Source organism: Gemmobacter aquatilis, from assembly GCF_900110025.1.
Lineage (GTDB): Bacteria > Pseudomonadota > Alphaproteobacteria > Rhodobacterales > Rhodobacteraceae > Gemmobacter > Gemmobacter aquatilis.
The window spans coordinates 168356-223089 of record NZ_FOCE01000003.1; the positions used below are offsets into that span (position 1 = coordinate 168356).

General features: G+C 65.7%; 58 protein-coding genes (2 of these 58 running past the window's edge). 26 read left to right on the forward strand and 32 right to left on the reverse strand.

Going from position 1 to position 54734, the window contains the following annotated elements; all coding sequences use genetic code 11:
- The 9 genes from ybgF to BMX43_RS07700 all read right to left on the reverse strand — a co-directional run.
- Positions 1 to 502 carry the 5' portion of a tol-pal system protein YbgF gene (ybgF, locus tag BMX43_RS07660; protein WP_091299631.1) on the reverse strand. The gene continues 323 nt to the left of window position 1, outside the view, so the window shows 502 of its 825 coding nt (coding positions 1-502); the start codon lies at positions 500 to 502; its stop codon lies off the left edge, out of view.
- Between the two features lie 4 nt (positions 503 to 506).
- Positions 507 to 1043, reverse strand: a complete 537-nt coding sequence (gene pal, locus BMX43_RS07665; protein WP_091299634.1) for a peptidoglycan-associated lipoprotein Pal — start codon at positions 1041 to 1043, stop codon at positions 507 to 509.
- 87 nt (positions 1044 to 1130) lie between these two features.
- Complete coding sequence (tolB, locus tag BMX43_RS07670; protein ID WP_091299637.1) at positions 1131 to 2453, reverse strand: Tol-Pal system beta propeller repeat protein TolB; 1323 nt, start codon at positions 2451 to 2453, stop codon at positions 1131 to 1133.
- Positions 2454 to 2565: 112 nt separating this feature from the next.
- Positions 2566 to 3039 carry a hypothetical protein gene (locus BMX43_RS07675; RefSeq protein ID WP_091299640.1) on the reverse strand — a complete coding sequence of 158 codons (474 nt, stop codon included), beginning with the start codon at positions 3037 to 3039 and terminating at the stop codon, positions 2566 to 2568.
- Positions 3039 to 4427: a hypothetical protein gene (locus BMX43_RS07680; protein WP_091299642.1), complete on the reverse strand. Its 1389-nt coding sequence runs from the start codon at positions 4425 to 4427 to the stop codon at positions 3039 to 3041. Before BMX43_RS07680 ends, BMX43_RS07675 begins: the two co-directional genes overlap by 1 nt.
- A 10-nt stretch (positions 4428 to 4437) precedes the next feature.
- The gene (tolR, locus tag BMX43_RS07685) at positions 4438 to 4941 is read right to left on the reverse strand and encodes a protein TolR (protein WP_091299644.1); all 504 of its coding nucleotides are present in this window, start codon (positions 4939 to 4941) and stop codon (positions 4438 to 4440) included.
- Between the two features lie 3 nt (positions 4942 to 4944).
- The gene (gene tolQ, locus BMX43_RS07690) at positions 4945 to 5640 is read right to left on the reverse strand and encodes a protein TolQ (protein WP_091299648.1); all 696 of its coding nucleotides are present in this window, start codon (positions 5638 to 5640) and stop codon (positions 4945 to 4947) included.
- Positions 5641 to 5782: 142 nt separating this feature from the next.
- Complete coding sequence (ybgC, locus tag BMX43_RS07695; protein WP_091299651.1) at positions 5783 to 6175, reverse strand: tol-pal system-associated acyl-CoA thioesterase; 393 nt, start codon at positions 6173 to 6175, stop codon at positions 5783 to 5785.
- Position 6176: 1 nt separating this feature from the next.
- Positions 6177 to 6803, reverse strand: coding sequence for a hypothetical protein (locus BMX43_RS07700; protein ID WP_091299654.1), 627 nt, complete (start codon positions 6801 to 6803; stop codon positions 6177 to 6179).
- A gap of 265 nt (positions 6804 to 7068) precedes the next feature.
- Here BMX43_RS07700 and BMX43_RS07705 point away from each other — a divergent pair, with 265 nt between their 5' ends.
- From BMX43_RS07705 to BMX43_RS07725, 5 genes are all read left to right on the forward strand, one after another.
- Positions 7069 to 8310: an MFS transporter gene (locus tag BMX43_RS07705; RefSeq protein WP_091300179.1), complete on the forward strand. Its 1242-nt coding sequence runs from the start codon at positions 7069 to 7071 to the stop codon at positions 8308 to 8310.
- Between the two features lie 51 nt (positions 8311 to 8361).
- On the forward strand, positions 8362 to 9015 hold the full coding sequence (gene msrA / locus BMX43_RS07710; protein ID WP_175482050.1) for a peptide-methionine (S)-S-oxide reductase MsrA: 654 nt from the start codon (positions 8362 to 8364) through the stop codon (positions 9013 to 9015).
- 21 nt (positions 9016 to 9036) lie between these two features.
- A complete protein-coding gene (locus tag BMX43_RS07715) occupies positions 9037 to 9651 on the forward strand; it encodes a hypothetical protein (RefSeq protein WP_091299657.1) in 615 nt (204 codons plus the stop codon).
- 85 nt (positions 9652 to 9736) lie between these two features.
- Entirely contained in the window at positions 9737 to 10609 is an 873-nt protein-coding gene (locus BMX43_RS07720; protein ID WP_091299659.1) for a 50S ribosomal protein L11 methyltransferase, read from the forward strand.
- Between the two features lie 104 nt (positions 10610 to 10713).
- Positions 10714 to 11055 carry a hypothetical protein gene (locus BMX43_RS07725; RefSeq protein WP_091299663.1) on the forward strand — a complete coding sequence of 114 codons (342 nt, stop codon included), beginning with the start codon at positions 10714 to 10716 and terminating at the stop codon, positions 11053 to 11055.
- Positions 11056 to 11193: 138 nt separating this feature from the next.
- Here BMX43_RS07725 and BMX43_RS07730 read toward each other — a convergent pair whose 3' ends face one another.
- The gene (locus BMX43_RS07730; protein WP_091299666.1) at positions 11194 to 11409 is read right to left on the reverse strand and encodes a DUF1127 domain-containing protein; all 216 of its coding nucleotides are present in this window, start codon (positions 11407 to 11409) and stop codon (positions 11194 to 11196) included.
- 305 nt (positions 11410 to 11714) lie between these two features.
- Here BMX43_RS07730 and ruvC point away from each other — a divergent pair, with 305 nt between their 5' ends.
- Genes ruvC through ruvB form a run of 4 tightly spaced genes read left to right on the forward strand, consistent with a single transcriptional unit; the run spans position 11715 to position 14934 of the window.
- Positions 11715 to 12233 carry a crossover junction endodeoxyribonuclease RuvC gene (gene ruvC / locus BMX43_RS07735; protein ID WP_091300185.1) on the forward strand — a complete coding sequence of 173 codons (519 nt, stop codon included), beginning with the start codon at positions 11715 to 11717 and terminating at the stop codon, positions 12231 to 12233.
- Positions 12230 to 12907, forward strand: a complete 678-nt coding sequence (gene ruvA, locus BMX43_RS07740; RefSeq protein WP_091299669.1) for a Holliday junction branch migration protein RuvA — start codon at positions 12230 to 12232, stop codon at positions 12905 to 12907. The genes ruvC and ruvA overlap by 4 nt, the downstream gene beginning before the upstream one ends.
- Positions 12908 to 12953: 46 nt before the next feature.
- A complete protein-coding gene (htpX, locus tag BMX43_RS07745) occupies positions 12954 to 13859 on the forward strand; it encodes a zinc metalloprotease HtpX (RefSeq protein WP_091300189.1) in 906 nt (301 codons plus the stop codon).
- A 46-nt stretch (positions 13860 to 13905) separates the two neighbouring features.
- On the forward strand, positions 13906 to 14934 hold the full coding sequence (ruvB, locus tag BMX43_RS07750; protein ID WP_091299672.1) for a Holliday junction branch migration DNA helicase RuvB: 1029 nt from the start codon (positions 13906 to 13908) through the stop codon (positions 14932 to 14934).
- A 147-nt stretch (positions 14935 to 15081) separates the two neighbouring features.
- On the opposite strand, the gene BMX43_RS07755 is transcribed toward ruvB, so the two are convergent.
- On the reverse strand, positions 15082 to 17340 hold the full coding sequence (locus BMX43_RS07755; protein WP_091299675.1) for a primosomal protein N': 2259 nt from the start codon (positions 17338 to 17340) through the stop codon (positions 15082 to 15084).
- Positions 17341 to 17361: 21 nt separating this feature from the next.
- Here BMX43_RS07755 and fsa point away from each other — a divergent pair, with 21 nt between their 5' ends.
- The 4 genes from fsa to BMX43_RS07775 all read left to right on the forward strand — a co-directional run bounded on the left by fsa (position 17362) and on the right by BMX43_RS07775 (position 20507).
- The gene (fsa, locus tag BMX43_RS07760) at positions 17362 to 18015 is read left to right on the forward strand and encodes a fructose-6-phosphate aldolase (protein ID WP_091299679.1); all 654 of its coding nucleotides are present in this window, start codon (positions 17362 to 17364) and stop codon (positions 18013 to 18015) included.
- A 123-nt stretch (positions 18016 to 18138) separates the two neighbouring features.
- A complete protein-coding gene (locus BMX43_RS07765; protein ID WP_091299683.1) occupies positions 18139 to 18831 on the forward strand; it encodes a DUF484 family protein in 693 nt (230 codons plus the stop codon).
- Positions 18828 to 19751, forward strand: a complete 924-nt coding sequence (locus BMX43_RS07770) for a tyrosine recombinase XerC (protein WP_091299686.1) — start codon at positions 18828 to 18830, stop codon at positions 19749 to 19751. The genes BMX43_RS07765 and BMX43_RS07770 overlap by 4 nt, the downstream gene beginning before the upstream one ends.
- A gap of 51 nt (positions 19752 to 19802) precedes the next feature.
- Positions 19803 to 20507, forward strand: coding sequence for a CDP-alcohol phosphatidyltransferase family protein (locus BMX43_RS07775; RefSeq protein WP_175482051.1), 705 nt, complete (start codon positions 19803 to 19805; stop codon positions 20505 to 20507).
- A 22-nt stretch (positions 20508 to 20529) separates the two neighbouring features.
- Here the strand turns inward: BMX43_RS07775 and BMX43_RS07780 are convergent, their stop codons facing one another.
- The 5 genes from BMX43_RS07780 to ychF all read right to left on the reverse strand — a co-directional run bounded on the left by BMX43_RS07780 (position 20530) and on the right by ychF (position 27986).
- Complete coding sequence (locus tag BMX43_RS07780; RefSeq protein WP_091299693.1) at positions 20530 to 21366, reverse strand: DMT family transporter; 837 nt, start codon at positions 21364 to 21366, stop codon at positions 20530 to 20532.
- 207 nt (positions 21367 to 21573) lie between these two features.
- The gene (locus BMX43_RS07785) at positions 21574 to 22029 is read right to left on the reverse strand and encodes a methylated-DNA--[protein]-cysteine S-methyltransferase (protein WP_091299697.1); all 456 of its coding nucleotides are present in this window, start codon (positions 22027 to 22029) and stop codon (positions 21574 to 21576) included.
- Positions 22026 to 24992 (reverse strand): isoleucine--tRNA ligase, encoded by a 2967-nt coding sequence (ileS, locus tag BMX43_RS07790; RefSeq protein ID WP_091299700.1) that lies wholly within the window; start codon positions 24990 to 24992, stop codon positions 22026 to 22028. The genes BMX43_RS07785 and ileS overlap by 4 nt, the downstream gene beginning before the upstream one ends.
- Positions 24993 to 25168: 176 nt before the next feature.
- A complete protein-coding gene (locus BMX43_RS07795) occupies positions 25169 to 26533 on the reverse strand; it encodes an NAD(P)/FAD-dependent oxidoreductase (RefSeq protein WP_091299703.1) in 1365 nt (454 codons plus the stop codon).
- Positions 26534 to 26888: 355 nt separating this feature from the next.
- A complete protein-coding gene (gene ychF, locus BMX43_RS07800; RefSeq protein WP_091299706.1) occupies positions 26889 to 27986 on the reverse strand; it encodes a redox-regulated ATPase YchF in 1098 nt (365 codons plus the stop codon).
- Between the two features lie 145 nt (positions 27987 to 28131).
- Here ychF and trpA point away from each other — a divergent pair, with 145 nt between their 5' ends.
- Both trpA and BMX43_RS07810 read left to right on the forward strand, forming a co-directional pair.
- On the forward strand, positions 28132 to 28923 hold the full coding sequence (trpA, locus tag BMX43_RS07805; protein ID WP_091299711.1) for a tryptophan synthase subunit alpha: 792 nt from the start codon (positions 28132 to 28134) through the stop codon (positions 28921 to 28923).
- Between the two features lie 265 nt (positions 28924 to 29188).
- Positions 29189 to 30352: an alpha-hydroxy acid oxidase gene (locus BMX43_RS07810; RefSeq protein ID WP_091299714.1), complete on the forward strand. Its 1164-nt coding sequence runs from the start codon at positions 29189 to 29191 to the stop codon at positions 30350 to 30352.
- 2 nt (positions 30353 to 30354) lie between these two features.
- Here BMX43_RS07810 and BMX43_RS07815 read toward each other — a convergent pair whose 3' ends face one another.
- Entirely contained in the window at positions 30355 to 31494 is a 1140-nt protein-coding gene (locus tag BMX43_RS07815) for an MFS transporter (RefSeq protein ID WP_091299718.1), read from the reverse strand.
- Positions 31495 to 31681: 187 nt separating this feature from the next.
- Between BMX43_RS07815 and BMX43_RS07820 the strand changes: the two genes are divergently transcribed.
- A complete protein-coding gene (locus tag BMX43_RS07820) occupies positions 31682 to 32269 on the forward strand; it encodes a 50S ribosomal protein L25/general stress protein Ctc (protein WP_091299721.1) in 588 nt (195 codons plus the stop codon).
- Positions 32270 to 32345: 76 nt separating this feature from the next.
- Here BMX43_RS07820 and BMX43_RS07825 read toward each other — a convergent pair whose 3' ends face one another.
- Both BMX43_RS07825 and BMX43_RS07830 read right to left on the reverse strand, forming a co-directional pair.
- Positions 32346 to 33176, reverse strand: a complete 831-nt coding sequence (locus BMX43_RS07825; RefSeq protein WP_091299725.1) for a transglutaminase-like domain-containing protein — start codon at positions 33174 to 33176, stop codon at positions 32346 to 32348.
- Between the two features lie 224 nt (positions 33177 to 33400).
- Positions 33401 to 34378 (reverse strand): glycosyltransferase family 2 protein, encoded by a 978-nt coding sequence (locus tag BMX43_RS07830; RefSeq protein WP_139201548.1) that lies wholly within the window; start codon positions 34376 to 34378, stop codon positions 33401 to 33403.
- A 152-nt stretch (positions 34379 to 34530) separates the two neighbouring features.
- Between BMX43_RS07830 and pth the strand changes: the two genes are divergently transcribed.
- From pth to BMX43_RS07845, 3 genes are read left to right on the forward strand one after another with little or no spacing between them, the layout of a single operon-like run.
- Complete coding sequence (gene pth / locus BMX43_RS07835; protein ID WP_091300192.1) at positions 34531 to 35232, forward strand: aminoacyl-tRNA hydrolase; 702 nt, start codon at positions 34531 to 34533, stop codon at positions 35230 to 35232.
- Positions 35233 to 35259: 27 nt separating this feature from the next.
- A complete protein-coding gene (locus tag BMX43_RS07840; RefSeq protein WP_091299733.1) occupies positions 35260 to 36423 on the forward strand; it encodes a serine hydrolase domain-containing protein in 1164 nt (387 codons plus the stop codon).
- The gene (locus BMX43_RS07845) at positions 36416 to 36799 is read left to right on the forward strand and encodes a DUF2237 family protein (RefSeq protein WP_091299736.1); all 384 of its coding nucleotides are present in this window, start codon (positions 36416 to 36418) and stop codon (positions 36797 to 36799) included. The genes BMX43_RS07840 and BMX43_RS07845 overlap by 8 nt, the downstream gene beginning before the upstream one ends.
- On the opposite strand, the gene BMX43_RS07850 is transcribed toward BMX43_RS07845, so the two are convergent.
- From BMX43_RS07850 to trpB, 4 genes are all read right to left on the reverse strand, one after another.
- Positions 36800 to 37360, reverse strand: a complete 561-nt coding sequence (locus BMX43_RS07850) for a helix-turn-helix transcriptional regulator (RefSeq protein ID WP_245749411.1) — start codon at positions 37358 to 37360, stop codon at positions 36800 to 36802.
- The gene (locus BMX43_RS07855; protein ID WP_091299740.1) at positions 37357 to 37746 is read right to left on the reverse strand and encodes a hypothetical protein; all 390 of its coding nucleotides are present in this window, start codon (positions 37744 to 37746) and stop codon (positions 37357 to 37359) included. Before BMX43_RS07855 ends, BMX43_RS07850 begins: the two co-directional genes overlap by 4 nt.
- Positions 37747 to 37833: 87 nt before the next feature.
- A complete protein-coding gene (locus BMX43_RS07860; RefSeq protein WP_091299743.1) occupies positions 37834 to 38466 on the reverse strand; it encodes a hypothetical protein in 633 nt (210 codons plus the stop codon).
- A gap of 161 nt (positions 38467 to 38627) precedes the next feature.
- A complete protein-coding gene (gene trpB, locus BMX43_RS07865; protein WP_091299747.1) occupies positions 38628 to 39860 on the reverse strand; it encodes a tryptophan synthase subunit beta in 1233 nt (410 codons plus the stop codon).
- A gap of 255 nt (positions 39861 to 40115) precedes the next feature.
- On the opposite strand from trpB, the gene BMX43_RS20155 reads away from it, so the two are divergent.
- Together BMX43_RS20155 and BMX43_RS19465 are read left to right on the forward strand one after the other, a co-directional pair.
- Positions 40116 to 40541 carry a DUF6471 domain-containing protein gene (locus BMX43_RS20155; RefSeq protein ID WP_245749412.1) on the forward strand — a complete coding sequence of 142 codons (426 nt, stop codon included), beginning with the start codon at positions 40116 to 40118 and terminating at the stop codon, positions 40539 to 40541.
- A gap of 11 nt (positions 40542 to 40552) precedes the next feature.
- The gene (locus BMX43_RS19465; RefSeq protein ID WP_139201549.1) at positions 40553 to 41470 is read left to right on the forward strand and encodes a hypothetical protein; all 918 of its coding nucleotides are present in this window, start codon (positions 40553 to 40555) and stop codon (positions 41468 to 41470) included.
- Positions 41471 to 41591: 121 nt separating this feature from the next.
- On the opposite strand, the gene BMX43_RS07880 is transcribed toward BMX43_RS19465, so the two are convergent.
- The 9 genes from BMX43_RS07880 to BMX43_RS07920 form a co-directional block, all read right to left on the reverse strand.
- Positions 41592 to 42257 (reverse strand): phosphoribosylanthranilate isomerase, encoded by a 666-nt coding sequence (locus BMX43_RS07880; protein WP_091299754.1) that lies wholly within the window; start codon positions 42255 to 42257, stop codon positions 41592 to 41594.
- A gap of 3 nt (positions 42258 to 42260) precedes the next feature.
- Positions 42261 to 42623: a lipopolysaccharide assembly protein LapA domain-containing protein gene (locus BMX43_RS07885; protein ID WP_091299758.1), complete on the reverse strand. Its 363-nt coding sequence runs from the start codon at positions 42621 to 42623 to the stop codon at positions 42261 to 42263.
- A gap of 29 nt (positions 42624 to 42652) precedes the next feature.
- Positions 42653 to 42937, reverse strand: a complete 285-nt coding sequence (ihfB, locus tag BMX43_RS07890; RefSeq protein ID WP_091300201.1) for an integration host factor subunit beta — start codon at positions 42935 to 42937, stop codon at positions 42653 to 42655.
- 203 nt (positions 42938 to 43140) lie between these two features.
- Complete coding sequence (gene rpsA / locus BMX43_RS07895) at positions 43141 to 44823, reverse strand: 30S ribosomal protein S1 (RefSeq protein ID WP_091299761.1); 1683 nt, start codon at positions 44821 to 44823, stop codon at positions 43141 to 43143.
- 182 nt (positions 44824 to 45005) lie between these two features.
- Entirely contained in the window at positions 45006 to 45629 is a 624-nt protein-coding gene (locus tag BMX43_RS07900) for a hypothetical protein (protein ID WP_091299765.1), read from the reverse strand.
- 96 nt (positions 45630 to 45725) lie between these two features.
- Complete coding sequence (gene aroA, locus BMX43_RS07905) at positions 45726 to 47072, reverse strand: 3-phosphoshikimate 1-carboxyvinyltransferase (RefSeq protein ID WP_091299768.1); 1347 nt, start codon at positions 47070 to 47072, stop codon at positions 45726 to 45728.
- Between the two features lie 210 nt (positions 47073 to 47282).
- Positions 47283 to 48329 (reverse strand): amidohydrolase family protein, encoded by a 1047-nt coding sequence (locus tag BMX43_RS07910; protein ID WP_091299772.1) that lies wholly within the window; start codon positions 48327 to 48329, stop codon positions 47283 to 47285.
- A gap of 78 nt (positions 48330 to 48407) precedes the next feature.
- Positions 48408 to 49121, reverse strand: coding sequence for a tRNA (guanine(46)-N(7))-methyltransferase TrmB (trmB, locus tag BMX43_RS07915; protein ID WP_091300204.1), 714 nt, complete (start codon positions 49119 to 49121; stop codon positions 48408 to 48410).
- Between the two features lie 48 nt (positions 49122 to 49169).
- Positions 49170 to 49607, reverse strand: coding sequence for a nucleoside deaminase (locus BMX43_RS07920; RefSeq protein WP_091299776.1), 438 nt, complete (start codon positions 49605 to 49607; stop codon positions 49170 to 49172).
- A gap of 146 nt (positions 49608 to 49753) precedes the next feature.
- Here BMX43_RS07920 and BMX43_RS07925 point away from each other — a divergent pair, with 146 nt between their 5' ends.
- From BMX43_RS07925 to BMX43_RS07945, 5 genes are all read left to right on the forward strand, one after another.
- Positions 49754 to 50923: a pseudouridine synthase gene (locus BMX43_RS07925; protein WP_245749413.1), complete on the forward strand. Its 1170-nt coding sequence runs from the start codon at positions 49754 to 49756 to the stop codon at positions 50921 to 50923.
- Between the two features lie 344 nt (positions 50924 to 51267).
- Positions 51268 to 52170, forward strand: a complete 903-nt coding sequence (locus tag BMX43_RS07930) for a 5-bromo-4-chloroindolyl phosphate hydrolysis family protein (RefSeq protein ID WP_091299784.1) — start codon at positions 51268 to 51270, stop codon at positions 52168 to 52170.
- Between the two features lie 133 nt (positions 52171 to 52303).
- Complete coding sequence (locus BMX43_RS07935) at positions 52304 to 53488, forward strand: toxic anion resistance protein (protein WP_091299788.1); 1185 nt, start codon at positions 52304 to 52306, stop codon at positions 53486 to 53488.
- A gap of 11 nt (positions 53489 to 53499) precedes the next feature.
- Positions 53500 to 54465, forward strand: coding sequence for a DUF2927 domain-containing protein (locus BMX43_RS07940; protein ID WP_245749414.1), 966 nt, complete (start codon positions 53500 to 53502; stop codon positions 54463 to 54465).
- 209 nt (positions 54466 to 54674) lie between these two features.
- Positions 54675 to 54734, forward strand: the start of a protein-coding gene (locus BMX43_RS07945) for an SPFH domain-containing protein (protein ID WP_091299792.1). The gene runs 1050 nt beyond the window's last position; the window shows 60 of its 1110 coding nt (coding positions 1-60); it begins with the start codon at positions 54675 to 54677; its stop codon lies off the right edge, out of view.

Below are 54734 nucleotides of genomic sequence, written 5' to 3' on the forward strand. Positions count from 1 at the left end.
GAAAGTCACCCTGACCGAGCACCTCCTTGGCCCGGTCAAAATCCTCCTGTTCGCCGACGGCAAGTTCGGCTCCCCCAGAGGTCGGGGCGGTTGCAAGGGGGGCGGCAGCCGGGGCTGCGGCGGTGGTATCACCGCCCAGCGGCGCCGTGGGAGCCATGGCGCCGACATCGCCGCCTTCCAGTTCCACCACCCGGAACTCCAGATCGCCCAGCCGGTTGGTGCCGTCCGACACCACCCGGTTCAGTTTCAGCTCGATCTGTTCGGTATTCGCGGTGAGGCGGGTCAGCGCCGCCTCGATCGCATCCAGCCGTTGTAGCGCCGATCCCCCGGCCACGCCGGAGTTGACGCCACCCGTAGAGATCAACTCTTGCTTCAACGCGGTGAATTCGGCGTTCAACGCGCCGATTTCCGCCTTGATATCCGCCAGCGTCTGCGCCCGGTCCTGACCGAAGGTCAGGCCCGGAACCAGCATCAGCGCCAGCGCGAAGACGCTTGCGCGCATGGGATCAGGCCCCCGCGCCCATCGACAGCACGGTGACCGCGCGACGGTTCTTCGAGAAGCAGGCCTCGGACGAGCAAACCTCGACCGGACGTTCCTTGCCATAGGAAATGGTGCGCATCCGACCCGCCGAAACGCCCTGCGAAATCAGATAATCCTGCACCGCGCTGGCGCGACGGGCGCCAAGGGCGAGGTTGTATTCGCGGGTGCCCTGTTCGTCGGCATGGCCTTCGATGATGATGGCGTAATCGGGGTTCTGTTGCAGCCACTGCGCCTGACGGGTCAGCACGCCGCGCGCCTCGTCGCCAAGGGTCGATTGGTCAACGGCGAAGAACACACGGTCGCCCAACGTCTGCTGGAAATAGGCGATGGAGGTCGGATCGCTCGGCCCGCCCAGGCCCTGACCGTTCACGCCGCCGGCGCCATAGCCATTGCCACCGGCGCCACCGGCCCCTGCGCCCCCGGCGCCGTAACGGTCAGGGTTGTTGCAGGCTGCAAGGCCCAGAACGGCGACGAGAAGCAGCGCCTTCGAAACATACGCCATGGGAATTATCCTTCTTGATGCTGGCTCGATGGGCCAGAGCTTAACAGGTTTGCGCCGCCGGGGGAATCGACGGCGCCGTGAGGTTTGTTACGGCAGCAAAGGCGACCATGCCGGGTCGGATGCGGCGCCCTGCGTCGGAATGCGCTTCAGGTTGCGGCCCGTCACATCGACCGAATACAGCATCGGATCGCCGCCCGGTTCCTGCCGCGCGAACATGATCACCCGGCCATTCGGCGCCCAGGTCGGGCCTTCGTCGATGTAAGAGGCGGTCAGCAGCTTTTCCTCAGAGCCATCCACCAGCATCACGCCGATATGGAAGCGGCCCGCATTCTGCTTGGTGAAGGCGATATAGTCGCCGCGCGGGCTCCAGACCGGGGTGCCATAGCGCCCGGCGCCACCGGACACCCGGCGCGCCTCGCCGCCGCCTGCCGACATGACATATATCTGCTGGTTGCCCGAACGGTCGCTTTCGAACACGATCTGGCTGCCATCGGGGCTGAACGAGGGGGCCGTTTCAATCGCGGGCGAATTGGTCAGCTGTTGCAACCCGCCGCCATTGATGTTCAGCGAATAGATATCGGTATTGCCGCCACGTTCCAGACTGAACACGACCGTCTGCCCATCGGGCGAGAAGCGCGGCGCGAAGGTCATCGTGCCGGGCTGTTCACCGAGGCCGCGCACCGACAGCGAGCCCACATCCATCACATAGATCTGCGGGAAGCCTGAGGAATAGGAGGTGAACAGGATACGGTCGCCCGAGGGCGAGAAGCGCGGCGCCAGCACGATCGAGGCGCTATCGGTCAGATAAGAGGTATTCGCCCCGTCATAATCCATCACCGCCAGCCGCTTCTGGCGCTGGTTCTTCGGCCCGGCTTCGGACACGAACACCACACGGCTGTCGAAATAGCCGCTTTCGCCGGTGATCCGGCTGTAGACGGCATCGGCCACCTTGTGCGCCACACGGCGCCAGCTGCCCTTGTCCCCGGCGAATTGCAGGCATTCGCCCAGCGTACCATTGGCGAACACGTCATGCAGGCAGAACTTCACCGCCACCTGCCCGCCGCCGCCTTGCACCGCGCCGGTGATCAGCGCCTGTGCATTGATCGCCTGCCAGTCGGGATAGGACACCGCCGCGTCGAACGAGGTGATGTTCTGGATATAGGCGTTTTGCGGGATCTGCTCGAACAGCCCGGTTCCGGCCAGATCGGCGGCGATGACGCCGCTGATTTCCGCCGCCATGTCGCCTGCGCCGCCTTCGTCCACGAAGCGCGGCAGCGCGAAGGGCATCGGTTCAACGACCGGGGTGCCCAGTTCGATGCGCAGCGGTTCGGCCTGCAGCGGCGCGCCGGTCACGGCGCCAAGCGTTGCCGCCGCCAGCGCGGCGGAAAGGAGGTAGCGGAGACGGCTCATCTGACCCTCGTTCCTGTTGTTGCGGCGGCGCCCAAAGCGCGTGCCGCCGCGTTCATGCCAAAGGGGAAAGGCGCGCGGCCCTTCCCCGGTTCCCGTGCCAGGTTGCCCCGGCTCATTGCGTGGCCCCCGACGCGGCGAAGACCAGTTCCAGCTCGCGCCAGGCCTCGTATTTTTCTGCGGGCAGCGGAAAGCCCCGCCGCCCGCATAGCAAGATGGCTTTGCGGGCTGCCTCGTAAGCCTGTTGAACAGCGGCCTCGGAACCGCCCTTCGCCTCGACCAGGCGAAGGGAGTCCGCCACCGGCTTGCGGTCCGGCCCGATGGTCAGACCGATAACCATCGTCACATTCACCGCTTCGTCCGAAAGGGCTGCGGTGTTCCAGCATCGCTCGACCGCCACGGTAAAATCCTTGCGGGTCTTTGCCGAAAGCTCTTTGCCGGACACTCGCCAGACAGAATACAAAGCCGTGCTGGAAACGGGTTTGACGGCTTCGGCCCAAGCCAGCCCGGTTGCGCCCGGCAAGACGGCGCCGACCAAAGCCGTATACGCCAACAGCGCGCCGGTCTTGATGGCATGAAGAATCCGCATCACAGACCCACCCCTTTCGAGTCGAAGACAAGCTCCATCTCTTTCCAAGTGTCGTATTTGTCGGCGGGCAGCGGGAATCCGGCGCTGCCGCAGCGCAGGATCGCGCGGCGGGCAGCTTCATAGGCTTGGCGGGCCGAGGCATCGGTGCCGCCGCTCGCCTCCACCATGCGGATCGAGGTGGCAACCGGCTTGCGATCCTGCCCTACCGTCACGCCCACGACAACCTTGGTGCGCACTGCTTCGGTGGACAGGGTCGAGACGTTCCAGCAGCGCTCCACCGCAACCCGCATCGCATCCTTCTCGCCTGCCGACATCGGCGGGCCATTCGCGGCGATGGAGCCGCCCTTGGCCGCTGCAGGCTTGCTGTCGGCCGCCTTGCTGGCCGCAGGCTTGCTTTCGGCAGGGGCATCGCTGGCGGCACCAGCCAGTTCCGCCGCCAGCGCCTCGGCCACCGCGTCATCGGTGGCGCTGTCGCTTGCGCCTGCGGAATCCGACGCGCTGTCAGACGCCTTGGCCGCCGGTTTCGCAGCGGGCTTCGCCGCCGGTTTCTCGGCGGTTTTGGCGGTGCTGGCCTCGGCAACAGCCTCCTCAGCCGGTTCGGCGGCGGGGGCAGTGCGTTTCGGGCGCGACTGCGGCTTGCGGCTGGAGGTCGGCGCCAGCGTCGGCGCGTCTTCCTGCGGCGTGGCCTCGGTCACGATTTCGGTCGTGGCTTCCTCGGGGGCGGCGGCCTCGGTCTTTTCCTCCACCACCGGGGTTTCCGGGGTGGGCGTGTCGCTGACCTCGGGCTTGGCCTCTTCGGCCACTTTCACCGGCTCTTGCGGCGCTTCCTGCGGCACCGGGGCCACGCGGGTCGCGGGGCGCGGGCGCGGCATTTTGGAGGTGTTCGGCACCGGCACCGGCTGCGCGACCTCTGCCACCGGGGCGGTGGGTTCGGGCACGGGTTCCGGCTGCGGCACCGGCTCCACCGGCAGCGTTTCCGCCAGTTCGGCGGGTTTCGGCGGCGGCGCGGGCGTGGGTTCGGGTTCGACCACAGGCTCGGGCTCCGGTGCGGGCTCGGGCTCGGCCGGGGCCGGAGGCTCCGGTTTTGCCGGGGGCGGCTCGGGCTTGGGCTGTGGCTTCACGCTGGGCGCAGGATCGGGCTGCGGTTCGGCCGCAGGCTGTTCCACCGGCTCGGCAGCCGGTTCTGCTGCAGCCTCGCCCGCCTCGGCGGCAGGCGTCGCTTCGGGGCTGGAGGCCACCATTGCGTCGAACTCTGCCGAACTGAGCAGGGAAACCTCGGTCACGGCAGGCTCCGGCGGCTCACTGGGGCTGAACAGGAAATCGCCCAGAAGCACCCAGAGGATCAGGCAGATATGCCCGATGCCGGAGATGATGACGCCTTTGTCCATGGCACCGGCCTCAGCCACCCGTATTGGCGGGTGCTGCGGCCCCGCCGACAGCGCCGCCCATCAGCGGCCCGTTGCTGTCGGTCACCAGACCGATGTTGCGGAAGCCCCCGGCATTCAGCGCGCCCATGACCTGCGCCACCCGCTCATAAGGAATGGCACCGTCGGCGCGCAGGAACACCTTGTCCGAGGCGCGCTCGGACGCGATGGCGGACAGTTTCGGGATCAGATCCACCTCGGACACTTCGCTGTTCATGATGAACAGCTTGCCATCGGCGGCGATGGTGATCGCCAGCGGCTCTTCCTGTTCCGACGGCAGCGAGGCGGCGGCGGTTTCGGGCAATTGCACCGGAACCCCCACCGTCAGCATCGGCGCGGCCACCATGAAGATGATCAGCAGCACCAGCATCACGTCCACGAAGGGCGTGATGTTGATATCGGCCATGCTGGCAGACGAGCCGCGGCGCCGACCGCGCCGCCCCCCGCCACCGCTTTTCTTGACGACCCCGGCCCCCATGGCTCAGGCGTCCAGCTGGCGCGAGAGGATCGTGGCGAATTCGTCGGCGAACGCCTCGTAGCCGCCAAGGATGCGTTCACTGTCGGCGTTGAGCTTGTTGTAGAACACCACCGCCGGAATGGCGGCGACAAGGCCGATCCCCGTGGCCATCAACGCCTCGGCAATACCCGGCGCGACGGTGGCAAGATCGGTGTTCTTGGTGGCGGCGATCTGGGTAAAGGCGTGCATGATGCCGTAGACCGTGCCGAACAGCCCGATGAACGGCGCGGTGGAACCGACTGTGGCAAGGAAGCTCAGGCCGCCATTCAGCACTTCGCTTTCGCGGGAAATCGCCACATCCATCGCCCGGTCGATACGCGATTGCGCCCCGGCGATCAGCCCGCCATCCTGCCGGTGGCTGCGGCGCCATTCCAGCATCCCGGCGGCGAAGATCTTTTCGCTTTGCCCATCCGGCTGCGGACCCAGCTTTTCAAACAGCTCGTCCAGCGGCTCGCCCGACCAGAAGGCCCGGTCGAAGATCGAGGCTTCCAGCCGCGCGGCCCGATACATGATGTGTTTGCGCACGATGATCGCCCAAGACCAGAAGGACATCGCCAGAAGGCCGATCATCACCACTTTCACGGTGAGGGTTGCGCGCGCGAAAAGGGCCAGAAGCGAGAAGTCAAGCTCCTGCGCCATCGCAAGGGTTTCGGTATTCATTACGCCTGCTCTTATTTTGCCGGGCCATTGTTCCGACCCGCTCTTTAGCGGTGATTCTATCCTGATTTTAGAGGGAATGCCAACACATCCTCGTCACCGGCTGAAAGGTGCCCATATGCCGGGGGGTTGGCGCCGCCTCCGCTTACCCTTCGCTCAGCAACGCCCGGATTTCGGGCGGCAGACGCGCGGCGCGGCCATCCTCGCCCAGACAGACCAGCGTGACGGCGGCGGTGAACAGCGTCTCCTCGCCCCGCAGCACGGTTTGCCACAGGTCGATCCGGGCACCACCCAAGGCGCGCAGTTCGGTCGTGGCGGTCAGCAGATCGTCGAACCGCCCGGGGCGCAGATAATCGGCATCGACCTTGCGCACGGCAAAGACGATGCCGGTTTCCGCCTTGAGCCGCCCCTGATCGACCCCGCGCGCGCGCACCCATTCGCTGCGGCTGCGTTCGATGAATTTCAGGTAATTGGCGTAATAGACGATCCCGGCAAGGTCGGTATCTTCGTAATAGACGCGGATCGGGTGGCGGTACATCTCAGATTTCCTCACGCTGGGTGCGGGCGAACAGGCGCAGGGCGTGGCTGGGATCCTGCGCCACGGGCGGCAGAACGGGGTCATAGGCCGCGCGGATCAAGGCGCCGATCTCGGGGCGCAGGATCACGGTTTCCCTTACCCGCGCCAAGGCCGAACGGTCGGCAAAGGCGCGGTCGGACCACAGAAGGATGACCTGCACCGCCTGATTGAGCGCCAATGTATCGGCGGGCACGGCAGAGAGTTCCTCATCCATGCGCAAAAACACGAAGGCCGCCTTGATCGCGCCCGTGGCATCGAAGCGGAACAGCCGATACTGGTTCGCCCCTACCGCCGCCAGCCGGGCGCAAAGCGGCGCCAGATCGGGCACCAGCCGGTCGAGATTGGGCACCTCGGGCAGTTCGGCCCAGTCGCGGAAGAAGAACACCATGAGGTTGGCGCCGAGTTCCGGGTCGGTTTCGGCCATGCGATGACCGGCCAGCACCACCACCGCCTCTATCGCGCCCTTGACGATGGCAAGCGTGGCATCCTCGACGCCAAAGACCACCGGCACGATGGGGCGGCCCCAGCGGGCAAACAGAAATTCGCCCGAAGCCCGCGTGAACAAAGCCTGCACCTCTGCCGGGTCCATCCGTCTCTCCCTGCTGGCGGTTTCTGCGGCGGCAATAGGCGGTTTCGTGTGGAGGCTCAACCATATTGCCTGAAAAGAGCTGCCGCCCGGCGGGCATCGAGCCCCGCCGGGCGGCATTGCCATGGATTGCGACACGGGTGGCGCGAAGATGGACTACATGGAATGCGGTCAGGACGGCTGGGTATTTAGACAAAGAAGAAGGGAATTGTGGCGGGAACAATTCCAGCCTCGTCTGTGCGGGCGGGCGGCGCTAGAAAGGATCATGATGAAGCGCACCCTGCCCCTTTCCGACGCGCAATCCCTGCCGCTGTGGCGCAGGCCGATTGCGCTGCTGTTCCTGATGGCCGCCGCCATGCCGCTGGCCTTTTCCACCTGGACGGCGCTGCTGAACAATTTCGTTATCGAGAAGGCCGGGTTTACCGGGGTCGAAATCGGCTGGCTGCATACGGTGCGCGAGATCCCGGGGCTGCTGGCGGTGGCGGTGATCGCCATTCTGCTGCTGTTCCGCGAACAGGTGCTGGCCGGGGTGATGCTGATCCTGCTGGGGGTTTCCACCGCCGTGACGGCGTGGTTTCCCACATTGGGCGGCATCATGGCGGTGACGCTGCTGTCCTCCATCGGCTTCCATTATTTCGAGACGGTGAACCAGTCGCTGCAATTGCAGTGGATCGACCGCAAGGCCGCGCCGAAGACCATCGGCTGGATCGTGGCCATCGGATCGGGCGCCTCGCTGCTGGCTTACGGCGCGATCATGCTGACCTGGAAGGCACTGGGGTTAAGCTATAACAGCGTCTATCTGGTGTCGGGCGGTCTGTGCGCCGCCATCGCCGTATTTTGCCTGATCGCCTATCCGCAGTTCGAGGCGCCGCATCCGCAGCGCCGCTCCATCGTGCTGCGCCGCCGCTACTGGCTGTATTACGCGCTGCAACTGATGGCCGGCGCGCGGCGGCAGATCTTCGTCGTGTTCGCCGCCTTCATGATGGTGGAGAAGTTCCATTTCGGGGTAGAGAAGGTGACGGCACTGATGCTGATCAACTTCGTCGCCAACATGATCGCCGCCCCCTATCTGGGCCGGTTCATCAGCCGCTTTGGCGAACAGAAGGCCATGCTGGTGGAATATGCCGGGCTGTTCTGCGTCTTCCTGTGCTATGGCGGGCTGTATTGGTATGACTGGGGGGTCTGGGTGGCCGCCGTGCTCTATGTCGTGGATCACCTGTTCTTCGCCATGTCCTTCTCGCAGAAGACCTATTTCCAGAAGATCGGCGATCCGGCGGACATGGCGCCCACCGCTGCCGTGGCCTTCACCATCAACCATATCGCGGCGGTGTTCCTGCCAGCGGGCCTTGGCTACCTGTGGATCATGGCGCCCGGCTCGGTGTTCGGGCTGGCGGCGGGCATGGCGGCGATTTCGTTCCTGCTGTCGCTGCTGGTGCCGCGCCACCCTTCGGCGGGCAACGAGACGCGGTTGACCGGGGGCGACCGCTGGGCGCAAGTTCCGGCAGAGTGATTGGACGCGCGGCGCCGCGCGCCTATATTGAGCCCAGCACAGGAGGCGCCGATGTTCCAGATGTTCCAAAGCGCGAAGACGAAGATGGTGGACCCGCAAGAGGCCCTGCCGGGCCGCCCCACCCCGCTGCCGCTGACCGAGCCGCATTTTATCAGCGGGCTTGACCTGAAATCCCCGGTGCCCGCAGGCTTTGCCGAAGCGATGTTCGGCATGGGCTGTTTCTGGGGGGTAGAGCGGAAGTTCTGGCAGGTGCCGGGGGTTTGGCTGACCATGGTGGGCTATGCGGGCGGCTATACCCCGAACCCGACCTATCAGGAAACCTGCACCCAGTTGACTGGCCATAACGAGGTGGTGCGGGTGATCTTCGACCCTGCAAAGGTCAGCTATGCGGCGCTGCTGCAGCTGTTCTGGGAAAACCACGACCCGACGCAGGGGATGCGGCAGGGCAATGATGTTGGATCGACCTACCGCTCTGGCATCTATGTGTATACACCGGAGCAGCAGGCGGCGGCGCAGGCCTCGAAAACCGCCTATCAGGCAGCGCTGACAGCGGCAGGCAAGGGCACGATCACAACCGAGATCCGCCCTGCCCCGATCTTTTACTATGCCGAGGACTATCATCAGCAATATCTGGCCAAAAACCCCAATGGCTATTGCGGCATCGGCGGAACGGGTGTGAGCTGCCCCGTGGGCTTGGGCGTCTGATCCCGGGTTCGGGAGGGAACGATGGCCAGCGCATTGGAAGACATCCGCAAGCACCTTGCCGAACTGCGGGCGCGGCTGGACGAGGATCTGGATCACGCGCAGGCGCGGCTCAACTACCGGCTGGACCATGGCCGCGCGGTGTTCGATGCCGAAGTTCTGGCCCGGCAGCGGGCGCTGCGGGTGCGTCTGGGCACCTTCCTACGCCAGACCCGCCCGCTCGTGGTGCTGACCGCGCCGGTGATCTATGCGCTGATCCTGCCCGTTGCGCTGCTGGATCTGGCTGTCAGCCTGTATCAGGCGATCTGCTTTCCGGTTTATGGCATCGCGAAAGTGCGGCGGCGCGATCACCTTGTGCTGGATCGCCACCTGCTGGCCTATCTCAACCTGCTTCAGAAGCTGAACTGTCTCTATTGCGGCTATTGCAATGGCGTCATTTCCTATGTGCGCGAGGTCGCGGCGCGAACCGAGCAATACTGGTGCCCGATCAAACATGCCCGCCGCGCCGAGGGGCTGCATGAATGCCATGCCGATTTCGCCGATTATGGCGACGCGGAAGACTGGCTGGCCCGCCTGCCAGACCTGCGCGCAGCCCTGCGCCCTCAGGCTGACGAGACGAGACACCGCCCCGCGCCGTGAGGGCGCCCCACCCCAGCATGTCTGCGCCTTGACGGCGCGGGTCCGCCTGTCTATCGCGGCCTGAACCAGCAGAGGATCCCCACCGATGTCTACCTTTTCCGCTCTGACCACCCTGACGGGCGAAGACGCCGCTGAATCTCTGGCCGCCGCCATCGAGAAGCTGGACCCGGCGCCCGTCGGCGTGGGCGTGTTCGAGATCGAGGATGACAGCGGGCTGTGGGAAGTCGGCGCCTATTTCGTGGAACAGCCGAACGAGGTGATGCTCGACGTGCTGGCGCTGGCCTTCGGCGCAAAGCCTTTCGTGATGTCGGATGTGCCGGATATCGACTGGGTGGCGCATGTGCGCCGCGAGCTTTCGCCGGTGGAGGCGGGCCGGTTCTTCGTCTTCGGCAGCCATGACGCCGACAAAGTGCCCGAAGGCCGGGTTGCGTTGCAGATCGAGGCGACGGTGGCCTTTGGGACCGGCCACCATGGCACCACGCTGGGCTGCCTGCGCGCCTTCGACCGGCTGATGGATGCGGGCTTCCGCCCGGCCAAGGTTGCCGATATCGGCTGCGGCACGGCCGTTCTGGCCATGGCGGCGGCATCGGTGCTGCCCGACGCGCTGGTCATCGCCTCGGATATTGACGAGGTTGCCGTCGATGTTGCCTTGGCGAATGTGGCGATCAACGGGCTGGAAGGCCGGCTGGAATGTCTGGAGGCTGCAGGTTTCGACGCCGCACGCCTGCAGGAAGCCGGGCCTTATGATCTGGTTTTCGCCAATATCCTGAAAGGCCCGCTGATCGAACTGGCGCCCGACATGGCCACCCATGTCGCGCCCGGTGGTCTTGTGATTCTGTCGGGCCTGCTGGTGGTGCAGGCCGAGGCAGTGACGGCGGCCTATGAGGCGGTCGGCTTTACGCTGGAGTCCCGCGAAGATCTTGGCGAATGGTCCGCACTGGTGCTCAAACGCGCCTGATCGGGTGCAGAAAGACGGCTGAACTGGGGCGCACGCCCTAGTTTTGCCACATTTTAGCCCCAAAAGTGATACTTGGGTGGGGGCTGTATCGTGGAGTAATCGGTATGGCCGGGCAGGATCTGTCTGAATTTTACGCGCGGCTTGCGCGTATCGAAGATGCACGCGCGAAGGGGCATGGCTTCGAGGCCGACGGCACCTTGGGGCGATCTTATTACACAAAACCATCTCGCAAGCGCAGTCGTCTGATCGGGCCTCTGCTGGTCATTCTCGCCTGTGGCACCGGCTTGAAAGCGTCGATGTACTACCAGATCGGGTCCGCCTCCTACCTTGATCGCGTGGAACGGATGCGGGAAAGCGAAGGTTTCGCGCGTCTGGGCGGGTTTCTGATGCAGGCCGATCCTGTCACGGTTCAGACCTCCGCCTTGATCGACCGACTGCTGCATTGAACACGGGGCTTGGCACCAATCCTGCCCGTCCGTCATCCGCACCAGATACCAGAAAGGCCGCCCCCCTTGCGGAGTGCGGCCTTCGGCATCGGAGTGGAATATTCTGCGGGGCATTCTGCGCCCCATCGGGATGACAGATCAGACGCGGGCTTTCGCCCCGATCAGATCAATGTCACCGCGGCAAAGCCCGATATCGTCAAGCTCGCGATCCGACAGCTTTTCCAGCGTGTTACGGGTCACGCGCGCGTCGTTCCATTCGGCGACGGCAGCAACGATGTTGCCCACGAACTGGATGAAGCGGAAAGTCGCGATAGCGCCGAAGGGCGCCGTCCGGGTAGTCTCATAAGCGGCCATGGCGGTCCTCGTTTTCAAACTGCTCACATCGAAGGCGTTCTTGCCTTCGCAACGTCAGATAATCGGGCGCAGTATGTATCGCAAGCAAAGCCCGCGCATGTCGCACTTGCAGAAACTGCATGGCTCATCGCCTTTTGCGTCATATTGGTTTCATCCCGCAATGCCCCCGCAAGCTTGTGTCGCTTGCGACACGGGAAGGGTCGGAAACGATACTCCGGCGCCGCACCTGACCCGGCTGAAATTGCCGTTGGCCCCTCTTAACCTTTCGTGCTAGCGTGGGGCAAACCAAGAACAAAGGGTCGCGGATGCGGGTGATGGGCATTGATCCGGGGTTGCGTAACCTCGGATGGGGGGTGATCGACGTGCAGGGCGTGCGACTCACCCATGTCGCCAATGGCATCTGCCATTCCGCCCCCGGCGAAGGCGACGGCGATCTGGCGCAGCGCCTGCTGAGCCTGCACAGCCAGTTGACCGAGGTGTTGCGCCTGTGGCAGCCCGATACGGCGGCGGTGGAACATACCTTCGTCAACAAGGATGCGGTGGCGACGCTGAAACTGGGCCAGGCGCGCGGCATCGCGCTGCTGGTGCCCGCGCAATTCGGGCTGACGGTCGGGGAATATGCGCCCAACGCGGTGAAAAAGACGGTGGTCGGTGTGGGTCATGCCGCCAAGGTGCAGATCGACCATATGGTGCGCCTGCATCTGCCGGGGGTAAAGATCGCAGGGCCGGACGCGGCGGATGCGCTTGCGATCGCGATCTGCCACGCGCATCACACGCAAAGCAGCACGCGGCTGCAAGATGCGCTTCGGAGGGCGGCAGGATGATCGGCAAGATCTCGGGGCGGATCGACCATCGCGGGTCGGATCATGTGCTGATCGACGTGCGCGGCGTGGGGTATATCGTGCATGTGTCAGACCGGACACTGGCCGCCCTGCCCGGTGTGGGTGAGGCTTGCGCGCTGTATACAGAACTGCTGGTGCGCGAGGATCTGCTGCAACTGTTCGGCTTCCCCACCCTGCTGGAAAAGGAATGGCACCGCCTGCTGATGACTGTGCAGGGCGTGGGTGCCAAGGCCGCGATGGCAATCCTCAGCGCGCTTGGCGCCGAAGGGGCCGCGCGGGCAATCACGCTGGGCGATGCGCGCGCCATTCAGGCCGCCCCCGGCGTCGGCCCGAAACTGGCGCAGCGCGTGGTGCTGGAGCTGAAGGCGAAGGCGCCCGGCGTCATGGCCAAGGGCGCCAGCCTGCTGTCGGACCCCGTGCTGGATGAGGTGATCGAGGCGCCCTCCCCCCCCACCGCCAGGCCAGCCGCGAAACCCGCCCCCAAAGGCGCCGCCCGCGCAGCCTATAGTGCCGATGCACTGTCGGCGCTGCTGAACCTGGGCTATCAGCAAGGCGATGCGGCGCAGGCCGTGGCCACGGCAGCGGCAGAGGCGCCCGAGGCCGATACCGCAAGTTTGATCCGCCTGTCGTTGAAACTGCTGATGCCCAAGGCTTGAGGCCGGGCTTGCCCCCGCCCATATCCGGGGCAGGAGGTGCCAGATGGTGGGTTATGTGAAAACGGCAATGCTGATGGCGGCGATGACCGCGCTGTTCATGGGGATCGGCGCGTTGATCGGCGGCAGTTCGGGGGCGGTGATCGCGCTGGTTCTGGCCGGGGCGATGAACCTGTTCACCTATTGGAACAGCGACAAGGCGGTGCTGCGGATGAACGGCGCCCGCGCTGTCGATGACCGCACGGCGCCGGATTTTGTGCGTCTGGTCCATGATCTGGCCGACCGGGCCGGGATGCCGCGCCCGAAGGTCTATCTGATCGACACCGATCAGCCCAACGCCTTTGCCACCGGCCGCAACCCGCAAAACGCCGCCGTGGCGGCCACCACCGGCCTGCTGCGCCGCCTGACCCGCGAGGAAATCGCGGGCGTGATGGCGCATGAGCTGGCGCATATCCAGAACCGCGATACGCTGACCATGACGATCACCGCGACCATGGCGGGTGCAATCTCGATGCTGGCTAATTTCGCGTTCTTCTTCGGTGGCAACCGCGAGCGGGAGGGCGGGGTTCTGGGTGGCCTTGTGGTGATGATCTTCGCCCCCATGGCGGCGGCGCTGGTGCAGATGGCAATCTCGCGTTCCCGAGAATACGAGGCGGACCGGCTTGGCGCCGCAATCTGCGGCCAGCCGCTGTGGCTGGCGGCGGCACTGGCCAAGATCGACGCCTTTGCCAAGGGCATCGACAACCCGGCAGCCGAGGCGAACCCGGCCATGGCGCATATGTTCATCATCAACCCGCTGCATGCCCATGCGCGCGATGCGCTGTTTTCCACCCACCCCGCCACCGCGAACCGCATCGCGGCGCTGCAAGCGATGGTGGGAAGCGCGGCGCCGCAAACCGCCCGGATGGCCCGCAGCTCCATCCCGCGCGTCAGCCGCAAGAGGCCGTGGAGCTGACGCTTCGCGCTTGCCAAATCGGCCACGTTCAGGGATTGTTCCGCCCATGAGCCAGTCCGATCCCACCCTGCGCCCGGAACGTCTGCCGGAAGATACCGACCGCGCCCTGCGCCCGCAGGTGCTGGCGGATTTCGTGGGTCAGGCCGAGGCGCGCGCCAATCTGCGCATCTTCATCGAAAGCGCCAAGATGCGCGGCGAGGCGATGGACCACACGCTGTTCCACGGCCCGCCCGGCCTTGGCAAGACGACGCTGGCACAGATCATGGCGCGGGAACTGGGGGTGGGGTTCCGCATGACCTCTGGCCCGGTGCTGGCGAAGCCGGGCGATCTTGCGGCGATCCTGACCAATCTGGAACCGCGCGACGTGCTGTTCATCGACGAGATCCACCGGCTTTCCCCCGTGGTGGAAGAGGTGCTGTATCCGGCGATGGAGGATTTCGCGCTGGATCTGGTGATTGGCGAAGGCCCTGCCGCACGGACGGTGCGGATTGAATTGCAACCCTTCACACTGGTCGGCGCCACCACGCGCCTTGGCCTGCTGACCACGCCGTTGCGCGACCGGTTCGGCATCCCCACCCGGCTGCAATTCTATACCGAAGACGAGCTGGACCTGATCGTGAACCGTGGCGCCCGGCTGCTGGGGGTGGAACCCACGGCAGAGGGCACGCGCGAGATTGCCCGCCGCGCCCGCGGCACCCCGCGGATCGCCGGGCGGCTGCTGCGCCGCGTGGTGGATTTCGTGACGGTGGAAGGCGACGGGCGGCTGACTCAGGCAATCTCTGACCGGGCGCTGACGCGGATGGGGGTCGATCTGCTGGGCCTCGACAGTGCAGACCGCCGCTACATGTTGCTGCTGGCAGAAAATTACGGCGGTGGGCCGGTGGGGGTGGAGACGATTGCCGCCGCGCTGTCGGAAAGCCGCGATGCAATCGAAGAGGTGATCGAGCCCTATCTGTTGCAACAGGGCCTGATCCAGCGCACCCCGCGCGGGCGGATGCTGGCGGCCAAAGCCTGGCGCCATATCGGGCTGGAGCCGCCCAAGGCCCCCGCACAGGCCGGGTTGTTCGACCTTTAAGGCAAGCGCCTGTCAGACAGGGGCGCCTTTCTTGGGGGCATCGAGCCCCCGCGAAAGGCATTGCCATGGGCAGCGGCGCGGGCTGTGCAGCGGCCCAATGGCAGCCTTGCGGCTCGGTCGCATGGGTATTTGGGCAAAGAAGAAGGGTCAGAGAAAGCTCTGCGGATCGATATCCACCGCGATGCGCAGATTGGCCGGGGGTTTGAGTTGCGCCAGCCATGCGGCGATGGCGGGCTGGATCGCGGCGGCCTTGTCGGCCTTGATCAGCAGGCGCACGCGGTGGCGGCCGCGCACCCGGGCGATGGGGGCCGGGGCGGGGCCGTAGAGCTGGGCGCCGATGCGCTGCAACGGGCCGTCGCGGCGGGCGAGTTCGGCGCCGAATTCGAAGACCTGCGCGACATCCGGGCCGGACAGGATGACCCCGGCCATGCGCCCGAAGGGCGGCACGCCTGCGGCGCGGCGCTCGGCCGCCTCGGCCCGCCAGAACGCCTCTTCATCGCCGCCCAGAATGGCGCGGATCACCGGATGTTCCGGCTGGAAGGTTTGCAGCAGGGCAAGGCCGCGCCGTTCGCCGGTGCGCCCGGCCCGGCCCGCCACCTGACGCATCAGTTGGAAGGTGCGTTCCGCCGCCCGCAGGTCAGAGCCTTGCAGCCCGAGATCGGCGTCGATCACTCCCACCAGCGTCAGCAGCGGGAAGTTGTGCCCCTTGGCCACGATCTGCGTGCCGATGATGATTTCGGCGCCACCTGCCGCGATCAGCTCGATCTGTTGCTTCAAGGCCCGGGCAGAGCCGAACAGATCAGAGGACAGCACGGCCAGCTTCGCCTCGGGGAAGCGCGCGGCGACCTCTTCAGCCAGCCGTTCGACACCGGGGCCGACCGGGGCCATCTTGCCTTCCACCCCGCAGCTTGGGCAGGCCGTGGGCACGGGTTTGGTGGCGCCGCATTGGTGGCAGACCAGCCGCTTGAGAAAGCGGTGTTCCACCATCCGCGCATCGCAATGATCGCAGCCGACCTGCGCCCCGCAGGCCCGGCACAGCGTCACAGGCGCAAAGCCCCGGCGGTTGAGGAACAGCAGCGACTGTTCCCCCAGCTTGCGGCGCGCCTCGACCGCACGGGCCAGCGGATCGGAGATCCAGCAATTGGCCGCCAGCTTCTGCGCCCGCATGTCGATCGCCCGCATCTCGGGCAGTTCGGCGGTGCCGTAGCGGGCGCCCAGTTCCAGCCGCGTATACTTGCCCTGATCGGCATTGACCCAGCTTTCCAGCGAGGGCGTGGCCGAGGCCAGCACCACCTGACAGCCGCAGATCGCCGCGCGCAGGACCGCCATGTCGCGGGCGTTATAGAGAACCCCTTCTTCCTGCTTGTAAGAGGTATCGTGTTCCTCATCGACCACGATCAGCCCAAGGTTCTGGAACGGCAGGAACAGCGCCGACCGCGCGCCGACCACCATCTGCGCCTGCCCCTGCCCTACCATCTTCCACAGCCGCCGCCGTTCGGTCTGCGTCACGCCCGAATGCCATTCTGCAGGGCGGGCGCCGAACCGCGCCTCGACCCGGGTCAGAAACTCGGCCGTCAGCGCGATTTCCGGCAGCAGCACCAACGCCTGCCGCCCCATGCGCAGACATTCGGCCACCGCCTCCAGATAGACCTCGGTCTTGCCCGATCCGGTGACGCCTTTCAGCAACGTGGTGCCATAGCCGCCCTGCGCCACGGCGGCCACCAGCGCATCGCCCGCCGCCACCTGATCGCCCATCAGCCGCGCCCCGCCCGCCGGGTTCAGCGGCGGATAGGGCAGATCGCGCGGCGCGTCTTTTTCGGCCACCACACCGATCTTCACCAGCCCCTTGACCACCGAAGCGGTGCAGGCCGCCGCCTCGCACAATTCGCCCAGCGTTACCGCAGCACCGCCGAAATCGCGCAGCGCCTCGATCACCCGCAGCCGGGCATCGGTCAGCTTGTTGGGCGCAGGCCCGACCATGCGATAGATGCGCCGCGTGCTGGCCGCCTCGCCCAAGCCCGGCGTGCGGGTGGCCAGCCGCAGCATCGCGGCCAGCGGCGTCAGCGTGTAATCGGCGGCGCGGGTCAGGAAGGCGCGCAATTCGGCGCGCATCGGCCGGGCGTCCAGCACCCGCCCCACCGGACGCAGCTTCGCCATGTCGAAACTGCCCTCGCCCGGCCCCCAGACAACCCCCAGCACCCGGCGCGGGCCCAGCGGCACCTCGACGAAATCGCCCATGCCGCAGCCGCCTTCGGGCGCGCGGTAATCAAGCACCCGGCCCAAAGGCTCGGTCGTCAACACCCCGACCCGCTCGCCCTCGCCGAAAACCCGTTCCACCGCCCGCCTCTCTTTCCCCTGACGCCCCTTTGGGCTAATACGACCCCGAGAGCGCCTGCAACCCTGCATCGAACCCAGAGGACTGCCCAGATGAAATTCTTCGTCGATTCCGCCGACGTGGCCGCCATTGCCGAACTCAACGACCTCGGCATGGTGGATGGCGTCACCACCAACCCCTCGATCATCCTGAAATCGGGTCGCAACATCCTCGAAGTCACCAAGGAAATCTGCTCGATCGTCTCGGGCCCGGTTTCCGCCGAGGTCGTGTCGCTGAAAGCCGACGAGATGATCGCCGAAGGCCGCAAACTGGCCGAAATCGCCCCCAACATCACTGTGAAAGTGCCGCTGACCTGGGACGGGCTGAAAGCCTGCAAGGTGCTGTCGGGCGAAGGGAAAATGGTCAACGTGACCCTGTGTTTCAGCGTCAATCAGGCGCTGATCGCGGCCAAGGCCGGGGCCACCTTCATCAGCCCGTTCATCGGGCGGCTGGATGACATCAACCTGGATGGCATGGACCTGATTTCCGACATCCGTCAGGTCTATGACAATTACGGCTTTGAAACCCAGATCCTTGCCGCCTCGATCCGCACGCTGAACCATGTCACGCAATGCGCGCTGGTCGGCGCCGACGTGATGACGGCGCCGCCTTCGGTGATCAAGGGGCTGGCCAGCCATGTGCTGACCGACAAGGGCCTTGACCAGTTCGTGAAGGACTGGGCGAAAACCGGCCAGTCGATCCTCTGATCGGACCCGTGCTGAAACGGCCCGGCCCCGTGCCGGGCCGTTTTCACATTTACGATAAAAAGATGAAGAAAACCGCGCAAATCGCTGCTAATCTTGCGCAACAAGAACAACGGGCAGCCTGACATGATCGAACCCGACCTGCGCGACCGCATCATGGCGGCGCCGGAAGTCATCCTTGAAGACCAGGATCTGATGCGCGCGCTCATCGGGGCCAATGAACGCGCGATGGGCAGCAACATCGTCGATCTGCGCGGCATTGCCATGGAACGGCTGGAACACCGGCTGGAGCGGTTGGAGGATACCCACCGCACCGTGATCGCCGCCGCCTATGAAAATCTGGCCGGCACCAATCAGGTGCATCGCGCGATCCTGCAAATGCTCGATCCGCTGTCGTTCGAGGATTTTCTGAAAAGCCTGTCCTCCGATGTGGCGGCGACGCTGCGGGTGGATTGCATCCGGCTGGTGCTGGAATCGGTGCAAGAGGCCGAAGACCCGGCGCTGCGTCGTCTGGGCGATGTGCTGTGCGTGGCCGAACCGGGCTTTACCGCCGATTATGTCAGCGGCGGGCGCAATGTTTCGTTGCGGGCAGTGACACTGCGTCAGACCGTGCCCACTTCGGAACTGATCTATGGCGAACGGGTTGGCTGGATCCGGTCCGAGGCGCTGATGCGGCTGGATTTCGGCAAGGGGCGGCTGCCGGGGCTGCTGGTGATGGGGTCGGAAGATCCGCATCACTTCAAACCCACCCATGGCACCGATCTGCTGGCCTTCTTCGCCGGGGTGTTCGAGCGGACGATGCGCCGCTGGCTGTCATGACCCTTGCCATCTCGCCTGCGGCCCGTGCCGCCATGGCGGAATGGCTGACCCATCTGCGCGCATTGGACGGGCGGGCCGATCTGACGGTCAAGGCCTACGGCGCCGATGTCGCGGGCTATCTGAGCTTTCTCGCCCATCATCGTGGCGGCACCGAGGGGCTGGCGGCGCTGGCGCAAGTGCCGCTGTCAGACCTGCGCGCCTGGATGGCGCATGAACGCGGGCGCGGTGTGGCACCCCGCTCGCTGGCACGGTCGCTTTCGGCGGTGAAGGGCTTTACCGGCTGGCTGGCGGAACGCGAAGGGGTGGATGCCACTGCCGTTCTGTCCGCCCGCGCCCCGCGCTTTCAGAAGAAACTGCCCCGCCCGCTGAGCATCGACGCGGCAGCCGATGTGCTGGACAGCGTGGGCGACGACGCGCGCAGCCCATGGGTGGCGGCGCGCGATACCGCCGTGGTCACGCTGCTGTACGGCTGCGGCCTGCGGATTTCCGAGGCGTTGGGGCTGACCGGCGCCGACCATCCGCTGGCGCAGGTGCTGCGCATCCGCGGCAAGGGCGGCAAGGAACGGCTGGTGCCGGTGCTGCCCGCCGCCCGCGCCGCCGTGGCCGAATATGCGCGGCTCTGCCCGCATGACCTGACCGCCACCGCACCGCTGTTTCGCGGCACACGCGGCGGGCCGCTGAACCCGCGCCTGATCGCAGCGGCGATGGAGCGGACACGCAACCGGCTTGGCCTGCCCGCCACCGCCACGCCCCACGCGCTGCGCCACAGCTTTGCCACCCATCTTCTGGGCGCGGGCGGTGACCTGCGGGCGATTCAGGAATTGCTGGGCCATGCCTCGCTGTCCACCACCCAGACCTATACGGCGGTGGATGCCGCCCGTCTGATGGAGGTCTATGCCCGCACCCATCCGCGCGCCTGACCCCCAATCCCGCCGGTTGCGCCGCCCCGGAATTTGCGGCATTCCTGTCGCATGACCCTGCGCTTCAAAGCCCTTCTCGTTCACCTCTTCACCGGCACCGGTGCGGTTCTTGCCATGCTCGCCATGCTGGAGGCGGTGGAACTGCGCTGGGATGCCATGTTCGTCTGGCTGGTGGTAGCGCTGTTCGTCGATGGCATCGACGGGCCGCTGGCCCGGCGCTACGATGTGAAAACCAACTGGCCCACCTATGACGGCGTGCTGCTGGATCTGATCATCGACTATCTGACCTATGTGTTCATCCCCGCCTTCGCGCTGTTCAAATCCGACCTGCTGCCGGGCTGGACAGGGTGGCTGGCGATCATCGTCATCACCTATGGGTCGGCGATCTATTTCGTCGATACGCGGATGAAAACAAAGGATAACTCCTTCGCGGGCTTTCCGGCCTGCTGGAACATGTTCATTCTGGTGATGTTCGCCCTGCATCCAAGCGAAGGCGTGATTCTGGCCTTCGTGATCGCGCTGACCGTGGCGATGTTCACCAATCTGAAATTCATCCACCCCACCCGCACCAAACGCTGGCGCAAGATCAGCCTGCCAATCGCGCTCGCCTGGACCTTCTTTGCCGGCTGGGCCGCCTGGGTGGATTTCCACCCGGCCAGTTGGGCGCATTGGGGGCTGGTGGTCACCTCGCTTTACCTGACCTTCGCGGGAATCGCGCAGCAGATCATCCCCGAACGCCCGCAGCGCCTCGCCTGAACCGGGCAAGACTGAGAGATCGTCAGAGCCGGGTGACGATGACCCCGGCCACGATCATCAGCGATGCGATGGCCTTGTCGCGTGTCATCCGCTCGCCAAAAGCCAGCCAGCCGATCAGCACGGCAAACAGGATCGAGGTTTCGCGCAAGGCGGCCACCAGCGCGATGGGGGCAATGGTCATCGCCCAGATCGAGATCGCATAGGCACCATACGAGGCGGCAGAGGCCGCGCTGCCCAGCACCCAGGCGCGGGGCGCGCGCGGCAGGGCATCCGTGCCGCGCAGGGCCAAAGTGCCCAAAGTGAAAATCAGGCCGTCGAACACGAAAACCCAGGCGACATAGGCCACCGCATCGCCGGACACCCGGGCCCCCAGCCCGTCGATCAGCGTATAGGTGGCCGTCGCAGCGGCAGAACCGAAGGCGAAGGGCAACAACTTGCGGCTTTCACCATCGGTAAACACGCCCCGTGCCATCAGTGCGATCCCCAGCGCCAGCAACAGGATGCCGCCATATTGCGGCGCGGTCATTTCGTCATGCAGGAAGGCCGCCCCGAACAGCGCCACCGCCATCGGCGCGGCGCCCCGGGCAATCGGATAGACGCGCGACAGATCGCCCCGATCATAGGCGAAGGTCAGGAACGTCTTGTAAAAGAAATGCGTGCAGCCCGCCGCCACGGCCCAGGGCCAGGCCTCCGGCGCGGGCAGCGGACGGCTGAGCGCAATGGCAAGCCCGATGGGGATTTCGGCCACCGACAGGATCAGCATTGCGCCCAGCCGCGAGGTGCCCAGCTTGATCAGCGCATTCCACAGCGCATGAAGGAAGGCCGCGCCCAGCACCGCCAGAAGAACCAGAAAACTCACGCGCGCCCTCCGATCAGATCGGCTCTGGGTAAGGCGGCTGTGGCGGCGCTGCAAGGTGGATTGCGGGCTGCCCCCTCACCCTGCCCTCTCCCCCAAGGGGAGAGGGTGCGTTGCGCTTGGTTGCGAGGCGCGCCCATCCCGACCGTGCGACCGGCTCCCTCTCCCCTTGGGGGAGAGGGTTGGGGTGAGGGGCATCCGCACGTCCCCTCAGATCAGCAGCCCCGCCGCCCCTTCATGGCGCAACAGCGCCACCTTGGTTTCCACGCCCCCCGGCGCCGAAAACCCGCCCAGAGTGGCGCGACCCAGCACCCGGTGGCAGGGGATCAGGATCGGCAGCGGGTTGGCACCGCAGGCCTGCCCCACCGCCTGCGCCGGGGCGCCGATGGCGCGGGCAATCTCGCCATAGGTCCGGGTTTCGCCGAAAGGGATCGCGGCCATGGCCCGGCGCACCTGCGCATGTATCCCCTGCCCCCAGTCGAAGGGCAGATCGAACGCGATCAGACGGCGGTCGAAATAGGCGGCCAACTGGTGCAGCGCCTCATCCAGCAGAGCCGAGCCTTCGCCGGGATCATCCCGCCAGTCAAGGCGGACAAGAACCCCGTCCGCCTCGTGGATCGTCATCGCGCCGAACGGGCCTTGCAGCACCGCCCGGCGCGTCGTCATGCCAATGCCTCGTCGCAGCGGGCGCAGGTATGGGGGTGCTTGTGCGCGCCGACATCCGGCAGGATCTGCCAGCAGCGCTGACATTTCTCGCCCTCTGCCAGTTCAAAGACCACCGCAACGCCCGGCACTTCGGGCAGGCGGAACGCCTCGTTCGGGGCCGGATCGGCGGTCACCTGAATCGCAGAGGTGATGCAGATATTGGCAAAATCCACCGATTTCAGCGCTTTGAGCACCCCGGCATCCTCCACATGCACCACCGGCGCCGCCTCCAGCGAGGCACCGATCACCTTCGCAGTGCGCTGCACCTCCAGTGCCGCCGTGACCACGCGGCGCACCTGCCGCAGTTGCGCCCATTTCGCCGCCAGCGGCTCGTCCAGCCAATCCTTCGGCGTATCGGGCATATCCTGCAGGTGGATCGACGACTCCGTCCCCGGGAAGCGGCAGAGCCAGACCTCCTCCATCGTGAAGACGAGGATCGGCGCCAGCCAGGCGGTCAGCCGGTGGAACAGGATGTCCAGCACCGTGCGCGCGGCGCGGCGGCGCAGCGCCGTCGGCGCATCGCAATACAGGCTGTCCTTGCGGATGTCGAAATAGACCGAAGACAGATCGACGGTGCAGAAGGTGAACAGCTTCTGGAACACGCCCTGGAAATCATAGGCCGCATAACCTTTGCGCACCTCGGTATCCAGTTCGGCCAGCCGGTGCAGCACCCAGCGTTCCAGTTCGGGCATGTCGGCGGTGGCCACCCGTTCCGCCTCGGTGAATCCGTCAAGGTTTCCAAGGATATAGCGCATGGAGTTGCGCAGGCGGCGATAGCTGTCGGCCACCCCTTTCAGGATTTCCTTGCCGATGCGCAGATCGACCGTGTAGTCGGCCTGCGCCACCCAAAGCCGCAGGATGTCGGCGCCGTATTCCTTGATCACCTGTTCCGGCGCCACGGTATTGCCCAGCGATTTGGACATTTTCATGCCCTTCTCGTCCAGCGTGAAACCGTGGGTCAGCACGCCGCGATAGGGCGCGCGGCCCTTGGTGCCGCAGGCTTGCAGCATGGAGGAATGGAACCAGCCGCGATGCTGGTCGGTGCCTTCCAGATAGAGGTCGGCCAACCCATCCGCGCTGCCATCCGGCCGGTCGCGCAGCACAAAAGCATGGGTCGATCCACTATCGAACCACACATCCAGCACGTCGAAGACCTGTTCATAATCCGACGGATCGACGATGCCAGACAGCACCTTTTCCTTGAAACCTTGCACATACCAGACATCGGCGCCTTCAGCCTCGAAAGCCGCCGCGATACGGGCGTTGACCTCGGCGTTGCGCAGCAGGAAGTCGGGATCGGTGGGTTTGGCGCCCTTTTTGGTGAAGCAGGTCAGCGGCACGCCCCAGGCGCGCTGGCGCGACAGCACCCAATCGGGGCGTGCCTCGATCATCGAATGCAGGCGGTTGCGGCCAGTGACCGGGGTCCATTGCACCAGTTGGTTGATCGAGTTCAGCGCCCGTTTGCGGATCGTGTCGCCATAGGTGCCCATGCCGTCATCCAGCGGCTTGTCGATGGCGACAAACCATTGCGGCGTGTTGCGATAGATCAGCGGCGCCTTCGACCGCCAGCTATGTGGGTAGCTGTGTTTCAGCTTGCCCTTGGCAAACAGCGCCCCGGCGCCATGCAGCGCCTTGATATTGCTGACATTGGCCGGGCCTTCCTTGCCATCGGGATTGATGATCGCCTGTCCGCCAAACAGCGGCAGATCCTTGCGATAGGAGCCGTCAGCCTCGACATTATAGGTCATCGGCAGGCCGAATTTCAGGCCCATCTGATAGTCGTCATCGCCATGGCTGGGCGCGGTATGCACAAAGCCGGTGCCCGCGTCATCGGTGACGTGATCGCCGGGGAGGAGGGGGACGTCATAGTCCCATTCGCCTTTGCCGCCTTCGATACCGCGGTAGGGATGGGCCAGTTGCACATCATCGAAATCATCCGGCCGACAGTTGATCTCGCGCGTGAAGGCGGTGACTTTTGCGGCAGTCATCACCGCCTCGGCAAGCTTGTCTGCGAGAATCAGGCGTTCGCCGACCTGCGCGGTGGCGTTCTCGGCCACCGCATCGACGCGATAGACGCCATAGGCGATTGTGGGGTTGAAGGCCACAGCGCGGTTCTGCGGGATCGTCCAGGGCGTGGTGGTCCAGATCACCACCGAGGTGCCGGGCAGATAAAGCTGGCGCTGTTCGCCAAAGAAGGCGTCCTCGTCATCCTCGTAATCCCGACGTGCCGCACCAACCGCAACAACCTTGAACCGCACCCAGATCGTGTGGCTGGTATGGTCGTGATACTCAACCTCTGCCTCGGCCAGCGCGGTCTTTTCCACCGGCGACCACATGACCGGCTTCGACCCCTGATAGAGCGAGCCGTTCATCAGGAACTTCATGAACTCCTCGGCGATCACCGCCTCGGCGTGGTAATCCATGGTCAGATAGGGGTCAGCCCAGTTGCCGGTGATGCCCAGACGCTTGAATTCCTCGCGCTGGATGTCGATCCAGCCCTCGGCGAATTTGCGGCATTCCTGACGGAAGGCCACCACATCCACGTCGTCCTTGTTCAACCCCTTGGCGCGGTATTGCTCCTCGATCTTCCATTCGATCGGCAGGCCGTGGCAATCCCAGCCGGGCACATAGCGCGCGTCATGGCCCAGCATCTGCTGGCTGCGCACGATGAAATCCTTGAGGATCTTGTTCAGCGCGTGGCCGATATGCAGGTGGCCATTGGCATAGGGCGGGCCGTCATGCAGGGTGAAGGGCGTGCGGCCCGGCTTTTCGCGCAGCCGGTCATAGATGCCGATTTCGGCCCAGCGGGCCAGCCATGCCGGTTCGCGGGCGGGCAGGCCTGCGCGCATCGGGAATTCGGTTTCGGGCAGAAACACGGTGTCTTTGTAGTCGGAGCCAGTGGTTTCAGGCGTATCGGCGCACATCTCGGGCGGTCCTTGGAATGGCGAAGGGGGCGGCCGCTTGGGGGCCGCAGAATGGCTCGTAACCCGGCGGCTGGATCAGCGCGCCGGGCCGGTAATTCGATGGATGATCGCAGGATGGCTCATCATATGCGCCTTATAGGCAAGGGCGCGAGGCGGGTCCAGCCTTTCGGCGCGGGTCAGCGCCCGGTCAAGACGTTGCCGATGGCGGCAAGGCGGGAGGCGCGCCCTGTGCGGGTTTCGCGTTTGTCGGCAAGGGCATAGAGCGCATACATGCCGTGCACACCCAGCCAGCGCAGCGGCTCCGGCTCCCAGCGGCGGACCTTTCGGTTGACCCAAGGCAGGGCGGTGAGGTCGGTTTCGCGGCCCAAGGCCAGATCGGCGAGGGTGCGCCCGGCGAGGTTGGAGGTGCTGACCCCCACCCCCACATAGCCGCCTGCGAAGCCCAGCCCCGTTTCGCGCGCGAACCCGACCGAGGCGCACCAGTCGCGCGGCACGCCGAGCACGCCGCACCAGGCATGGTCGATGGGGTGGCGGGCGGCGTCTGGGAAATGGCGGTGCAGAATGGCGGTCAGGCGGCGGATGGTTTCGTCGCCCGGCGCGCCGCCGGTATCGGTGCGCGAGCCGAAACGGTAGGGCACCCCCCGCCCGCCGACCGCGATCCGGCCTTCACGGGTGCGCTGGCAATAGCAATAGGCGTTGGCGAAATCTCCAATGATTTCATGGCCCTGCCAGCCGATCTTTGCCCATGTTTCCGGCGGCAGAGGCGCGGTGACGATCTGGGCAGAGTTCAGCGGCAGCCAGTCGCGGTGATGGCCGGGCAGATCGGCGGTGAAGCCTTCGGTGCAGCGCAGGATCACCGGGGCGGTGACGCTGCCGTGGGGCGTTTCGACTGAGCCGGGGGCATAGGCGGTGACCGGGGTATCTTCGGCGATGCGGACGCCCAAAGCCGCGACGACACGGGCCAGACCCTGCACCAGCTTGGCGGGCTGCACCCGCGCAACGCCGCCGATCACCATCGCCCCCAACGCGCCGGGGATGGCGACGCGATCAGAAATTTCCTTTTTATTCAGTGCGCTTACCCGGGTTTCGCCCCAGCGTTGGCGGTGCGTCACCTCGGCCTTCAGGCGGGAAAGCTGGGCGGGGTTGGTGGCGACCATCAGCTCGTCGGTGCGCAGGATGTCGGCCTCGATCCCCTCCGCCTCGGTCACGCGGATCACCTCGTCCACCGTGCCTTCCATCGCCTGCACCAGCGCGCGCAGGGCGGCGGGGGAGGATTGGCGCAGATAGGTGTCGTGGTTCCAGGCAAAGCCGCCAGTGAGCCAGCCGCCATTGCGGCCCGAGGCGCCAAAACCTGCGAATTCCCGCTCCAATACCAGCACATTCAGGGCTGGATTTGCCTTTTTCAGATAATAGGCCGTCCAGAGCCCGGTATAGCCTGCGCCGATGATGCAGACATCTGCGGTGGTGTCACCTGCCAATGCCGGGCGGCGCGGGGGCAGGCCAATGTCGGCATACCAGAAGGAAATCTCGCCTTTGCGCATCGGTTTTGCCCTGTGTTGCCGCTGTGGTTTGGTGGCAGGCTAGCGCAAGGTCTGGATTTGATCAAACACACTTCGCAACGGCGGAAATGGGGGGGTGACATTGCGGCACCCCCTGTACACCCCCCGTGCCGCCTGTGTCGGGCGAAATTGGGGGGTTGCCCCCTCCCCAACCCTCCCCCTGACAGGGGGAGGGAGCCGTTGCGCGGCGTGGTGGGGGGTCTCTGTCCCCCTCACCCTGCCCTCTCCCCCGGGGGGAGAGGGGGGCGTGGTGCGGGTGGATTGGCTGCGGCCTCTGTCCTGTCACACTGCCCTCTCCCCCTGGGGGGAGAGGGGGCGTTGTGTGGGGTGGAGGGCGTCAGCCGTTGAACAGGAAGTGCAGCACGTCGCCGTCCTTCACCTCATACGTCTTACCTTCGACGCGGAACTTGCCGGCCTCTTTCGCGCCGGCTTCGCCCCTGCCGGCGATGTAATCGTCATAGGCGATGGTTTCGGCGCGGATGAAGCCTTTTTCAAAGTCGCCATGGATGACGCCTGCGGCCTGCGGTGCCAGCGTGCCCTTGGTGATCGTCCAGGCGCGGGCCTCTTTCGGGCCGATGGTGAAATAGGTCTGCAGGCCAAGAAGCTGGTAACCGGCGCGGATCAGACGATCCAGCCCGGCCTCGTGCAGGCCCATTTCCTCAAGGAACATCGCGGCCTCGTCATCGGGAAGCTGGCTGATTTCCTCTTCGATCCGGGCTGAGATCACGACGGAGGCTGCGCCCTGTTTGGCGGCCATTTCGGCGACGCGGGCGGATTGGCTGTTGCCCTCGGCCGCCTTCGATTCCTCGACATTGCAGACATAGAGGACGGGTTTGGAGGTGAGCAGTTGCAAAAGCTGCCACTGGCGCAGGTCATCGGCGGCGATCTGGATCGTGCGGGCGGGCTTGCCCTCGTTCAGCGCGGCTTGCGCCAGGGCCAGCAGGCGGTCCTGATCGGCGGCGTCCTTGTCGGCGCCCTTCAGCTTGCGGGCGAGGTTGGCGCGGCGGCGTTCGATGGATTCGAGATCGGCCAGCATCAGCTCCGTCTCGATGGTTTCGGCATCGGCGACCGGGTCGATGCGGCCTTCGACATGGGTGATGTCGCCGTCTTCAAAGCAGCGCAACACATGGGCGATGGCGTCGCATTCGCGGATATTGGCGAGGAACTGGTTGCCCAGACCTTCGCCCTTCGAGGCGCCGCGCACGAGGCCCGCAATATCGACGAAGGTCATCCGCGTCGGGATGATCTGCCTGGATCCGGCGATTTCGGCAAGCTTTTCGAGCCGCGGATCGGGCACGGCGACCTCGCCCACATTCGGCTCGATCGTGCAGAAGGGGAAGTTGGCGGCCTGAGCGGCGGCGGTGCGCGTCAGCGCGTTGAAGAGGGTCGATTTGCCCACATTCGGCAGGCCGACAATGCCCATCTTGAAGCCCATGGCGTTCCCCTTTGCAAAAGCCCGCCTGGCTTCTAGGGGTGCGCGGGCGGAATCGCAAGCGCGGGCTTGGCAGGCAGGCCCGTGGCCCATTGATTTCCGCCGCGCAATTCTGCACACCGGGCCGGACTGCATGAGAGGACGCCCGATGACCCGCATTGACGCCAAATTCGCCGCCCTGAAGGCCGAAGGGAAGAAAGCCTTCGTCGCCTATATCATGGGGGGCGACCCGGATGTGGAAACCTCGCTGGCGGTGATGAAGGGGATGCCGGGCGCGGGCGTGGATGTGATCGAGCTGGGGATGCCCTTCACCGATCCGATGGCGGACGGGCCGACGATCCAGCTCGCGGGGCAGCGAGCGCTGGATGGCGGCATGACCATGGACAAGGTTCTGGGCATGGTGACCGAGTTCCGCAAGGGCGACTCGACAACGCCGATCGTGCTGATGGGCTATTACAACCCGATCTATTCGCGCGGGGTGGAGCGGTTTTTGACCGAGGCCACGGCGGCGGGGATTGACGGGCTGATCGTGGTGGATCTGCCGCCCGAGGAGGACAGCGAGCTGTGCCTGCCGGCGCAGGCGGCGGGGCTGAACTTCATCCGGCTGGCGACACCGACGACCGACAACAAGCGCCTGCCCAAGGTGCTGCAGAACACCTCGGGTTTCGTCTATTACGTCTCGATCACCGGGATCACCGGGGCAGCGGCGGCACAGGCGGCGGATGTGGCGCCCGAGGTGGCGCGGATCAAGGCACAGACAGATCTGCCGGTGATCGTGGGCTTCGGGATTTCGACGCCGGACAATGCGCAGGCGATTGCCGGGATTGCCGATGGCTGCGTCGTCGGTTCGGCCATCGTGAAGGACATCGGCGCGGGCAAGCCGGTGGCCGAGGTGCTGGCCAATGTGGCGGCGCTGGCGGCGGGCGCGCATCGCGCCTGAGCCCTGCCCTTTCTGCAGCGGTGATCTGACGGAGCGCGGCCTTGCGGCCGCGCTTTTCTTTTGCCTCGCCGCCCGTGCGTGCCGCACGGATCGGCTCAGGTTGCCTCCGGCGGGAGTATTTTTGCCAGGATGAAGGGGGGCGAATCGGTGCTGCTTTCACCCTGGCCCAAATACTCATCTGCGGCTGGTCCGGGCGTGCAGGCCGGGATTGCGCGGAATGGCTATTATTGGTAAAGGAATCTAACCAATATCGAAGAGGCGCCGCATGACCGTCATCACCTGCATCGAAGATCTGAAGCGGCTGCACGCCCGGCGGGTGCCGCGCATGTTTTATGACTATGCGGAGAGCGGCAGCTATACCGAGCAGACCTTCCGCGAGAATGTCAGCGATTTCAGCAAGATCCGGCTGCGGCAGAAGGTGGCGGTCGATATGTCCGACCGGCGGGTGACCGGGCGGATGCTGGGGCGCGCGGTGACGATGCCGGTGGCGCTGGCGCCGGTGGGTCTGACCGGGATGCAATCGGCGGATGGCGAGATCAAGGCGGCGCGGGCGGCGGAGAAGTTCGGGGTGCCGTTCACGCTGTCCACCATGTCGATCTGTTCGATCGAGGATGTGGCGGCGCAGACCTCCAGCCCGTTCTGGTTTCAGTTGTATGTGATGCGCGACGAGGCGTTCGTGGACAACATCATCGAGCGGGCGCGCAAGGCGGGCTGTTCGGCGCTGGTGTTGACGCTGGATTTGCAGATCCTCGGGCAGCGGCACAAGGATCTGAAGAACGGGTTGAGCGCGCCGCCGCGGCTGACGATCCCGAACATCCTGAACATGGCGACCAAGCCGCGCTGGTGTCTGGGGATGCTGGGCACCAAGCGGCACACGTTCGGCAATATCGTGGGCCATGCGAAGGGCGTGGGCAATCTGGCCTCGCTGTCGAGCTGGACCAACGAGCAGTTCGACCCCAAGCTGGATTGGGACAAGATCGCGCGCATCCGTGACCGCTGGGGCGGCAAGCTGATCCTGAAGGGCGTGCTGGATGCCGAGGATGCGACGCGGGCGGCGGAGTTTGGCGCGGATGCGATTGTGGTCAGCAACCATGGCGGGCGGCAGTTGGACGGGGCGTTGAGTTCCATTCGGATTCTGCCCTCCATCGTGCGGGCGGTGAAGGGCAAGACCGAGATCTGGATCGACAGCGGCATCCGGTCGGGGCAGGACATTCTGAAGGCGCTGGCTTTGGGCGCCGATGCGGCGATGATCGGGCGCAGCTACATCTACGGGCTGGGCGCGATGGGCGAGGCTGGAGTGACCAAGGCGCTGGAGGTGCTGCACAAGGAGCTGGACGTGACCATGGCGCTGTGCGGCGAGCGCGACATAGCGGCGCTGGGGGCGCATAACCTGCTGGTGCCGCAGGATTTCGAGGGGACCTGGGCCTGAGGTCAGGCGCGGCGGGTCAGGAGCGGGGCAAGCACCCAGACCGACAGCAGCAGGACGGCGGTGAAGACGAAGGCGGCGCGGAGCCCGAAGGCCCCGGCCAGGAACCCCAGCGTGGGCGGGCCGACGAAATAGCCGCAATAGCCGTAAAGCGTGGCACGGGCGACGGCGCGGGCGCGCAGGTCGGGGTGGGCGCCCTGCCCCACCAGCGAAAAGGCGGTGGGGGCGATGACCGATGACCCAAGCCCCATGGTGATGAAACCCGCATAGGCCATGCCGGGGCTGGTGGCGAAGGCGGCGGTCAGCACACCGCAGGCCGACAGCGTGGCGCCCAGCGTCAGCAGCCGGGCCGGGTGGATATGGCGCAGCAGCCTTTGCCCGGCCAGCCGGGCAAAGCCCATGGTCAGCGCCAGCGTGGCGGGCCCCATGGCGCCCTGCGCGGGCGAGCCGCCCAGCGTTTTTTCGATATGCAGCGCCGACCAGCTTTCGGCGGCGTTTTCCGTCAGGAAGGCGATCAGCACCACGGCGCCGCCGATCAGCGGCAGCAGGCCGGTGCCGGGGCTGTCGCCCTTGGGGCGGGCGAGGCCGTGGATCGTGCCGTCCCGCTCGATGCTCGGCAGGGCGAGGCTGGCGGCGGCAAGGGCGAGGCAGAGCAGGATCACAGCGGGCGGCCATGTGGCGTTGCGCATCGCCCCCGTGGCCAGCGCGCCACCGGCATAGCCGAAGGAATAGGCGGCGTGGCAGAGGTTCATCAGCGGCTGGCTGCGCGCCGCCTCGATCGCCGAGACGCGGGCGTTCATCAGCACATCGGTCAGCCCGGTGGCGGCCCCGGCGGCAAGCATGGCCAGCGCGAAGCCGAAGGGGGTGTGCGCCTGCCCCGGCAGGGCAAAGCCTGCCGCCATGGCGAGGCAGGCCAGCGGCAGGGCAAGGCGGCCCAGCGCCGCGCCGAGGGTGGGGGCGGCCAGCATGGCGCAGATGGCGGCAACCGGGGTCATCAGCAAGAGCAGGCCCAGCCCGGCCTCGGACACGCCAAGCTGCGCCTTCAGATCGGGCAGCACCGCCGCATAGCCACCCCAGAGCACGCCCATGGCGGCAAAGGCCGCGAGGGGCGCGCGGGCGGCGGCAAGGATGGGCGTGGGGGGCATGGCGGCTCCGGGTCCGGGTGTGCCAGTGCTAGAGGGGGGCGGGCAGGACGGCAAGTCTGGCGCCGACACGCGGGCTTCAGCCGCGACACGGCAGTTTTCCCTTTCCCTGCAGGCGAATCCCCGCTATAGGCCCCCGGTCGCGCCATGCACCCTTGGAGGATGGCGGATATACATATGGAGAATGACTATGGCACGCGAGATCCCGGATCTTCAGGCTGTGGTGCGGACGGGGACAGGCAAGGGGGCCGCTCGTCAAGCTCGTCGTGAGGGCTACGTACCCGGCATCGTTTATGGCGACGGCAAAGAGCCGCAGCCGATCAACCTTGGCTACAACATGCTGCTGAAGCGCCTGAAAGCGGGCCGCTTCATGTCCACGCTGATCAACCTGAAGGTTGAAGGCCAGCCGGACGTGCATGTGGTGTGCCGCGGCGTCCAGCGCGACGTCGTGAAAGACCTGCCGACGCATATCGACTTCATGCGCCTGCACGATGACAGCCGCATCAACCTGTTCATCCACGTCACGTTCATCAACCACGACGCGGCCCCCGGGCTGAAGCGTGGCGGCACGCTGACCGTGGTGCGCCCGGAAGTGGAGCTGGAAGTTCTGGCCTCGGACATCCCGAACGAGATCGTGGTGGACCTGACCGGCAAGACCTTCGGCGATGTGATCCACATCAACGACGTGACCCTGCCGAACGGCGCCAAGCCGACGATCGACCGGAACTTCGTGATCGCCAATATCACGGCGCCCTCGGGTCTGGTGGCGGAAGAATAATTCCACCCGTCAGGGCCGGAATTGCAAACGCGGCGAGGGCAACCTCGCCGCGTTTTGCGTTTGGAGCCTGCGGACCTTATGCCGGGGTGGGCACGAAGGCCGGGGCGGGGACTTCGTCTGTCCAGACGGTGAAGCCCTTGAGCACATGTGGGCCGAAGGAATTGACCAGCGGCACATCTGCCGCATCGCGGCCCCGCGCCACGACGATACGCCCGATGCGGCGCTTGTTGTTGCGGGCGTCGAAGGTCCACCAGCGGCCGCCGAGGTAAACCTCCATCCAGGCGGCGAAATCGCCGGGGCCGGTATAGGGGTGGCCGATGTCGCCGAGATAGCCGTTCACATAGCGCGCCGGGATGTTCATCGCCCGGGTCAGCGCGATGGAAAGATGCGCGAAATCGCGGCACACGCCCTTGCGCTCGTTGTAGGCATCAAAGGCCGATCGGGTGGAGCTGGCCTCCATGTAGTTGAACTTGATGTGGCCATGCACGAAATCGCAGATCGCCTGCACCCGCGCCCAGCCGGGCGGCGTGGCGGCGAACAGATCCCAGGCAGTCTGGCTGAGCCGGTCTGTTTCGCAATAGCGGCTGCCCATCAGATAGGTGAGCGTGTCATCCGGCAGATCGGCGATGGGCATTTCTGCGGCGTCGGGCGCATAGGCATCGGGCAGGCCGCTGTCATGCAGCGTGCAATCGGACCGCAGGGTGAAATCGCCCGCGGGCGCCACGAAGCGGCGGCAGAGATTGCCGAACAGATCGAAATAGCTGTGGATCGGCACCTGTGGCGAGGTGGTCACCACCTCGGGCAGGGCGAGATCGGGGAGGCGGTCACGGTGTGGGGCAAGCAGGCAAACCATCGCTGTGGGCTGCGGGCAGGTAACAGTCATCTCGTGGCCGAAGCGGATCAGCATTCAGGTGTCCTTAGCGTTTCAGGTTCCATGGCTCTACCCAAGTGAACCGGGGCCGAGCGGATTGGTTCCGGGGCGGTGAAAAGAAAGATGACAGGCCTGCCGGCACAATGCCATGCACGAACGCCCGTTCTCTGGGCAGAGGGTCTGGCGACGGGCCGCACGGGGTAGATTTGCCTGCGGATAAGGCAGAGTCCTGTTATTTGGGCGTGTCTGGCGCCAGCCGGTCAAGGCGTGGCGGCGGCCATATGGGCCAGCCAGCGCGGGTCTTGCTGCGGGTCGCGCCCGGCCTGTGCCGCCAGCCGGGCGGCGTAATCGGCGCAGCAGAGGTGATGCAGGCGGGCCACCCCCGGCAGGGCCATGGCCTGCGCGTGCAGGGCGTCGAAATCGGCCTCGTAGCGCAGGGCCGACAGGTCGCGCAGTTCGTTGCGGTTGGTGGATTTGTAATAGCTGTCGTTATAGCGGTCCGCCCCCTGCACCGCCGAGGGCGTGCCGCGTTTGAGGCCCCAGCTTTCCTCGGACCGCAGCATGTAATGGTTCATCTGCGCCACGGCATGGGTGGTCAGCTCGGGCGGCAGCAGGCGCAGGTATTTGCCCTCGGGCGTCCAGTCGGGGATGGGGGTGCCTTCGGTGTTGACGTAAAGCGGCGGCGTGGCGGTCTTTTCGGGCGCAAAGCCCTTGGGGCCGTGTTCGCCCAGCGCGCGGAAGGCCAGCGGATCGCGGTGCAAGACCTTGATCCAGCGCGAGATCCAGTTGCGGGTGGGACCGGCGCGCAGGAATTGGCGGTGGGTCAACCCGTCCTCCCATGTCTGGAGGCCGGAGGTGCCGAAGACGCGCCAGTTGATCGCCATGGCGAGGAAATCCGGGGTGGCGCCCAGCAGATCGGGCAGGCGCCCTGCCCCGCGATGGATGGTCAGGAATTCGTCCACATCGCAGACCAGCACCCAATCGGCGCGGCGGACAGTGCGGTGACTGCGGGCCAGTTTCAGCTTGGTGGCGACAACCTTTTCGCCCGGTTTCACATCGCAGCGCAGATGGTGCAGCCAGCCCGCCTGTTCCAGCGCATCCAGCAGATCGGGCGAGCGGTCGGTGCAATCATTGGTCACCACCAGAATGTCGGTGAAGCCCAGCATCCGATACCAGGTGACCCATTCGACGAGGAACGGGCCTTCGTTGCGCATCGAACAGACGACAGTGGTGCGCACGCGATCCTCCTTGATCTGGCGCGAGGGTGCGGGGCGGCGCGGGCGGCGTCAAGTCATTGGCGTCGGGCCGTTGACGCCGGGCGGGGTTGCACTTTGGGCCGGGCTTGCGCAAATGAAGGTTGGGCAAGGGACTGGGCAACGGAGAGGCGGCGATGAAGCTTTGGGTCGGTCTGGGCAATCCGGGCGCGAAATATGCGGGAAACCGGCACAATATCGGCTTCATGGCGCTGGACCGGATCGCGGCGGATCACGGGTTCGGGCCGTTCCGGCGCGGCTTTCAGGGGCTGGTGGCCGAGGGGCGGCTGGGGCCGGAAAAGGTGGTGCTGCTGAAGCCCGAAACCTTCATGAACCTGTCGGGGCAGGCGGTGGCCGAGGCGCTGCGCTTTCACAAGCTGACGCCTGCCGATGTGCTGGTGTTCCATGACGAGCTGGATCTGGCGCCGGGCAAGTGCCGGTTGAAACAGGGCGGCGGGCACGCGGGGCATAACGGGTTGCGGTCGATCCACCAGCATATCGGCGAGGCTTACGGGCGGGTGCGGCTGGGCATCGGCCATCCGGGGCACAAGGATGCGGTGGCAGGCTATGTGCTGCATGATTTCGCCAAGGCGGATCAGACCTGGCTGGACGATCTGCTGCGCGGGATTTCCGACGGGGCGGTGATGCTGGCGGCGGATGATTCGGCGAAGTTCCTGAATGCGGTGGCCTTGCGGGTGGCGCCGCCGCGTTCTTCGACCGGGACAGGACGGGTGCAGGAAGGTGCAGGGAAAACGGCGGCGGCGGTGAAGCCCGACGCAACGGAACCCGCCCCGGACGGGCGCACGGCGCTGCAGAAGCTGGCGGATCGGTTCCGCTAGGCTAAGTTGCGGCAGGGAGGACCGGACATGCGGCATTTGTTCAGGGCTTTGGCTGGGGTCGTGCTGCTGCTGGCGGCGCTGGCGGTGTGGAAGCGCGACGATCTTGTGCGCCTGCAAGCGGTGCTGACGTTGTTCGAGGAAGATCGGATCACCGGCAATTTCAGCCATATGGACGCGGCCTTCCTGTCGGTGCCGGTGCCCAAGGGCAGCACGCCGCCCCTGCCCCTGCCTGCGGGCACGCCCTTTGACTTGCCGCAGGCGGCGCAGGATTGGGTGGTGGAACGGGCGGTCACCGCGCTGGTGATCGTGAAGGACGGCGCGCTGCGGCACGAAAGCTATTACCTTGGCACCGGGCCAGAGGATCGGCGGATTGGCTGGTCTGTCTCGAAAAGCTTTCTGTCGGCGCTGATGGGCACGCTGGTCGCGGAAGGTGTGATCGCGCTGGACCGGCAGGTGGTGGACTATGTGCCCGCCCTGCGCGGATCGGCCTATGAAGGGGCGACGGTGCGACAGGTGGCCAACATGACCTCGGGCGTGGCCTTTGACGAGGATTATCTGGATTTCTGGAGCGACATCAACAAGATGGGCCGGGTTCTGGGGCTTGGCGGCTCGATGGACGACTTCACGGCGGGCATCACGGCGCGGCGCGGGGCGCCGGGCGGGCCTTGGGCCTATGTGTCGATCGACACGCATGTTCTGGGCATGGTGATCCGGGGCGCGACCGGGCGCGCGGTGGTGGACCTGCTGGCCGAGCGGATCATCGCGCCGCTGGGGTTTGAGGTGGAGCCCTACTACCTGACCGATGGCACGGGCCAGCCCTTCGTGCTGGGCGGGTTGAACCTGATCACGCGCGATTATGCGCGGATGGGGGTGCTGTTCGCGCAGAACGGGCAGGTGCAGGGGCGCCAGATCGTGCCGGCCGACTGGATCGCCGTCTCTACCCGCCCGCAGGCAGACACGCCGCCGGGCAAGATGGGCTACGGCTATCAGTGGTGGATCCCGCAAGGCGCCGAGCCGGGCGAGTTTCTGGCGCAGGGGGTTTACGGCCAGTTCATCTATATCAACCAGCGCGCGGGCGTGGTGATTGCGGCGAATGGTGCCGACAGGGGCTTTACGGCAGAGGGGGTCGAGGCGCAGAATATCGCCATGTTCCGCACCCTTACCGCCGCAATGGAGGCCGCAGATGGTTGACAAGGAAACCTCGGTCAATGTTCTGGGCGGGCGGCTGGAAAGCTGTTCCACCGCGCCGGTGACCGGATTCTTCCGCAATGGCTGCTGCGATACCGGGCCTGCGGATGCCGGACGGCATACGGTCTGTGCGGTGATGACGGCAGAGTTTCTGGCAATGTCGAAATATCTGGGCAATGACCTGAGCACGCCGCGCCCGGAATACGGCTTTGCCGGGCTGAAGCCGGGGGATCACTGGTGCCTGTGCGCCGGGCGCTTCCTGCAGGCGCATCAGGAAGGGGCGGCGCCACAGGTGCGGCTGGCGGCGACGCATCTTCGCACGCTGGATATCGTGCCGCTGTCGGTGCTGCGCGGCTATGCCACCGATCTGCCGAAGTGATCAGGCGGCGCGGGCCGGTTTCGGCGGGGCGGTGCGGATCGGGCTGTCGTCGCGCATCAACTCCTCGATGAACAGGCTGAGCAGTTGCGGGCGCCCGGTCACCCCGGCCTTGCGATAGATCGCATTGGTCTGCGCCTTCACCGTGCCTTCCGAGGTTTCGCGCAGGCTGGCGATTTCGGCGGTGGACAGGCCCTTGATCGCGAACAGCGCCACATCGCGTTCGGCGGGGGTCAGCGCCCATTCGGTAAAGCGTTCCTCCAGCATCTCGGCAAAGGCGCCCGAGGCGCGGCGCAGGCGTTCTTCGGCGACATTGCGTTCGCCCAGCACATGACGCAGTGCATAGGTGCCTAGGCCCAGGCCGATCAGCAGGCCGAAGGCGGCGCAAATCTCGATGATCTCGCGCAGTTCCCAACTGATCGGGACGGCGGTGATGCCCACCACCGACGAGAAGATGTCGAGGATGAACACCGCCGCGCAGAGAATCTGGATCGCCAGCAGCGCTGCGATACCCAAGGGCGCGCGGGTCAGCAGGCGGTGAAACCCGGTGGCGGGCGCGCTCACGGCGCCCCTCCCACGGGGTCGCCCTTGCCCACCTCGGAGCTGCGGTCCAGCAGTTCGGGCGCATCGCCGGTATCAGCTGCCGTTGCCGTTGCAGCAGTGGAGCCCGCCCCCATGCCATGGCCCGACGAACGGTCTGCATAGCGCGGGATCAGGCTTTGGTAATCGCGAAGAATCTCGCCAGTGCGGGGGTTTACGACGATTTCGCGCTGAAACTCGCCCAGAACGGCAGTGATGCGCAACCGGCCCAGCAGGGTATGGCCAACTTCGACGCGGCCATAGCCCTGCGCCGTAAGTTGGGCCACAAGCTGCTCCTCCAGCGGATCGGCCCGCAGGGGGGCGGAGGCAAAGGTGGCCAGCAGAAGCACAAGCGGGAACAGATGTTTCATCGTTGTCTCTTGATGCGCCGGGGCTGCGACATACAAAGCCGCCCCGAGCTTGGCACCCCGGGGCAGCATGTCAAGCGCGGCTGCGGCTCAGTTGTCGCAGGTTTTGGTCACGGTGGCGTCACAGGCCCGGCCTTGCGCGGCTTTTGCGCTGGGAGTGCTGGCTTGCGGGGTGCGCGGCGTGCCACCGAAGGTCTGCATCACCGCAGGGTCGATTTCGACACCGCCACAGGCTTCGCAGAAATCCGGGCTGCCCCCGGCCCAGACCATGCCGTCATCGACCACGACATCGGGGGTCTCTTCCACCGGGTCTTCGGAGATGTCGGTCGGGTCTTCCTCGGTCGGCGGTTCTTCGGTCGGGTCTTCTTCGTCCCCGCGACAGAAATCGCAGTTCTCGCGGCCATCGATCCAACCGTCGATCGGATCGACAAGAGCGCCGTCATCGACGGGATCGTCTATGCTGCCATCGTCGGCGGGATCATCGACAGGTGTGTCGTCGGCAAGTGTATCGTCGGTGGTGTCATCCGTGGCCGGATCGCCGACGCTGCCCTCCTCCGAGGTGGCCTCATCTTCCGTGGTCACCCTCACCAGCGGCCCGTTCAGGGCCTGGCCCGGCAGGGTGATCCCGCCGGGGGGCACCATCGGCAGGGCCAGCGCGGTGCCGGGAACCAGCAGCCAGAGCGCGGCGCCTGTCAGAAATGCGCGGGTCACATCAACCTTCATCGAAACCTCCCCAAAACCTGTATCAGGTCCATCACGCCAAACACCCGGCGCCAGACCATCAGGCGCCCCTGCCCCCGCCGCGTCCATGCCGCAAATGTTTAGAAGGCCCCGATTCCGCAGAAATCGGGGCCTAAACCAGAGTTTATCACGAAATGGGGGCGTCAGATCTTCATGTCGAAGCCAAGGTGCTTGGCCACGGTAAAGATGTCCTTGTCGCCGCGGCCACACATGTTCATCACGATGATATGGTCGCGCGGCAGGGTGGGCGCCAGCTTGATCACATGGGCCAGCGCATGAGACGGCTCCAGCGCGGGGATGATGCCTTCCAGCTTGCAGGACAACTGGAACGCCTCCAGCGCCTCGGCATCGGTGATGCTGACATATTTGGCCCGGCCCGTATCGTGCAGCCACGAATGTTCCGGCCCGATGCCGGGGTAATCGAGCCCTGCCGAGATCGAGAAGCCTTCGAGGATCTGGCCGTCGTCATCCTGCAGCAGATAGGTGCGGTTGCCATGCAGCACGCCGGGGCGCCCGCCGGTCAGGCTGGCGCAATGCTGCATCCGCGCGTCCACGCCCTTGCCGCCCGCCTCGACCCCGATGATGTTGACCGACGGATCATCGAGGAAGGGGAAGAACAGGCCCATGGCGTTCGACCCGCCACCGATGGCCGCCACCAGCGTGTCGGGCAGACGGCCCTCGCCTTCCTGTTCGGCCAGTTGCCAGCGCACTTCCTTGCCGATGATCGACTGGAAATCGCGCACCATGGCCGGATAGGGATGCGGGCCGGCCACCGTGCCGATGCAATAGAAGGTGTCGCGCACATTGGTCACCCAGTCGCGCAGCGCGTCGTTCATCGCGTCTTTCAGCGTGCCGCGGCCGGAGGTGACCGGAATCACCTCGGCGCCCAGCAGGCGCATGCGGAAGACGTTGGGCGCCTGCCGTTCCACATCATGCGCGCCCATATAGACCACGCATTGCAGCCCGAACTTGGCGCAGACCGTGGCGGTGGCCACGCCATGCTGGCCCGCCCCGGTTTCGGCGATGATGCGGGTCTTGCCCATGCGGCGGGCGAGGATGATCTGGCCCAGCACATTGTTGATCTTGTGCGCGCCGGTATGGTTCAGCTCATCCCGCTTGAGATAGATCTTGGCGCCGCCCAGATGCTCGGTCAGACGCGGGGCGAAATACAGCGGGCTGGGTCGGCCGACATAGTGCTTCCACAGATCGTCCATCTCGGCCCAGAAGGCCGGGTCGGTCTTGGCGAACTCATACCGCTCTTCCAGATCCAGGATCAGCGGCATCAGGGTTTCAGATACGAAACGCCCGCCGAAAATGCCGAACCGGCCCTGTTCGTCCGGCCCCGTCATGAAGCTGTTGATCCCGTCCTCGGCCATGGCTGCCCCCTGCGTGTGTTGCCCCCGATGTAGCGCGGATGGGAACCGGGGGAAAGGGGGCTGTCTGCCCCCTCTTGAGCGCGGCGCGCTCAATTCACCCCCGAGAGTATTTTTGTCAGGTTGAATGAGGAAGCCTTTGTCCTGGCGCGACGGTCCGGCCTTATGGGCAAAGGCACCAGGATTTCGGAATCCTTCGTGCGTTCTATGGGGAAACGGTCCCCATGCAAGGCAAGACGGGGATTGCCCTTTGGCCCGATGCATGTCGCAGAACTTCGCGCAAGCGGTCTCCCCGCCCTTCCTGAAGGAAGAATTGGCTCAGAGTGCGAACGGTGGCAGGGCGGAGGACGTGTTACGACAGGATGGGCTGTTTCGTTGCCGTGCGACTATAATCAGCCCAGTTGCGTCTCACAGACTGGGGCTTATGTTCCTTTTACGCTGATTTTATCAGCGCAGGCGACATCTGCCGGAATATGCCGACCGGGAACGGATGGCCGCCCCCTGTTGACGCCCGCGTTCAGGCGAAAAGGCGTGACTTCTGCGCAGCGTGTGGAGAAGCTTGCGGTATTGGGAATCGATGGAAAGGAGGGGAACGCCCGCAACACGCTTTCCTGTGGGGAGTTTACTGCGGCGTTCCAGGTGCAATGCCTAAACGAAATTGGCTGCGAAAAGGTTGGTCTGTAATAATATATTACTTGAGCCTGGCACTTCAAGTACTTGTATTGCCTATTATATTGTTGATATCTGCATACCTTTCATATCTTTGCTATACCGGTTCTGTAGAACAGTCCGCAATCGAAGACGAATCCAAGCTGCGCAGCAAAAGCTCCTTCAACGCCATCTACCAAGCAGAGTGGCAGCGATGCTCGGGCCTCACCATCGCCGAGCGCAAGGACTGCCGGATTGACACAGAAGAAGCGATCCGCGAAAACGAACTCAAGGAGCATGATCTTGTAGCGCAAGAGGTTACCGCTCTGTGGACGCGTATAACTGGTCTTGCCGCTATTCTCGGTGCTTTGTCTGGCCTTCTCGGTCTTGGACTGATTTGGGCGGCTTACAAGGAATCCCGTGAGACGAATAAGGGTTCCCGCGAGGCGAATGCGATTACCCGAGAGATTGGTCAGGCACAGGTGAGAGCTTATCTTTCCATCAAAACGGCAACATATACGCGGGATAGTGATGGGACAAGCAAGATAGCCTTGGAATTTATTAACACCGGCCAGAGCCCCGCATCTGATATTGAGGTCATTGTAACTGCAGATCTCAAAGACGAAGTGAACAAGAACAGTATCACGACACCTCTAAATGTAGACATATGGAAACCTGGTGCAGTTGCCGCTAGAGAAATAATATCTGGTGTATTTGCTGTACTTCCTCCCGCTCATTCCGATAACAAAACCACGATCTCTTACGAAGTGACCATAATGTTTCGAACAGTCTTTGATGACCTTGGTGTTAGGGTACTGAAAGTCAGTGGCAGCCGCAATTTGGCCAACATTAGGCATGTCAGCTGCGGGCGTCTGGAACTCCCCCGAGAACATGCCGCAGAACACAAGGTGGAAACCGCCCAACCACCTCAGCCCCTCCTGCCGCCTGCGGCGTCTGCCACGTAAGGCCGGGGCGTCTTGCCGGGATGACTGCAAACCCCTGCCTTTGCCCTTCATCTTGGCGCAAATATCCTCAGGGGGTGAGCCGCGCAGCGGCGAGGGGGCGCGAGCGCCCCCTTGGGACGGGTCAGCCCGGCAGGCGAAAGCCGGTGGGCGCCAGTGCCGCCCGGGTGAAGGCGGCGATCTTGCCTGCGTCCTTGATCCCCGGTGCGGATTCCACCCCCGAGGAGACATCGACCTGCCGCGCATTGGTCAGGCGGATCGCCTCGGCGACGTTTTCGGGGGTCAGGCCGCCCGCCAGCATCCAGGGCTTCAGCCAGCGGCGCTGCGCCACCAGCCGCCAGTCGAAGGAGAGGCCATTGCCCCCCGGCAGGGCGGCACCTTTCGGGGGCTTGGCGTCGATCAGCAACTGGTCGGCCACAAGGCTGTACTCGAACAGCGGCGCCAGATCGCCTTCATCGGCCACGCCCAGCGCCTTCATCACCGGCAGGCCATAGCGGGCGCGCACGTCCGCCACGCGGTCGGGCGATTCGTGGCCGTGCAGTTGCAACATGTCGAGCGGCACCGCTTCGACAATCGCATCCAGCGTGGCGTCATCGGCATCGACGGTCAGCGCGACCTTGGCGAGGCCGATGGGTGCTGCGAGGGCCAGATCGCGGGCGACTTCAAGGCTCAGATGCCGGGGGCTTTTGGCGAAGAACACGAAGCCCGCATAGGCCGCGCCTGCGGCGGCGACCGCAGCCACATCCGCCACGGTCCGCAGACCGCAGATCTTTACCCGGATGTCCGCCATGGGTCAGCTTGCCTTCTTCTTCTCGATCAGCGAGAGAACATCATCCTGCTGCACTTCGCCCTTGGCATCGCGCATCGCGGCGAGTTCGCGCTGCAGGCGGCGGGCTTCGGCGGCCTTGCTGGAGGCTTCGGCCCGGTGGCGGTGTTCGCGCAGCCATTCCCAGACGAAGCCGATCAGCAGGCCGATGGCCACGCCGCCGAACAGCACGGCGAACAGTGGCAGATCCATCTGCCAGCCATAGCCGAGCAGGGCGGTCAGATCATCGGGCAGCGCCTTGACGGTGACCGGCGCCCGGTTGGCGAGGGCCACGGTCAGCAGGCACAGGGCGATGGCCAGCAGGACGAGATAGCGGAGATATCGCAGCATCGGCCCCGGGGCCTCCCCTCCCCTGTCGCTTACGCTTTGCCGTTCAGGCGGTCGCGCAGCAACTTGCCGGTCTTGAAGAACGGCACTTTCTTGTCTTCCACCTCGACCGATTCGCCGGTGCGGGGGTTGCGCCCGGTGCGGGCGTCGCGTTCCTTCACCGAGAAGGCGCCGAAGCCGCGCAGTTCCACCCGGTCGCCTTTGGCGAGTGCCTCGATGATCTCATCGAAGACAGTGTTCACGATCCGCTCTACATGGCGTTGCGTGAGATGCGGGTTTTCATCCGCGATCTTCTGGATCAGTTCCGAACGGATCATCCGAAAATTCCCCCCAGGGGCAAGGTCATGGCAGCCGGCCCGCATTTCTTGGTCTGAGGGGACTATAGGCGGAAATCTTCGGCGCACAAAAGGAAAACCGTGCAATCGCCATGACTTGGCCGGGTGGCCCGGCGTTTTATCGCCAGAAACGGCACAGGCCCCGCCTTTCGGCGGGGCCTGCATGTCCTGACCGAGGGTCAGGATCAGGTACGATCGGCCTTGAGCGCCGCGCCGAGGATATCCCCCAGCGATGCACCCGAATCGGACGAGCCATACTGTTCCACGGCTTCTTTCTCTTCGGCGATTTCCTTCGCCTTGATCGAGAGGCCGAGGCGGCGGGTTTTCGAATCCACGTTGGTCACGCGGGCATCGACTTTGTCGCCAACCTGGAAACGCTCGGGGCGCTGGTCGGCACGGTCGCGGGCCAGATCCGAACGGCGGATGAAAGCCTTCATGCCGTTGTATTCGACCTCGATGCCGCCGTCTTCGATCGCGGTCACGGTGCAGGTGACAACACCGCCCCGCTTCACGCCATCAACCGCGTCGGTGAAGGTGTCGTCGCCCAGAGCCTTGATCGACAGCGAGATACGCTCTTTGTCGATATCCACTTCGGTGACGGCGGCCTTGACCGTGTCGCCCTTGCGGTAGTTCTGGATCGCGTCTTCGCCGCGCTGGTCCCACGACAGGTCGGACAGGTGAACCATGCCGTCGATGTCGTTTTCCAGACCCACGAACAGACCGAATTCGGTGATGTTCTTGACTTCGCCTTCGATGGCGGTGCCAACCGGGTGGTTTTCGGCAAACACTTCCCACGGGTTGCGCTGGGTCTGCTTGAGGCCCAGGGACACGCGGCGCTTGGCGCTGTCGATTTCCAGCACCATGACGTCAACCTCTTGCGAGGTGGAGACGATCTTGCCGGGGTGCACGTTCTTCTTGGTCCACGACATTTCGGAGACGTGAACGAGACCCTCGACACCGGCTTCCAGCTCCACGAAGGCGCCGTAATCGGTGATGTTGGTGACACGGCCCTTGTGGACCGAGTTGATCGGATAGGCTTTTTCCACGGCATCCCACGGATCGGACTGAAGCTGCTTCATGCCGAGCGAGATACGATGGGTTTCCTTGTTGATCTTGATGACCTGCACTTTGACAGTTTCACCGATCGCCAGGATTTCCGACGGGTGGTTGACGCGGCGCCAGGCCATGTCGGTGACGTGCAGCAGGCCGTCCACGCCGCCGAGGTCAACGAAGGCACCGTATTCGGTGATGTTCTTGACCACGCCATCCACGGTCTGACCTTCGGTCAGGTTGGAGATGACTTCGGCACGCTGTTCGGCGCGCGATTCTTCAAGGATCGCACGGCGCGAGACAACGATGTTGCCGCGACGACGGTCCATCTTCAGGATCTGGAAGGGCTGCTTGATGCCCATCAGCGGGCCGGCGTCGCGCACGGGGCGCACGTCAACCTGCGAACCCGGCAGGAACGCAACAGCGCCGCCCAGATCGACGGTGAAGCCACCCTTGACGCGGCCAAAGATCGCGCCATCGACGCGGGTCTCGTTGGCGTAGGCTTTTTCCAGACGGTCCCAAGCTTCTTCGCGGCGGGCCTTGTCACGGCTGATGACAGCTTCGCCACGGGCATTCTCGACGCGGTCAAGGTAGACCTCGACTTCATCGCCCACGTTGATGTTCGGGGCTTCGCCGGGATTCGCGAATTCTTTCAGATCGACGCGGCCTTCCATCTTGTAGCCGACGTCGATGATGGCCTGGCCCGCTTCGATCGCGATGACCCGGCCTTTGACAACCGAACCCTCTTCGGGGGTGTCAATCTCGAAGCTCTCTTTCAGAAGGGCTTCGAATTCTTCCATGGATGCTTTAGCGCACATATAGATCAGTTTCCTTTACACGTGATTTTACTGGCCTTGCGGTTGGCTCCGCCGGTCTTTGCTCACCCCGTTTGGCAATGCCGCTGGCTGGCCGGAAAACCGGCACGAGACGCGACTCTGCCTCGGGATGAGCGGCCTATACTGCCTTTGCCCTGTCAAAACAAGCAAAAGAGGCTGGCGGATCAGTCGCAGACCCTGACGCGCAGAAGGCTGCCGGGGGCGGGCAGCGGCGGCGGGCCGGGTGGTGCCGGGTCTGCCGAGGCCAGCGGCGGCAGGCGGCCCGCGACGGGATCTGCCGGGCCGACGCCGGGCGGCGGGGCGGCATGTGGCAGGCGCGCGACCTCGCGCCGCTGGCACAGGGACAGACCACGGACCGCAACGCCGCCCCCTGCCGCCAGATCGCCCAGCACGATCCGGTGCCCCTGTTTGCGCGCCACGTCCGTCAGCGCGAAATCCAGCGGGCCGATCACCAGATGGCGGGTGTCGGGGCCGAACAGCGCGGTGTCATCCTGCCATGTGGCGCCCAGATCCAATCGGATGTCATACCGGCCCGGCGGCACCAGCACCCGGAAGAACGCGCCGCCCCGCACATAGGCCGACAGAACGAGCGTGCCGGTGTCCGGGTCCACCAGCCGCAACAACGCGTCCTGCCCGGCGGGGCTTTGCACCAGCAACGGAAAGCTGCGCGGCAGGGCGGTGTGGCTGGCGATCAGGCCGGGTTCGGGCGGCGCGGCAAAGGGCACGCCGGGGGCGAACAGCACGAATGCCACTGCGCAGGTGACAGATTGAAGAAGGGCCCGGATCATCCTGCCACATTCGGCGGATCGCCCTGCGCCTGCAAGGGCCAAGATAAACCGCCCGGAGGACTGCTCTCCGGGCGAATTTTCTGCGAAAATTCGGAATCAGCCCCGCGCCAGCGTGGCGCCAAGGCCGGTCATCAGCCCTTCAAAGATCGGGAAGGAGGTGACGATGGGCGAGGCGTCATCGACCGAAACCGGCTGTTGCGCGGCCATGCCGGCCACCAGAAAGCTCATGGCGATGCGGTGATCCAGATGGGTGGCCGCCGTGGCGCCCCCCGGCATGCCGCCCGGCCCCCTGCCGTGGACGATGAGGGTATCCTCATCTTCCTCGATGGTCACGCCGCACGCCTCAAGGCCCCGCGCCATGGCGTCGATGCGGTCGGATTCCTTCACGCGCAATTCCTTGACGCCCTTCATCACGGTCTTGCCCGTGGCAAAGGCGGCCACGACCGAGAGGATCGGGTATTCGTCGATCATGCTGGGCGCACGGTCGGGCGGCACCTCGATGCCCTGCATGTTGCCCGAGAAGCGCACGCGCAGATCGGCCACCGGCTCGCCCCCCTCGGTCCGCGGGTTCTGGAAGTCGATCTCGGCGCCCATCTCGACAAGGGTGATGTAGAGGCCGTTGCGCGTCAGGTTCTGGCTGACGCCGGGCACGAGGATGTCGGAGCCTTCGACGATCAGCGCGGCGCAGACCGGGAAGGCGGCAGAGGACGGATCGCGCGGCACGGCCACGGTTTGCGGGCGCAGTTCGGGCTGGCCGGTGAGGGTGATGATATGCCCCTCGGCGCCCTTTTCGACATGCAGTTGCGCGCCGAAGCCCAGCAGCATCCGTTCGGAATGGTCGCGCGTCGGTTCGCGCTCGATCACCACGGTTTCGCCGGGGGCGTTGAGGCCGGCCAGCAGCACCGCCGATTTCACCTGCGCCGAGGCGACGGGCAGCGCATAGCGCACCGGCACGGGATTGGCGGCGCCGACCACGGTCATCGGCAGGCGCCCGCCTTGCCGGCCATAGGCGCGGGCGCCGAACAGGGAAAGCGGATCGGTGACGCGGCCCATCGGGCGTTTGCGCAGCGAGGCGTCGCCGGTGAAGGTGGCGGTCATCGCGGTGGTGGCCATGCAGCCCATGATCAGCCGCACGCCGGTGCCGGAATTGCCGCAGTCGATCACATCGGCGGGTTCGCGGAAGCCGCCGACGCCCACGCCATGCACCGACCAGGCGCCGGGGGCGTGCTGCGTCACCTCGGCCCCGAAGGCGCGCATGGCTTTTGCGGTATCCAGCACGTCCTGCCCTTCGAGCAGGCCGGTGATCTTCGTCTCGCCCACCGCCATGGCGCCGAAGATCAGCGCGCGGTGGCTGATCGACTTGTCGCCCGGCACGGCGGCGGTGCCGCGCAGCGGCCCCGATTTGCGGGCGGTCATCGGTTGCGGTTCGCCATGGCCAGACATCGGGGTTCCTCTGCGCAAATTCTGCGCCCCCGGTTAGCGCAACCGCGCGGGCCGGTCCAGTCTTTCAGGACGGGTGGCCCGGCGGGCGTGGCGCGGGAATGGGGCGGCAGACGCCTTCGGCGAGAGTATTTGGGCCAGGATGAATGGGCAGGTGTTTCACCCTGGTTCAAATACTCAATTCTGCCGCTGCCGCTTGCGGGGCCTCGAAGGTCAGCGCTGCTCGCCCAGCCAGCGTTCCGGGTTGGTTTCGGCGATCTGGCGGAACAGGTCTTCGCCAAGCCCCGCGCGCAAGCGGACGGCCATGGCACGTTCTGACAGGTCTTCTTGCCGGGTCATGTAGAAATCCGATCCGAACAGGGTACGGGCGCGCAGTCTGGGGTGGGAGAGAAACAGGCGCAGGAAGGGCAAAAAGGCCTCGGACTGGAACAGGGTATAGGAGACATCGGTCCAGAGATTGGGAAAATCGCCGCTTTCGATCATCTGGCGCAGGGTGACCAGCCAGTTGTCGGTCTGCCGGGCATAGGGGTTGAGGCCGTCGGCGATATAGCTCTCCCAATCGCATTGACCGCCAAAATGGGCGAGGTTGACCTGCATCTGCGGGAAGGCGCGCAGGACGGGGGCGAAGGCCATGGGCGAGGAGACGCGATCCGCCTCGGCGCGCGGCAGGGGGCCGGTGACGCCGCCGCGCGAACAATGGCTGACCACGGCAAGGCGGCGGGCGTTCAGCAGCGGGTAGATGTCGCGCATCAGGGTGGGGTGGTCGGGGGCGTAACCGAGGCGGGGGTAAAGTTTCAACCCGCGGAAGCCGAGGGTTTCGATGCAGCGGCGCACCTCGTCCGCCGCCCCTGGCAGGCGGGGGTCGCAGGTGGCGAAGGGGAGGACCAAGCCGGGGTTGGCCCGGGCCAGCGCCGCCAATTCGTCATGCTGGGCGGCAAGGCTCGCGCGGGGTGCGCCTTGCCCCAGGCCCGCCATCTGCATCGGCAGCACGACAAAGCGGGTGCCGCGCGGGTATTGCGCCACAAGCCGGGCGAAGATTTCGGCCTGAGACGTGGCGCGCGCCTCGCATTGAAAGCGGTGCAGGCGCCGCAGGCTGGCAGCGGCCTGTTCATGGCCGATCACGCGCGCCGCAAGGCCCAGCCCACGCACGAGGCCGGGCAAGCGCTTGAACGGGGTCAGCAGCGGATGGGGATAGCGCGCCGGGATATGCGCGTCGGTGAAGGTATGGGTGTGGCAATTGGTGATGCGGATGCGCGACATAGGCCCCTCGACTGGCTGAGGCGGCCAGACTGCCGGGGGCGCCCCAAGGCGGGGCTAATGCAGCGCGCGCTGGGGTCTTCAGCCTTGACGGCGGAAGGTCAGGTAATGGGGATCGCGGCCTTCGCGCAGGGCCTTTTGTTCATAGCGGGTAGAGAGCCAGTCTTCCCATGCCGCCCCTGCGCCGGTCTGCGCGATCAGATCGAACCCCGCCGGGGGCACCTCTTCCAGCGTCTGGCGGACGTAATCGGGAATGTCGGTCGCCACGCGAAATTCGGCGCCGGGTTGCAGCACGCGGGCCAGCGCCGACAGGTAGCCGGGGGTCACGAAGCGGCGGCGGTGATGGCGCGCCTTGGGCCAGGGGTCGGGATAGTTGAGGAAGGCCTTGGCGATGCTGGCATCGGGCAGCACATCGAACAGGTCGCGCACATCGCCGGGATGGATCCGCAGGTTATCGGCCCCGGCGGCGCGGATCTTGCCCAGCAGCATGGCCACGCCATTGACGAAAGGCTCGCAGCCGATCAACCCGACCTCGGGGTAGCGCGCGGCCATGTGGACCAGATGCTCGCCGCCGCCAAAGCCGATTTCCAGCCAGACCGGGCGGCCGCCGAACAGCGCCGCCGGGTCCAGCCGCGCGCGGCCCGGGTTGTCCTGCACCGTCACGCCTTGCAGGGTGACGCGGCCCAGATCCTCGGCCAGATATTGCTTCTGGCTGGCGCGCAGCGTCTTGCCATGCACGCGGCCATAGAAATTGCGGCGCTCCCCTTCGGGTTTCGGCTGTTCCGCGTCACTCATTCCGGCCTCCATGCTCGCGCCGCGCCCTACAGGCCACCCGGCCCAAGGTCAAGCGCCGCGGCGTGTGGCGAAGAAATCGCGCAGCAGCGCCGCCGCCTCGGCCTCGGCCAACCCGTCATAGACCTCGGGCACATGATGGCATTGCGGATGGGTGAAGACCCGCGCGCCGACCGCGACACCGCCCGATTTCGGGTCTGCCGCCCCGTAATACAGCCGCGCGATGCGCGCTGCCGAAATCACGGCGGCACACATCGGGCAAGGCTCCAGCGTCACATACAGGTCGTGCCCCACCAGCCGCTCCTGCCCCAGCGCGGCGCAGGCGGCGCGGATCGCCAGCATCTCGGCATGGGCCGACGGATCACACAGCTCGCGCGTGCGGTTGCCCGCCTGCGCCACCACGGCCCCCGATGGCGCCACCACGACCGCCCCCACCGGCACCTCGCCGCGCGCCGCCGCGGCCCGTGCCTCGGCCAAAGCCAGATCCATATAGCTGCGGAATTGGCTCACGCATTGCCCTTTCACCCTGGTTCAAATACTCTCGGGGGTCCGGGGGCAGACAGCCCCCGGCGCCTGCCACCCCCACACCGCCCCCAACGCCGCTCTGTGGCCCCCTCATACATGCCGGACAACCCATGACAGAACAAGCCAAGCCGAAAGCCGCCACCCCGGAGGGAGAGCGCATCGCCAAGGTGCTGTCGCGCGCCGGCGTTGCCTCGCGCCGCGAGGCGGAGCGGATGATCGAACTGGGCGAGGTTTCGGTGAATGGCAAGGTGATCTCCTCGCCCGCGCTGAATGTGACCCCGCAGGACCGGATCACCATCAACGGCAAGCCGCTGGCCGAAAAGGAACCGGCACGGCTGTGGCTGTATTACAAGCCCGAGGGGCTGGTGACATCGGCCAGCGACGAGAAGGGCCGCGATACGGTGTTCGACCATCTGCCCGAGGATCTGCCGCGGGTGATGAGCATCGGGCGGCTGGACCTCAATTCCGAAGGGTTGCTGCTGCTGACCAATGACGGCGGGCTGAAGCGGCAGCTGGAACTGCCTTCGACCGGCTGGTTGCGCAAATACCGCGTGCGCATCCATGGCAACCCGACCGATGTCGATCTGGAGCCGCTGCGCAAGGGGATCGAGGTGGACGGCGAACGCTTCCAGCCGATGATCGTGATCCTGGACCGGGTGCAGGGCTCGAACGCCTGGCTGACCGTGGGCCTGCGCGAAGGGCGCAACCGCGAGATCCGCCGGGCGATCGCGGCGATCGGGCTGGTGGTGAACCGGCTGATCCGGGTGTCCTATGGCCCGTTCCGGCTGGGCGATCTGGCCGAGGGTGAGGTGCAGGAGGTGAAGGGCCGGGTGCTGCGCGATCAACTGGGCTTCGACCCGGATGGGGACGAGGCGCCCGAGCCGCGCAAGGCCGGTGCCAAGCCGGGCCGCACCCGCGGGCCGCGCGGCGGGGGTGGCGCCGGGGCCGAGGCCCCGCGTGGGGCGGCAGCCGGGCCGCGCCGGGTGGCGAAACCTGTGGCAGACGAGGGCGCGGCGCGTCCAGCCCGGGCGGGCATCGGCGCCGTGCGGCGTGGCGCGAAACCTGCGGGCGAGGCGGAGGGGGCTGGGCCCGCTCGTGCGCGGCCCGCAAAGGCGGGGGCGGCCCGGGCCGGCGCCGCGCTGGCCGGATCGGCAAAGACCTATCTCGACGCCGTGCCGCGCAAGGGCGCGGGCGCCCCTGCGGCGAAAGGCCCCCGGCCTGCCTCGGGCGGGCCGCGCGGCAAGGGGCCTGCGCCTTCGGGCCGCCCGCGCAAGGGCTGACGCCGGATCGTTGCGCCCCCTCACCCTGCCCTCTCCCCCGAGGGGAGAGGGTATGTGGCGCGGGATGACCGATGTTTGCGCGCCGATCCCGCGCGGGGCAAGCCCTCTCCCCCCGGGGGAGAGGGTTGGGTGAGGGGGGCCGGGCTTTGCCGGTGGGGGGAAATTTGCGCGATATTTCCGCCTCATCCACCTCTGGCAAGATGCGCCCCCACTGCCTATAGTTGAAGGGCGCGACCTGCGCCCGTTCGGCCCGGAGGCTTCATGACCGGCTCTCGCCTTCAGACGCTCAGTTTCGTGCTGTTGCTGGCACTGATCCTTTATGTTGCCCTGCAAGGGGGCGCGTGATGGCGCAGCGCTTTGGTGGCAAATACTCTCCCGACGGCTCGGTGCAGCAGGATCATGGCCCCGCACCTGCGCCGGGTGGCCCGCCCAACCTGTTCGATGGCAAGCGCCCGGCCAAGGCGGGGGCGCGGTCGAACCTGCTGTTTCTGGTGCCACTGGTGTTTGGCGTGCAGGCTTTCCGGCAGGAACCTGCGGGCATGACCTTGGGGCTGGCTGCGCTGGGGCTGATGCTGGGCGCCGCCTGGCTGACGCGCGAAGGGATCCGCGCGCAAGAGGCCTATGATCTGCGCCGGGTGGCGAAACGCCCGGCCTTTCCGCGCAAGATCGCCGGGTCGCTGCTGATGGGGATCGGGCTGTTCGCAGGTGGGCTGATGAGCACCGGCAACCCGCTGACCTCGGCCCTGTTCGGGCTGCTGGGGCTGGGGCTGCATCTGGCCAGTTTCGGCCCCGACCCGCTGACCGACAAGGGCGCCGAAGGCATCGACACCTTCCAGACCGAGCGCGTCGCCCGCGCGGTGGACGAGGGCGAGGCCTATCTGGCCGCGATGAAGGATGCGATCCTGCGCGCCCGTGACCGCGCGCTTGACGCGCGGGTGGAACGTTTCGCGGTGGCGGCGCGGCAATTGTTCCGATCGGTCGAGGCCGATCCGCGCGATCTGACGGCGGCCCGCAAGTATCTGGGCGTCTATCTGATGGGCGCCCGTGATGCGACTGTCAAATTTGCCGACTATTACGCCCAAAGCCGCGACGCCAAGGCGCGGGCCGAGTATGAAAGCCTGCTGTCGGACCTTGAAACCACCTTTGCCGGGCGCACCCAGGCGCTGCTGGTGCAGGATTCCGGCGATCTGGATGTTGAAATTCAGGTGCTGCGCGAGCGGCTGCACTATGAAACGCCCAAAGCCTAGGCAGAGGCACCCGCGACCTGCCAAGCCGATTGAGAATGCCCCTGCCCCGGCCTATAGAGGAAACCTGCTGCACCTGCACAGCTTTTCCGGGTTCGGGGCGCATCTTGTGACACGTCCAGAGTGAGGCCAGACCATGACTGACACCGTTCGCAGCCAAGCCGTAGCCGCCCTTGCGGAAGCCGAAAAGATCACCGCAACCATCCTGCCCGAAGCCAATGCGGCGCAGGTCACGCTGGCCGCCGCCCCCGCGCCACAGGCCGAGGCGATCCGCAAGCGCATGGCCGAGCTGGACATGGGCAATACCCAGTCGATCATCTCGTTCGGGTCTGCGGCGCAGCAGGAATTGCAGGTGATCAGCCAGCAGATGCTGGAAGATGTAAAGAACAAGGATGTCGGCCCGGCAGGTGACGGGCTGCGCAACATGGTGGCGACGATCCGGGGCTTTTCGGTGTCGGAACTGGATGTGCGGCGCGAGCGGAGCTGGTGGGAAAAGCTGCTGGGCCGTGCCGCGCCCTTCGCCAAATTCGTGTCGAAATACGAAGAGGTGCAGGGCCAGATCGACCGCATCACCGAAACCCTGCTGCAGCATGAACACAAGCTGTTGAAGGATATCAAAAGCCTCGACATGCTGTATTCCAAGACGCTGGATTTCTATGACCAGCTGGCGCTGTATATCGCAGCGGGCGAGGCAAAGCTGGCGGAACTGGATGCCATCGACATTCCGGCGCGCGAGGCCGCCGTTGCCGCCGCCCCGGAAAACGATCAGGTGATCCGCGCGCAGGAGTTGCGCGACCTGCGCGCCGCACGCGACGATCTGGAACGCCGGGTGCATGACCTGAAACTGACGCGGCAGGTGACCATGCAGTCGCTGCCCTCGATCCGGCTGGTGCAGGAAAACGACAAGTCGCTGGTGACCAAGATCAACTCGACGCTGGTGAACACCGTGCCGCTGTGGGAAACCCAGCTGGCGCAGGCCGTCACCATCCAGCGGTCGCGCGAGGCGGCGCAATCCATCAAGGCCGCCAATGACCTGACGAATGAATTGCTGACCGCGAACGCGAAGAACCTGCAGGAAACCAACCGCGTCGTGCGCACGGAAATGGAGCGCGGCGTGTTCGACATCGAAGCAGTGAAACAGGCCAATGCGACGCTGATCGCCACGATCAACGAAAGCCTTGCCATCGCCGATGCCGGCAAGGCGAAGCGCGCCGCCGCCGAGGCGGATCTGACCAAGATGGAGGCCGAGCTGCGCGATACGCTGGCCTCGGCCAAAGCCCGCCGCGACGGCGTGGGCACCACAACCGGCACCGCCGTCTGACGGAGGACAGCGTGACACCTGACAAGCGCCAGACCCCGGCCCGCATCGCTGCCACAGCGGCGCTTGTCACTGCCCTGCTGGGCGGCTGTGCTGCGCCGCAGCTTGCGGTCTCGCCGCGCCCGGTGCCGCGCCCGGCGGCGGCGCAACCCGCCCCGGCGCCGGTGCAGCCCTCGGCCGAAAGTCAGGCGCTGGCCGCCTATTATGCGCGGGTGCAGGCCGATCTGCTGGATCAGGGCCTGCTGCGTTCGGACGGGGGCGGGACAGATACGCCGTTCACCGACACGATGCTGACGGAAAACTTCATCCGCGTGGCGCTGTTCGACGAATACCGTCGCACCGGCGGTGGTCTGGTGGCGCAGGAAACCCAAAGCCGCCTGCGCCGCTGGGAGGCGCCTGTGCGCGTGTCGCTGAACTTCGGTGCCTCGGTTTCCGCCGACCGGCGCGCCACGGATCGCGCGCGCATCAGCTCCTACCTTACGCGGCTCAGCCAGATCACCGGCCACCCGATCATGCTGGATGACCGCAACCCCAACTTCTTCGTGCAGGTGGTGAACGAGGATGAACGCCGCGCGCTTGGCCCGGTGATCCGCGCCACCCTGCCCGAACTGAGTTCGGCCGAAGTGGCCGGTCTGACCGACCTGCCGCGATCGACCTATTGCATCGTCTATGCGCTGTCGGAAGGCAGCGCCTCGACCTATGCCCGGGCCTTTGCGGTGATCCGCGCCGAACATCCCGACCTGCTGCGCCTGTCCTGCATGCACGAAGAAATTGCCCAGGGGCTTGGCCTTGCCAATGACAGCCCGCTGGCCCGCCCCTCGATCTTCAACGATGATGAAGAATTCGCGCTGCTGACGCGGCAGGACGAAATGATGCTGCGTATTCTTTACGACCCGGCGCTGCACCCCGGCATGACCGCCACCGAAGCCCGCCCCGTGGTGCGCCAGATCGCCGCACGGATGCTGGGCGGTGCAAGCTGATCCCTTTCATCCTGGCAAAAATACTCCCCGCGGAGCGTCCGCACGCCCCATCCCGCACCACGCCGGAGGGGGGAAAAAACGCCAAGCTGACGCAGCCCCGCGCGAAGGGGCTTCAAACCCCGCGCGGCTCGGCTATGGTATCGGCAAACGGGGCAACCCCCGCCCGCGCCCAGAGGGGCGCCGGTTTCGCAAGGTGAAAGGTCCACGCCATGGTGTTCGATTTCCTGAAGGGCGAATTCATTGATGTCATCTCCTGGCTGGATGACACG

What these genes read in the sequence shown, in the direction of transcription:
- BMX43_RS07765 (WP_091299683.1), top strand. Translation starts at nt 18,139, where the DNA reads ATGATCGAACCCGACCTGCGCGACCGCATCATGGCGGCGCCGGAAGTC.
- ihfB (WP_091300201.1), bottom strand. Translation starts at nt 42,937, where the DNA reads ATGATCCGTTCGGAACTGATCCAGAAGATCGCGGATGAAAACCCGCAT.
- BMX43_RS07785 (WP_091299697.1), bottom strand. Translation starts at nt 22,029, where the DNA reads ATGACGACGCGCCGGGCGGTGCTGCAAGGCCCGTTCGGCGCGATGACG.
- ruvC (WP_091300185.1), top strand. Translation starts at nt 11,715, where the DNA reads ATGCGGGTGATGGGCATTGATCCGGGGTTGCGTAACCTCGGATGGGGG.
- pth (WP_091300192.1), top strand. Translation starts at nt 34,531, where the DNA reads ATGAAGCTTTGGGTCGGTCTGGGCAATCCGGGCGCGAAATATGCGGGA.
- BMX43_RS07880 (WP_091299754.1), bottom strand. Translation starts at nt 42,257, where the DNA reads ATGGCGGACATCCGGGTAAAGATCTGCGGTCTGCGGACCGTGGCGGAT.
- BMX43_RS07920 (WP_091299776.1), bottom strand. Translation starts at nt 49,607, where the DNA reads ATGGATCTGGCTTTGGCCGAGGCACGGGCCGCGGCGGCGCGCGGCGAG.
- ileS (WP_091299700.1), bottom strand. Translation starts at nt 24,992, where the DNA reads ATGTGCGCCGATACGCCTGAAACCACTGGCTCCGACTACAAAGACACC.
- BMX43_RS07680 (WP_091299642.1), bottom strand. Translation starts at nt 4,427, where the DNA reads ATGGACAAAGGCGTCATCATCTCCGGCATCGGGCATATCTGCCTGATC.
- BMX43_RS07755 (WP_091299675.1), bottom strand. Translation starts at nt 17,340, where the DNA reads ATGCAGGGTTGCAGGCGCTCTCGGGGTCGTATTAGCCCAAAGGGGCGT.
- BMX43_RS07720 (WP_091299659.1), top strand. Translation starts at nt 9,737, where the DNA reads ATGTCTACCTTTTCCGCTCTGACCACCCTGACGGGCGAAGACGCCGCT.
- BMX43_RS07885 (WP_091299758.1), bottom strand. Translation starts at nt 42,623, where the DNA reads ATGCTGCGATATCTCCGCTATCTCGTCCTGCTGGCCATCGCCCTGTGC.
- BMX43_RS07815 (WP_091299718.1), bottom strand. Translation starts at nt 31,494, where the DNA reads ATGCCCCCCACGCCCATCCTTGCCGCCGCCCGCGCGCCCCTCGCGGCC.
- BMX43_RS07840 (WP_091299733.1), top strand. Translation starts at nt 35,260, where the DNA reads ATGCGGCATTTGTTCAGGGCTTTGGCTGGGGTCGTGCTGCTGCTGGCG.
- BMX43_RS07700 (WP_091299654.1), bottom strand. Translation starts at nt 6,803, where the DNA reads ATGGACCCGGCAGAGGTGCAGGCTTTGTTCACGCGGGCTTCGGGCGAA.
- BMX43_RS07860 (WP_091299743.1), bottom strand. Translation starts at nt 38,466, where the DNA reads ATGAAGGTTGATGTGACCCGCGCATTTCTGACAGGCGCCGCGCTCTGG.
- BMX43_RS07725 (WP_091299663.1), top strand. Translation starts at nt 10,714, where the DNA reads ATGGCCGGGCAGGATCTGTCTGAATTTTACGCGCGGCTTGCGCGTATC.
- ybgC (WP_091299651.1), bottom strand. Translation starts at nt 6,175, where the DNA reads ATGTACCGCCACCCGATCCGCGTCTATTACGAAGATACCGACCTTGCC.
- ruvA (WP_091299669.1), top strand. Translation starts at nt 12,230, where the DNA reads ATGATCGGCAAGATCTCGGGGCGGATCGACCATCGCGGGTCGGATCAT.
- BMX43_RS07845 (WP_091299736.1), top strand. Translation starts at nt 36,416, where the DNA reads ATGGTTGACAAGGAAACCTCGGTCAATGTTCTGGGCGGGCGGCTGGAA.
- BMX43_RS20155 (WP_245749412.1), top strand. Translation starts at nt 40,116, where the DNA reads ATGCATGTCGCAGAACTTCGCGCAAGCGGTCTCCCCGCCCTTCCTGAA.
- BMX43_RS07855 (WP_091299740.1), bottom strand. Translation starts at nt 37,746, where the DNA reads ATGAAACATCTGTTCCCGCTTGTGCTTCTGCTGGCCACCTTTGCCTCC.
- BMX43_RS07930 (WP_091299784.1), top strand. Translation starts at nt 51,268, where the DNA reads ATGGCGCAGCGCTTTGGTGGCAAATACTCTCCCGACGGCTCGGTGCAG.
- BMX43_RS07675 (WP_091299640.1), bottom strand. Translation starts at nt 3,039, where the DNA reads ATGCGGATTCTTCATGCCATCAAGACCGGCGCGCTGTTGGCGTATACG.
- aroA (WP_091299768.1), bottom strand. Translation starts at nt 47,072, where the DNA reads ATGTCTGGCCATGGCGAACCGCAACCGATGACCGCCCGCAAATCGGGG.
- trpB (WP_091299747.1), bottom strand. Translation starts at nt 39,860, where the DNA reads ATGGCCGAGGACGGGATCAACAGCTTCATGACGGGGCCGGACGAACAG.
- tolR (WP_091299644.1), bottom strand. Translation starts at nt 4,941, where the DNA reads ATGGGGGCCGGGGTCGTCAAGAAAAGCGGTGGCGGGGGGCGGCGCGGT.
- rpsA (WP_091299761.1), bottom strand. Translation starts at nt 44,823, where the DNA reads ATGTGCGCTAAAGCATCCATGGAAGAATTCGAAGCCCTTCTGAAAGAG.
- ruvB (WP_091299672.1), top strand. Translation starts at nt 13,906, where the DNA reads ATGAGCCAGTCCGATCCCACCCTGCGCCCGGAACGTCTGCCGGAAGAT.
- tolQ (WP_091299648.1), bottom strand. Translation starts at nt 5,640, where the DNA reads ATGAATACCGAAACCCTTGCGATGGCGCAGGAGCTTGACTTCTCGCTT.
- ychF (WP_091299706.1), bottom strand. Translation starts at nt 27,986, where the DNA reads ATGGGCTTCAAGATGGGCATTGTCGGCCTGCCGAATGTGGGCAAATCG.
- BMX43_RS07795 (WP_091299703.1), bottom strand. Translation starts at nt 26,533, where the DNA reads ATGCGCAAAGGCGAGATTTCCTTCTGGTATGCCGACATTGGCCTGCCC.
- pal (WP_091299634.1), bottom strand. Translation starts at nt 1,043, where the DNA reads ATGGCGTATGTTTCGAAGGCGCTGCTTCTCGTCGCCGTTCTGGGCCTT.
- fsa (WP_091299679.1), top strand. Translation starts at nt 17,362, where the DNA reads ATGAAATTCTTCGTCGATTCCGCCGACGTGGCCGCCATTGCCGAACTC.
- trmB (WP_091300204.1), bottom strand. Translation starts at nt 49,121, where the DNA reads ATGAGTGACGCGGAACAGCCGAAACCCGAAGGGGAGCGCCGCAATTTC.
- BMX43_RS07925 (WP_245749413.1), top strand. Translation starts at nt 49,754, where the DNA reads ATGACAGAACAAGCCAAGCCGAAAGCCGCCACCCCGGAGGGAGAGCGC.
- BMX43_RS07935 (WP_091299788.1), top strand. Translation starts at nt 52,304, where the DNA reads ATGACTGACACCGTTCGCAGCCAAGCCGTAGCCGCCCTTGCGGAAGCC.
- BMX43_RS07705 (WP_091300179.1), top strand. Translation starts at nt 7,069, where the DNA reads ATGAAGCGCACCCTGCCCCTTTCCGACGCGCAATCCCTGCCGCTGTGG.
- trpA (WP_091299711.1), top strand. Translation starts at nt 28,132, where the DNA reads ATGACCCGCATTGACGCCAAATTCGCCGCCCTGAAGGCCGAAGGGAAG.
- BMX43_RS07770 (WP_091299686.1), top strand. Translation starts at nt 18,828, where the DNA reads ATGACCCTTGCCATCTCGCCTGCGGCCCGTGCCGCCATGGCGGAATGG.
- BMX43_RS07730 (WP_091299666.1), bottom strand. Translation starts at nt 11,409, where the DNA reads ATGGCCGCTTATGAGACTACCCGGACGGCGCCCTTCGGCGCTATCGCG.
- tolB (WP_091299637.1), bottom strand. Translation starts at nt 2,453, where the DNA reads ATGAGCCGTCTCCGCTACCTCCTTTCCGCCGCGCTGGCGGCGGCAACG.
- BMX43_RS07820 (WP_091299721.1), top strand. Translation starts at nt 31,682, where the DNA reads ATGGCACGCGAGATCCCGGATCTTCAGGCTGTGGTGCGGACGGGGACA.
- msrA (WP_175482050.1), top strand. Translation starts at nt 8,362, where the DNA reads ATGTTCCAGATGTTCCAAAGCGCGAAGACGAAGATGGTGGACCCGCAA.
- BMX43_RS07715 (WP_091299657.1), top strand. Translation starts at nt 9,037, where the DNA reads ATGGCCAGCGCATTGGAAGACATCCGCAAGCACCTTGCCGAACTGCGG.
- BMX43_RS07775 (WP_175482051.1), top strand. Translation starts at nt 19,803, where the DNA reads ATGACCCTGCGCTTCAAAGCCCTTCTCGTTCACCTCTTCACCGGCACC.
- BMX43_RS07810 (WP_091299714.1), top strand. Translation starts at nt 29,189, where the DNA reads ATGACCGTCATCACCTGCATCGAAGATCTGAAGCGGCTGCACGCCCGG.
- BMX43_RS07900 (WP_091299765.1), bottom strand. Translation starts at nt 45,629, where the DNA reads ATGATCCGGGCCCTTCTTCAATCTGTCACCTGCGCAGTGGCATTCGTG.
- BMX43_RS07825 (WP_091299725.1), bottom strand. Translation starts at nt 33,176, where the DNA reads ATGCTGATCCGCTTCGGCCACGAGATGACTGTTACCTGCCCGCAGCCC.
- BMX43_RS07910 (WP_091299772.1), bottom strand. Translation starts at nt 48,329, where the DNA reads ATGTCGCGCATCCGCATCACCAATTGCCACACCCATACCTTCACCGAC.